Annotated in this window: 53 protein-coding genes and 1 pseudogene (1 of these 54 only partly in view); 16 read left to right on the top strand and 38 right to left on the bottom strand. The window is 60.2% G+C overall.

Translation table 11 applies throughout. From position 1 onward, the window contains the following. Positions 1 to 740: 740 nt before the first annotated feature. The 5 genes from FHX05_RS21020 to FHX05_RS21000 all read right to left on the bottom strand — a co-directional run bounded on the left by FHX05_RS21020 (position 741) and on the right by FHX05_RS21000 (position 6,167). Positions 741 to 1,658: an SMP-30/gluconolactonase/LRE family protein gene (locus FHX05_RS21020; RefSeq protein ID WP_183874242.1), complete on the bottom strand. Its 918-nt coding sequence runs from the start codon at positions 1,656 to 1,658 to the stop codon at positions 741 to 743. A gap of 35 nt (positions 1,659 to 1,693) precedes the next feature. Further along, on the bottom strand, positions 1,694 to 2,644 hold the full coding sequence (locus FHX05_RS21015) for an ABC transporter permease (RefSeq protein ID WP_183874240.1): 951 nt from the start codon (positions 2,642 to 2,644) through the stop codon (positions 1,694 to 1,696). Then, positions 2,641 to 3,585: an ABC transporter permease gene (locus FHX05_RS21010; protein ID WP_183874238.1), complete on the bottom strand. Its 945-nt coding sequence runs from the start codon at positions 3,583 to 3,585 to the stop codon at positions 2,641 to 2,643. Before FHX05_RS21010 ends, FHX05_RS21015 begins: the two co-directional genes overlap by 4 nt. Further along, on the bottom strand, positions 3,582 to 5,069 hold the full coding sequence (locus FHX05_RS21005; protein WP_183874236.1) for a sugar ABC transporter ATP-binding protein: 1,488 nt from the start codon (positions 5,067 to 5,069) through the stop codon (positions 3,582 to 3,584). Before FHX05_RS21005 ends, FHX05_RS21010 begins: the two co-directional genes overlap by 4 nt. Before the next feature lie 81 nt (positions 5,070 to 5,150). Then, the gene (locus FHX05_RS21000; RefSeq protein ID WP_112337679.1) at positions 5,151 to 6,167 is read right to left on the bottom strand and encodes an ABC transporter substrate-binding protein; all 1,017 of its coding nucleotides are present in this window, start codon (positions 6,165 to 6,167) and stop codon (positions 5,151 to 5,153) included. 296 nt (positions 6,168 to 6,463) lie between these two features. Between FHX05_RS21000 and FHX05_RS20995 the strand changes: the two genes are divergently transcribed. From FHX05_RS20995 to FHX05_RS20985, 3 genes are all read left to right on the top strand, one after another. Next, entirely contained in the window at positions 6,464 to 7,702 is a 1,239-nt protein-coding gene (locus tag FHX05_RS20995; protein WP_183874234.1) for a sensor histidine kinase, read from the top strand. Beyond that, positions 7,699 to 8,430, top strand: coding sequence for a response regulator transcription factor (locus FHX05_RS20990; protein WP_112413301.1), 732 nt, complete (start codon positions 7,699 to 7,701; stop codon positions 8,428 to 8,430). The genes FHX05_RS20995 and FHX05_RS20990 overlap by 4 nt, the downstream gene beginning before the upstream one ends. A gap of 99 nt (positions 8,431 to 8,529) precedes the next feature. Continuing rightward, positions 8,530 to 10,059 (top strand): altronate dehydratase family protein, encoded by a 1,530-nt coding sequence (locus tag FHX05_RS20985; protein ID WP_183874232.1) that lies wholly within the window; start codon positions 8,530 to 8,532, stop codon positions 10,057 to 10,059. Between the two features lie 12 nt (positions 10,060 to 10,071). Here the strand turns inward: FHX05_RS20985 and FHX05_RS20980 are convergent, their stop codons facing one another. The 3 genes from FHX05_RS20980 to FHX05_RS20970 form a co-directional block, all read right to left on the bottom strand. Beyond that, positions 10,072 to 11,067: a GntR family transcriptional regulator gene (locus FHX05_RS20980; RefSeq protein ID WP_183874230.1), complete on the bottom strand. Its 996-nt coding sequence runs from the start codon at positions 11,065 to 11,067 to the stop codon at positions 10,072 to 10,074. Between the two features lie 335 nt (positions 11,068 to 11,402). Continuing rightward, entirely contained in the window at positions 11,403 to 12,044 is a 642-nt protein-coding gene (locus FHX05_RS20975; RefSeq protein ID WP_246699024.1) for a phospholipase, read from the bottom strand. A gap of 14 nt (positions 12,045 to 12,058) precedes the next feature. Further along, positions 12,059 to 13,015, bottom strand: coding sequence for a VOC family protein (locus FHX05_RS20970; protein WP_183874227.1), 957 nt, complete (start codon positions 13,013 to 13,015; stop codon positions 12,059 to 12,061). Between the two features lie 170 nt (positions 13,016 to 13,185). Between FHX05_RS20970 and FHX05_RS20965 the strand changes: the two genes are divergently transcribed. After that, positions 13,186 to 14,175, top strand: a complete 990-nt coding sequence (locus FHX05_RS20965; RefSeq protein ID WP_183874225.1) for a LysR family transcriptional regulator — start codon at positions 13,186 to 13,188, stop codon at positions 14,173 to 14,175. Positions 14,176 to 14,262: 87 nt separating this feature from the next. On the opposite strand, the gene FHX05_RS20960 is transcribed toward FHX05_RS20965, so the two are convergent. From FHX05_RS20960 to FHX05_RS20920, 9 genes are all read right to left on the bottom strand, one after another. Beyond that, on the bottom strand, positions 14,263 to 15,150 hold the full coding sequence (locus FHX05_RS20960; RefSeq protein ID WP_183874223.1) for an intradiol ring-cleavage dioxygenase: 888 nt from the start codon (positions 15,148 to 15,150) through the stop codon (positions 14,263 to 14,265). Positions 15,151 to 15,159: 9 nt separating this feature from the next. Continuing rightward, a complete protein-coding gene (locus FHX05_RS20955) occupies positions 15,160 to 16,914 on the bottom strand; it encodes an FAD-dependent monooxygenase (RefSeq protein WP_183874221.1) in 1,755 nt (584 codons plus the stop codon). Continuing rightward, the gene (locus tag FHX05_RS20950; RefSeq protein ID WP_183874219.1) at positions 16,907 to 18,025 is read right to left on the bottom strand and encodes a branched-chain amino acid ABC transporter permease; all 1,119 of its coding nucleotides are present in this window, start codon (positions 18,023 to 18,025) and stop codon (positions 16,907 to 16,909) included. The genes FHX05_RS20955 and FHX05_RS20950 overlap by 8 nt, the downstream gene beginning before the upstream one ends. 1 nt (position 18,026) lies before the next feature. After that, entirely contained in the window at positions 18,027 to 18,890 is an 864-nt protein-coding gene (locus FHX05_RS20945) for a branched-chain amino acid ABC transporter permease (RefSeq protein ID WP_112337689.1), read from the bottom strand. Further along, entirely contained in the window at positions 18,887 to 19,597 is a 711-nt protein-coding gene (locus FHX05_RS20940) for an ABC transporter ATP-binding protein (protein WP_183874217.1), read from the bottom strand. Before FHX05_RS20940 ends, FHX05_RS20945 begins: the two co-directional genes overlap by 4 nt. Then, positions 19,597 to 20,316 carry an ABC transporter ATP-binding protein gene (locus FHX05_RS20935; protein ID WP_183874215.1) on the bottom strand — a complete coding sequence of 240 codons (720 nt, stop codon included), beginning with the start codon at positions 20,314 to 20,316 and terminating at the stop codon, positions 19,597 to 19,599. The genes FHX05_RS20940 and FHX05_RS20935 overlap by 1 nt, the downstream gene beginning before the upstream one ends. 80 nt (positions 20,317 to 20,396) lie before the next feature. Continuing rightward, entirely contained in the window at positions 20,397 to 21,680 is a 1,284-nt protein-coding gene (locus FHX05_RS20930) for an ABC transporter substrate-binding protein (protein WP_183874213.1), read from the bottom strand. Positions 21,681 to 21,716: 36 nt separating this feature from the next. Further along, positions 21,717 to 22,778 carry a maleylacetate reductase gene (locus FHX05_RS20925; RefSeq protein ID WP_183874211.1) on the bottom strand — a complete coding sequence of 354 codons (1,062 nt, stop codon included), beginning with the start codon at positions 22,776 to 22,778 and terminating at the stop codon, positions 21,717 to 21,719. Beyond that, positions 22,775 to 23,656 (bottom strand): dioxygenase, encoded by an 882-nt coding sequence (locus FHX05_RS20920; protein ID WP_183874209.1) that lies wholly within the window; start codon positions 23,654 to 23,656, stop codon positions 22,775 to 22,777. Before FHX05_RS20920 ends, FHX05_RS20925 begins: the two co-directional genes overlap by 4 nt. A gap of 79 nt (positions 23,657 to 23,735) precedes the next feature. Here FHX05_RS20920 and FHX05_RS20915 point away from each other — a divergent pair, with 79 nt between their 5' ends. After that, positions 23,736 to 24,686, top strand: a complete 951-nt coding sequence (locus FHX05_RS20915) for a LysR family transcriptional regulator (RefSeq protein ID WP_183874207.1) — start codon at positions 23,736 to 23,738, stop codon at positions 24,684 to 24,686. A gap of 16 nt (positions 24,687 to 24,702) precedes the next feature. Here the strand turns inward: FHX05_RS20915 and FHX05_RS20910 are convergent, their stop codons facing one another. The 10 genes from FHX05_RS20910 to FHX05_RS20865 all read right to left on the bottom strand — a co-directional run bounded on the left by FHX05_RS20910 (position 24,703) and on the right by FHX05_RS20865 (position 34,041). Further along, complete coding sequence (locus FHX05_RS20910) at positions 24,703 to 25,299, bottom strand: flavin reductase family protein (RefSeq protein ID WP_183874205.1); 597 nt, start codon at positions 25,297 to 25,299, stop codon at positions 24,703 to 24,705. Continuing rightward, complete coding sequence (locus FHX05_RS20905) at positions 25,296 to 26,522, bottom strand: acyl-CoA dehydrogenase family protein (protein WP_183874203.1); 1,227 nt, start codon at positions 26,520 to 26,522, stop codon at positions 25,296 to 25,298. Before FHX05_RS20905 ends, FHX05_RS20910 begins: the two co-directional genes overlap by 4 nt. 43 nt (positions 26,523 to 26,565) lie before the next feature. Then, on the bottom strand, positions 26,566 to 27,345 hold the full coding sequence (locus FHX05_RS20900) for an alpha/beta fold hydrolase (protein WP_183874201.1): 780 nt from the start codon (positions 27,343 to 27,345) through the stop codon (positions 26,566 to 26,568). Positions 27,346 to 27,368: 23 nt separating this feature from the next. Next, a complete protein-coding gene (locus tag FHX05_RS20895) occupies positions 27,369 to 28,382 on the bottom strand; it encodes an alcohol dehydrogenase catalytic domain-containing protein (RefSeq protein ID WP_183874199.1) in 1,014 nt (337 codons plus the stop codon). After that, positions 28,379 to 29,416, bottom strand: coding sequence for a branched-chain amino acid ABC transporter permease (locus FHX05_RS20890; protein ID WP_348648329.1), 1,038 nt, complete (start codon positions 29,414 to 29,416; stop codon positions 28,379 to 28,381). Before FHX05_RS20890 ends, FHX05_RS20895 begins: the two co-directional genes overlap by 4 nt. A gap of 4 nt (positions 29,417 to 29,420) precedes the next feature. Continuing rightward, positions 29,421 to 30,278, bottom strand: a complete 858-nt coding sequence (locus tag FHX05_RS20885; protein ID WP_112413316.1) for a branched-chain amino acid ABC transporter permease — start codon at positions 30,276 to 30,278, stop codon at positions 29,421 to 29,423. Continuing rightward, positions 30,265 to 30,993 (bottom strand): ABC transporter ATP-binding protein, encoded by a 729-nt coding sequence (locus FHX05_RS20880; protein ID WP_112609064.1) that lies wholly within the window; start codon positions 30,991 to 30,993, stop codon positions 30,265 to 30,267. The genes FHX05_RS20885 and FHX05_RS20880 overlap by 14 nt, the downstream gene beginning before the upstream one ends. Then, on the bottom strand, positions 30,990 to 31,718 hold the full coding sequence (locus FHX05_RS20875; RefSeq protein ID WP_183874197.1) for an ABC transporter ATP-binding protein: 729 nt from the start codon (positions 31,716 to 31,718) through the stop codon (positions 30,990 to 30,992). Before FHX05_RS20875 ends, FHX05_RS20880 begins: the two co-directional genes overlap by 4 nt. 133 nt (positions 31,719 to 31,851) lie before the next feature. Next, positions 31,852 to 33,153 carry an ABC transporter substrate-binding protein gene (locus FHX05_RS20870; protein WP_246699023.1) on the bottom strand — a complete coding sequence of 434 codons (1,302 nt, stop codon included), beginning with the start codon at positions 33,151 to 33,153 and terminating at the stop codon, positions 31,852 to 31,854. 69 nt (positions 33,154 to 33,222) lie between these two features. Beyond that, a complete protein-coding gene (locus FHX05_RS20865) occupies positions 33,223 to 34,041 on the bottom strand; it encodes an SDR family NAD(P)-dependent oxidoreductase (protein WP_183874193.1) in 819 nt (272 codons plus the stop codon). A gap of 328 nt (positions 34,042 to 34,369) precedes the next feature. Between FHX05_RS20865 and FHX05_RS20860 the strand changes: the two genes are divergently transcribed. Next, positions 34,370 to 35,977: a XylR N-terminal domain-containing protein gene (locus FHX05_RS20860; protein WP_348648328.1), complete on the top strand. Its 1,608-nt coding sequence runs from the start codon at positions 34,370 to 34,372 to the stop codon at positions 35,975 to 35,977. Positions 35,978 to 36,002: 25 nt separating this feature from the next. On the opposite strand, the pseudogene FHX05_RS20855 reads toward FHX05_RS20860, so the two are convergent. The 8 genes and pseudogenes from FHX05_RS20855 to FHX05_RS20820 all read right to left on the bottom strand — a co-directional run. Next, positions 36,003 to 36,077, bottom strand: a pseudogene (locus FHX05_RS20855) (DUF736 domain-containing protein); the annotation flags it as partial. A 231-nt stretch (positions 36,078 to 36,308) separates the two neighbouring features. Continuing rightward, a complete protein-coding gene (locus tag FHX05_RS20850) occupies positions 36,309 to 38,000 on the bottom strand; it encodes a dihydroxyacetone kinase subunit DhaK (protein WP_183874189.1) in 1,692 nt (563 codons plus the stop codon). 11 nt (positions 38,001 to 38,011) lie between these two features. Beyond that, on the bottom strand, positions 38,012 to 39,007 hold the full coding sequence (locus FHX05_RS20845) for an ABC transporter ATP-binding protein (RefSeq protein ID WP_112337707.1): 996 nt from the start codon (positions 39,005 to 39,007) through the stop codon (positions 38,012 to 38,014). Further along, positions 39,000 to 40,097 (bottom strand): ABC transporter ATP-binding protein, encoded by a 1,098-nt coding sequence (locus FHX05_RS20840; protein WP_183874187.1) that lies wholly within the window; start codon positions 40,095 to 40,097, stop codon positions 39,000 to 39,002. Before FHX05_RS20840 ends, FHX05_RS20845 begins: the two co-directional genes overlap by 8 nt. Before the next feature lie 3 nt (positions 40,098 to 40,100). Beyond that, positions 40,101 to 40,289 carry a hypothetical protein gene (locus FHX05_RS20835; protein ID WP_112609050.1) on the bottom strand — a complete coding sequence of 63 codons (189 nt, stop codon included), beginning with the start codon at positions 40,287 to 40,289 and terminating at the stop codon, positions 40,101 to 40,103. Next, entirely contained in the window at positions 40,286 to 41,227 is a 942-nt protein-coding gene (locus FHX05_RS20830; protein ID WP_183874185.1) for a carbohydrate ABC transporter permease, read from the bottom strand. The genes FHX05_RS20835 and FHX05_RS20830 overlap by 4 nt, the downstream gene beginning before the upstream one ends. Beyond that, positions 41,224 to 42,171 (bottom strand): sugar ABC transporter permease, encoded by a 948-nt coding sequence (locus FHX05_RS20825; RefSeq protein ID WP_112337710.1) that lies wholly within the window; start codon positions 42,169 to 42,171, stop codon positions 41,224 to 41,226. The genes FHX05_RS20830 and FHX05_RS20825 overlap by 4 nt, the downstream gene beginning before the upstream one ends. A gap of 101 nt (positions 42,172 to 42,272) precedes the next feature. Further along, entirely contained in the window at positions 42,273 to 43,607 is a 1,335-nt protein-coding gene (locus FHX05_RS20820; protein WP_112609046.1) for an extracellular solute-binding protein, read from the bottom strand. A 251-nt stretch (positions 43,608 to 43,858) separates the two neighbouring features. On the opposite strand from FHX05_RS20820, the gene FHX05_RS20815 reads away from it, so the two are divergent. Beyond that, complete coding sequence (locus tag FHX05_RS20815) at positions 43,859 to 44,881, top strand: LacI family DNA-binding transcriptional regulator (protein WP_112609044.1); 1,023 nt, start codon at positions 43,859 to 43,861, stop codon at positions 44,879 to 44,881. Positions 44,882 to 44,982: 101 nt separating this feature from the next. On the opposite strand, the gene FHX05_RS20810 is transcribed toward FHX05_RS20815, so the two are convergent. From FHX05_RS20810 to FHX05_RS20800, 3 genes are all read right to left on the bottom strand, one after another. Then, entirely contained in the window at positions 44,983 to 46,386 is a 1,404-nt protein-coding gene (locus tag FHX05_RS20810) for a PLP-dependent aminotransferase family protein (protein ID WP_183874183.1), read from the bottom strand. A gap of 348 nt (positions 46,387 to 46,734) precedes the next feature. Beyond that, positions 46,735 to 46,998: a hypothetical protein gene (locus FHX05_RS20805; protein WP_183874181.1), complete on the bottom strand. Its 264-nt coding sequence runs from the start codon at positions 46,996 to 46,998 to the stop codon at positions 46,735 to 46,737. A 365-nt stretch (positions 46,999 to 47,363) separates the two neighbouring features. Further along, on the bottom strand, positions 47,364 to 47,879 hold the full coding sequence (locus tag FHX05_RS20800; RefSeq protein ID WP_112337713.1) for an NUDIX hydrolase: 516 nt from the start codon (positions 47,877 to 47,879) through the stop codon (positions 47,364 to 47,366). 330 nt (positions 47,880 to 48,209) lie between these two features. On the opposite strand from FHX05_RS20800, the gene FHX05_RS20795 reads away from it, so the two are divergent. The 9 genes from FHX05_RS20795 to FHX05_RS20755 form a co-directional block, all read left to right on the top strand. Next, on the top strand, positions 48,210 to 49,073 hold the full coding sequence (locus tag FHX05_RS20795) for a DMT family transporter (protein WP_183874179.1): 864 nt from the start codon (positions 48,210 to 48,212) through the stop codon (positions 49,071 to 49,073). A 351-nt stretch (positions 49,074 to 49,424) separates the two neighbouring features. Beyond that, positions 49,425 to 50,225, top strand: coding sequence for a class I SAM-dependent methyltransferase (locus FHX05_RS20790; protein WP_246699022.1), 801 nt, complete (start codon positions 49,425 to 49,427; stop codon positions 50,223 to 50,225). A 94-nt stretch (positions 50,226 to 50,319) separates the two neighbouring features. Beyond that, positions 50,320 to 51,351 carry a prephenate dehydratase domain-containing protein gene (locus FHX05_RS20785; protein ID WP_183874178.1) on the top strand — a complete coding sequence of 344 codons (1,032 nt, stop codon included), beginning with the start codon at positions 50,320 to 50,322 and terminating at the stop codon, positions 51,349 to 51,351. Further along, positions 51,348 to 52,775: an FAD-linked oxidase C-terminal domain-containing protein gene (locus tag FHX05_RS20780; protein ID WP_183874176.1), complete on the top strand. Its 1,428-nt coding sequence runs from the start codon at positions 51,348 to 51,350 to the stop codon at positions 52,773 to 52,775. Before FHX05_RS20785 ends, FHX05_RS20780 begins: the two co-directional genes overlap by 4 nt. Before the next feature lie 36 nt (positions 52,776 to 52,811). After that, positions 52,812 to 54,035 carry an alpha-hydroxy acid oxidase gene (locus FHX05_RS20775; RefSeq protein ID WP_183874174.1) on the top strand — a complete coding sequence of 408 codons (1,224 nt, stop codon included), beginning with the start codon at positions 52,812 to 52,814 and terminating at the stop codon, positions 54,033 to 54,035. A 38-nt stretch (positions 54,036 to 54,073) separates the two neighbouring features. Beyond that, positions 54,074 to 55,054, top strand: a complete 981-nt coding sequence (locus FHX05_RS20770; protein ID WP_210294942.1) for an ABC transporter substrate-binding protein — start codon at positions 54,074 to 54,076, stop codon at positions 55,052 to 55,054. After that, positions 55,051 to 55,983 (top strand): ABC transporter permease, encoded by a 933-nt coding sequence (locus FHX05_RS20765; protein WP_183874170.1) that lies wholly within the window; start codon positions 55,051 to 55,053, stop codon positions 55,981 to 55,983. The genes FHX05_RS20770 and FHX05_RS20765 overlap by 4 nt, the downstream gene beginning before the upstream one ends. After that, on the top strand, positions 55,983 to 56,780 hold the full coding sequence (locus FHX05_RS20760; protein ID WP_041678435.1) for an ABC transporter ATP-binding protein: 798 nt from the start codon (positions 55,983 to 55,985) through the stop codon (positions 56,778 to 56,780). Before FHX05_RS20765 ends, FHX05_RS20760 begins: the two co-directional genes overlap by 1 nt. Positions 56,781 to 56,835: 55 nt before the next feature. Further along, positions 56,836 to 56,963 carry the start of a MarR family transcriptional regulator gene (locus FHX05_RS20755; RefSeq protein WP_112412529.1) on the top strand. It continues 424 nt past the right edge of the window, so the window shows 128 of its 552 coding nt (coding positions 1-128); its start codon is at positions 56,836 to 56,838; its stop codon lies beyond the right edge, outside the window.

The following is a 56,963-nucleotide window of genomic DNA, read 5'->3' as shown; positions in this document are numbered from 1 at the left end:
TCGCCCACCAGAAGGTCGCCGAACGGGAACCGATCTTATCGATCAGGATATAGCGATCATGATAGCGGCGACCCAAACTGCCATTATTCCAACACTTTGCAACTTGCTAATCAATAAAGGTGTGCTGATGTAAGCCGATATCGTTAATGATCTTCGTGGACTTCTTTCAATTGGTCTATAGAATCTCCGCACAGCTAGGGGCCATTGAAACACCTGCTGCCGATTCTTGAAGAATCCGTCTCAAAAGGTCCTAAGCCTTGATTAGATATGCAGGCTGCAAACGATTCTACACACGATCGCTGTCCTTATCAAAGGGCCTGGCGATCTGAGCTCGGAAAAGCGTCTTGTCTGCCCTCCCTGTTGCCGCCCTGCCTGGTGCCACCCGGCGGGGCGATTTGCATCAGGCAATTGAAGCCATTCTCGGCGGCACAGCTTAATACGCACCAACAAAGCTTGTCCGGTGCTCGTTCAGACTGCCGAATTTGCCCTTACCGGCTTCTTCTGCAATCAGCAACTTCTCACCAATGTTTAATCGGTCAGAGTTACGAGACCATGTCGTATAGCTCAGGGAGTTTATTTTGAAGCACAAAGTTGTGGTTGTCAGGCAGGCTAAGACAAAGGCGCCAGCCGCGGAAAAGCGGGTTGACGATATCGAGGCCCACAACGCGGATGCCAACCAGCGCGTCGAGCGACTGAGGCAGATCCTGAAGGCTTTCGATCGCGCCGGATTTGCACGGCGCTCAAGGCATCTCCACCCCAGTCGCGGTCGTGAAGACCCGATACAGCGAGCGCGTTGCAGCAACGAAAAGCTGGTTCCGCTTCGGGCCACCGAATGTAAGATTGGCGACCGTCTGCGGGATCTTCACCTTGCCGATCAAAACCCCATCAGCCGCAAAACAATGAACGCCGTCGCCGGCGCTTGTCCATATGTTACCATCGATGTCGGCACGGAAGCCGTCCGGAATGCCGGTGTCGATGTTGCAGAAGACCCGGACGTTTGCGAGTTTCTTGCCGTCCACGACATCGAAGACACGAATGTGGCGGGGGGCGCTGATATCGTGGCTTGCGGCGGAGTCGGCGACATAGAGTTTCGTCTCGTCCGGGGAAAAGGCCAAGCCGTTCGGCTGACGGAAATCGTCCGCCATGACATCCAGTTCGCCGGTGGCCGGATCGAGGCGGTAGACGTTGCGGGTCGCCTGCTCAGGCTCCGCCTTGTAACCCTCGTAATTGGAGAGAATGCCATAGGTTGGGTCGGTAAACCAGATCGTTCCGTCCGAGCGGACGATCACGTCGTTGGGTGAATTCAGGCGCTTGCCTTTATAGCTATCGGCAAGAACAGTAATGGAGCCGTCAATCTCCGTGCGCGTCACACGGCGGCCGCCATGTTCGCAGGATATTAATCGCCCTTGGCGATCGCGCGTATTGCCGTTGGCGAAATTCGAGGGCGCGCGAAAGATCGAGACATTCCCGCCCGGCACCCAGCGCAGCATTCGCTCGTTGGGAATGTCGCTCCAGATCAGGCAGCCGGCATCGGCAAACCAGACCGGCCCCTCGGCCCAACGGCAATCCGAGTAAAGCTCCTCCAGGCCGGCGCTCGGGACGATCAGATTGCGGAAGCGCGTGTCGTAGATTTCGTAAATGGAGGCGTCGGTCGGCATCGCAGTTTTCCTGTAGGGATCTTGGGAGAAAAGTGTCAGCGCCCGCCAGCGGGGCGACCGCCGGCAACGAGAATGACGGCAATAATAATCAGGCCGGTCAAAACAAGCCTTGGGCCCGCGCCGAAACCGTAAGTGTTCAGCATGGAGACGACCAGAAACATGAACAGCGAGGCGCCCCAGATGCCCGGCACGTTGGAATCGCCGCCGGCAACGGCCGTTCCGCCGATGATGACGACGGCAATCGACATCAACAGATATTCCGCGCCCATGTTGAGGGCTGCGCCGCCGGAGAAGCTCGCGAGCAGATAGCCGCAGATCGAGGCGAGGATGGCGCAGAGCACATAGGTCGCAAGACGCGTTCCGTCGACGGGAATGCCGGCCATTCGCGCCGCAAACATGCTTTGACCGATCGCCGAGATCCAGCGCCCATAGATCGTCTTTTCAAGGAGAATCCAAGCCAGCGCCGACAGCAAAAGGGCGAAGATGGCGACATTTGGTATGCCGAATACCCCCGATGTCGTAAATTCGGCCAGATATTCGGGCGGCTTGATGCGAAGGCCGCGGTTGCTCCAGATGGCAGTCGACTGAATGATGAAGCTCATGGAGAGTGTTGCAATGATCGGCGGAATGCGCAGCAGCTTGATCAGGGCATAATTGCCGATCCCGATGCCAAGGCCGATGACGACCGAGACCAGCAGGCCCGGCACGATCATGCCGTCTTCGACATTCATGAGTTTTAGCGCGAGCGTACCGGCAAGCGTCATCGTCGCCGGCACGGAAAGATCGATATTGCCCGGCCCGAGCGTGATGACGAACATCTGGCCAATGCCGACGATAACAGAAAATGCCGCAAAGGTGAGTGCAGCCTGCGACAGGCCGATGGAACTGGCACCGCCGGTAAAGAGAACGGTGATGATCCACACCGCGATTGCCGCGACAAAGGACCATATCCAGGGTTTGCGGCCGAGCACGGCAAGCGCGATCATGATTGTTTCTCCCGCTTTTCGACGCGATTGAGCAAGAGCCTGAGGGCGAGCACAATAATCAGGATTGCGCCCTGCGCGCCGATCTGCCAGTCGGGCGATATCCGCAGAAACGATAGGAAGGACCCCGCCAGGGTCAATGTCAGCGCGCCGATGACTGCCCCGACCGGCGAGACGCGGCCGCCGGTAAACTCCCCGCCGCCGAGGATGACGCCGGCGATCGACAGCAATGTGTAACGCAGCGCGATATTCGCATCCGCCGAGGTGGTCAGCCCGACCAGCGCAATGCCGGCCAATACGGCAAAGAAGCCCGCCAGCGCATAGGCCGCGGCACGCAGGCTGACGACGGACCAGCCTGCACGCTGCAGCGACCGCTGATTGCCGCCCACACCGCGGATCAGCACCCCGAAGGAGGAGCGCATGACGATCAGATGGGCAAACAGCGCGATAACAATGCTGGCTATGATCGCAATGGGGACAAGCGGCGGCTTCGAAGTCATCAGCCAGCGCGCCCAATCGGGTGCGGTGCCGCCCGGGGCCGGCAGGAGTAAGACCGCCAGGCCGCCCCAGACGAAGCTCATGCCGAGCGTCACCACGATCGATGGCAGATCTCTGATATAGATGACGATGCCGATTGCGGCATAGACTGCAATTGCGACCGCCAGAATGAGGATACCGACGAGCGGAGCAGATTGCAGATAGGTTGCCGCCACACAGGCCGTGAAGCTGACGAAGGTCCCCATCGAGAGATCGAGATCGTTGACCGACATGATCATCATCTGCGCGATCGTCGCGAGCGCAATCGGTACGGCGAGATTGAAGAGCAGATTGAGGCCGATATAGCTCATGGCGCGCGGCTGCAGATAAAAGACCGCGGCGAGCAGGACGGCGAGCGATAGCGCCGGAATGAGCAGACGCAGGGTAGCGGAGGACGGACGGCTCATGCGCCCTCCCCGGCAAAGGAAGCCGCCAGCACATTTTCCTCCGTAATTTCGTCTCCAACCAGTTCGGCGACAATTGCGCCGTCGCGAAAGACATAAGCGCGGTCGCAGAGCCGGATCTCGTCCATTTCCGTCGAATACCAGATAAATGTCCGGCCGGACGAAGCCTCGTCACTCAAGATCCTGTAGACCTCCTGCTTGGTACCGATATCGACACCGCGCATGGGATCGTCCATCAGCACGATCGGCGCAGTCGTTGCCAAGGCGCGGGCGAACAGCACTTTCTGCTGATTGCCACCGGACAGGGACAAGATGCCATTTGCCATCGTCGGCGTACGGATTTCGATGCGGCCCTTCCAGTCGGCACCGAGGCTATCCTCCCGCCCGCTATCGACGATCGACAGTCGCGAAAAGTCGCCCAGTGAGGCGATGCTGAGGTTTTTCAGGATGCTCCAAAGCGGAAACGTACCGTTCAAGCTCCGGTCGCCGGCCACGAAGGCGATATTGCCTTGCCTGCCCGGCAGCCAGTTGTGCGAAAGCGAGCGATGAAGATCGAGCAGCAAGTCAGTCTGGCCATGACCAGCAAGCCCGGCAAGTCCTATCACTTCACCCTTGCGAGCATTGAAGCCAAGGCCTCGGCCTCCTCGCGCCGGCAGTGCAAGCAAAGGAGACGATGCGGCGCCTTCCCCGCTGCGCTTGCGATCTTGTTCCTTGACGACACTACCCATCGCCTGGACCAGGCTGTGGACGGTGAAGTCCTGAGCGGTGCGATCGGCGACGACTCGGCCGTCCTTCATGACCAGAATTCGGCTTGCGGTCGAAAGGATCTCGCCAAGAATATGCGAGATCAGCATCACGGCACCGCCTGCTTGAACGAAGCTGCGCACATAGGTCATCAACTGGGCGGCAAGACCGGCATCGAGGGATGAGGTCGGCTCATCAAGGATGACCAGCTTCGGCTTCTCGCCGACGGCACAAAAGGTGATCGCGATCTCCACCATCTGCCGCTCGGCGATCGAGAGTTCGCCGACGGTCCGCATGACGTCGATCCTGTGACCGGCGAAAATTTCGTCGAGCTTGGCGCGAACGATTGTCGCCGCCTGCCACCGCCAGCTCCAGCCGGCAAGGCCGCGATGGACCACCCGCATGTTCTCGACGACGGTGAGATTCGGCGCGAGTGACAATTCCTGAAAGACGCAGCGTATGCCGTGGGCGCGCGCCGCATTGATGCCGTGCACGCTGTCGTCTCCCTCATAGGTAACGCTGCCCTCGTGCGGGCTGAGGCCGCCGTTGATGACGTTGACAATCGTCGATTTTCCGGCGCCATTATGGCCAACAAGTCCGATGCACTCGCCGGCAAGAACCGTCAGATCGGCGCCATCGAGCGCCTTTACGGCACCGAAATGCACCTTGATGCCACGGGCGGAGACGACGGCCTGCGGGCCGGCATCCTGTCTCTTCAAAGCATTGTCTTTGGCTGCAATCATGGATCGTCCGGGTCGGGCGTTTGATCGGCAGGCGCCGCCTCTTCATCGGCGGCGCCCGTCTCTACGGCTCGCAGATATCGGTTACTTCGCCGCGGCGATCACCTTCTTGGCGTCGTCGAGCGTATATTCGACATTCGCGACACCGCCGGCCTGCGTGTTGGCAAGGTTGGTTTCGAGATTGTCCTGATCGATGCGCAGGAATGGAACGACCAGGTCCTTCTTCACCTCTTTGCCGTCCAGAATCTGCTGGGCGACCCAGAAGGCGAGCGTGGAGACGCCGGGCGCGATCGAGACCGACATGGTCTCGTAGCCGCTGGCATCCTTCTCTTTCTTCCACCAGGCAAGTTCATCCTGGCGGTTGCCCATGACGATCGTCGGCATGGGGCGCTTGGCGGCGGCAAAAGCCTGGGCGGCACCATAGCCGTCACCGCCCTGGGTCACGACCGCGGCAATATCGGGAAGGCTCGGCAGAATGCCGGCGACGGCGCGCTGGGCGACATCCTGAGCCCAGTCGCCGTGAACCGAACCGACGATCTTGAACTGCGGATATTTGGCGGCAGCCGCGTGGATACCGGCTGAGATCTCGTCATCGACGGAGACGCCGGCAAGTCCGCGGATTTCGAGCACATTGCCGCCCTTCGGCATCTTCTTGGCGAGATATTCGATCTGGCTGGCACCCATGCCCTTGAAATCGACGGCAATGCGCCAGGCGCAGGGCTCGGTCACGATGCCATCGAAGGAAACAACGACGATCTTGGCATCGCAGGCTTCCTTGATCGCGCCGTTCAGCGCCGTCGGCGAGGCAGCATCGATGACGATCGCATCATAGCCCTGCAGGATCATGTTCTGGATCTGGGCGGCCTGCTCGGTTGCCTGGTTTTCAGCCGTCGTGAACGGATCGGCCGCGGCAACGACACCGGTCTTGACCGCTTCGCCCGTTACCTTCTGCCAGCTCGTCAACATGGCCTGGCGCCAGGAGTTGCCGGCATAATTGTTCGACAAGGCAATTTTCTTGGATGACGTATCTGCAAAGGCAGCCCCCGGCGCGGCAACGCAAGCGATGACGGCGGATGCCATAAGCATCTTGGCAATATTCATTTTTTCCTCCCAAAGAGCCTGTACTTCATCTTCCAGGCCAAGATTTCCGAGCGCGCTCCTCAACGAACGATCGAAAATAATATTTGCACTGAAGGTTACCCTGTCAGTAGAAACAGGATGTCCGAGATTGTGACGCTTGTACAGGCGCTTAAAGGGTGGGACCTTGCGGGATCCCGCAGAAAAGATGCGCAAGTCCGCAAGACGGATGGCTCGGATCGGCGCTTAATAGCGTCGGAAATTTGCATGCTGCGCGGCCGGAGGAGCAGAGGCCGTCGCTTTGCCTGGGAGGGCGTGTCTTGCGCGATCTGGCGCCGCAATCGGTCTTCGACCACTATCTCAACATATCGAGGCTTCTTGCAGGTCAGCTCGACTTTCACTCAGTCATCCAGGCCGTCGCCGCCGAAATCAGCCATGTTATCCCGCATGACCATCTCGACGTCTGCATCATCCTGATGGACGAACAATTTCATACCGCCTACGAGAGCGGCCTGGAAACGGATTGGGGTCGCCGCTTTCCCGCACCCGTGAGCAACAGCCCCATCCGCACGCTTCTCTGGGGCGAGACCGATTACCTCTTAACCGACGATGCCTGGAGCGATCCCCAATTCCATTTTCAGGGTTCTTTCTCGCACCCGATCTTTCATCAATCGCTGCATAGCCGTCTGCACGTGCCCCTTAAAGTTCAGGGTCATATCATCGGCGCCCTGTCCTGCTCCAGTCACCAGATCGGCCTCTACACCATGCGAGATATCGAAAGTGCCCGTGTGATTGCCGATCTCCTCGCACCCCACTTCTTTGCAATTCGCGCCGCCGACCAGGCCAAACGATCGGCGATCGTCGAGGCCGAGGCCCGCGCCCGCGAAGAGGGTTTGCGTCTCGGTGCCCTGAAGCTGACCGAGGCGCTGGAAGCGGAACGCCAGCGCATTGGCATGGACCTGCACGACCAGATTCTCGCCGATCTGACCCGCCTCTCCCGGCGGCTGGAACGGCTTGCCCGCCAGCCCGATGTCACCGGTGAAGCGCTTGAGCCGCTCTTTCGCGGTTTGCAGCACAGCATGCACGATCTTCGCCAGATCATCGAGGAGGCCAAGCCCTCTGTCCTTCAACTGTTCGGTTTCGCGCAGGCGATCGAGAACCACCTTGAACGGTCGATCCAGGAGAGCGGCGCGACTTTGACCTGGACACTGAACGACGAGACCGGCGGCGCGATCGACTGCCTTGAACAATCGGTGTCGATTGCCCTGTTCCGCATCGCGCAGGAGGCCATCAACAACGCCATTCGCCACGCTCAGGCTGAGAGCATTGCGGTTCATCTGAAAGCGGTCGAGGGTGCGGTCACCATTGATGTCGTCGATGATGGTGTGGGGCTTGCAAATACCCGCAGATTATCGGGCGGCGGCATCGAAAACATGCGCACGCGTGCGCGGCTGATCTCAGCGCGCTTCGCGATCAGGGCCGCTGCGGCGTCCGGTGGAACGATTGTCAGTGTCAGCCTGCCTGCCATCGCGCAAACGGCTGGAGGAGCTGCCGCATGAAGGTTCTGATCATTGAGGACGATCCGCTCCATCGCTCCTATCTCAATGAAGCGATCCGCGCTGCACTTCCTGAATGTGATGGCGTGCTGGAGGCGGAAAATGGCAATACGGGCGAACGGCTGGCGCGGGATTTGAGGTCCTCTCACATCGTCATGGATCTGCAGATGAGCCAGCGCAATGGCATCGAGGCGGCCCGCACGATCTGGAAGGAGCGACCGGAGACGCGCATTCTTTTCTGGTCGAACTATTCGGACGAGGCCTATGTTCGCGGCGTTTCGCGCATCGTGCCCGCCGGCGCCGTCTATGGCTATGTCCTGAAATCGGCCTCGGACGACCGCCTGAAGCTGGCGCTTCGCAGCATCTTCATCGAAAGCCAGTGCGTGATCGACCGCGAAGTGCGCGGCATGCAGCAAAAGAGCCTCGGCAACGTCAACGGTTTCACAGAGGCCGAATATGAGATCCTGATCGATATCGCTCTTGGATTGACCGATCGCGCGATCGCCCAGAGGCGCAATCTCTCGGTCCGCAGCGTCCAGAACCGATTGCAGCAGCTCTATGTGAAACTCGGCGTCTATCAGCCGCTCGGCGGTCAGGATGATGATGGTCGTTTCAATCTGAGAGCGCGCGCGGTGGCCGTGGCCTTCTTAAGAAAACTCCTCAACCACAGCGCGCTCGAACGTGCGGAAGCCGATCTTTCCGCTTGGCTGGCGCGCCAACCCCGCGACTGAAAGCAAGCCCTGCCCGCTACGTCGATCTTGCTTGACGTCTTCCCTTGAATAATTGTCTATTGCTAGCAATAGACAATAATCCAACATACGGAACCTCCCATGCCCGCCGTTTCGCCTGTCATCCTGCTCAACTCCATTGACGATGTTGCGGTCGCTCGCGTGATGATCCGCGCCGGCAGCCCGACCGGCATCGACGGCTTGATTACCGCAGACCAGATCCCGCGCGGCCACAAGGTGGCCGTTCGCGACATCCAGGCAGGCCAGGAGATCCGCAAATTCGGCCAGCCGATCGGCGTCGCAACGCAGTTCATTCCGGCCGGTGGCCACGTGCATCTGCAGAATCTGGCCGTGATCGAATCCGACCATCCCTATCAGTTCAGTGTCGATATCGAAGAGACAGGCATGCTGCCGCGCGAGGACTGTCGGACCTTCATGGGCTTTGACCGCGGCGCCGGCGGCGTCGGTACGCGTAATTTCATCGGCATCATCACGACGGTCAATTGCTCGGCAACCGTCTCGAAATATATCGCCGAACATTTCAATCGCACCGGCGGGCTCGAGGGCTTCGACAATGTCGACGGCGTCGTGGCGCTGACCCATGGCGGCGGCTGTGCCGTCAGCACGCAGTCGGAGGGCTACCGCTATCTGGCCCGTACCCTCCAGGGCTATGCGCGGCATCCGAATTTCGGCGGTATCCTGATGATCGGGCTTGGCTGCGAAACCAATCAGATCGCGCCCATTCTGGAGCATTACAAGCTGGAAGAAGGAAACCGACTGCGCACCATGACGATCCAGGATTTGGGCGGTACCCGCAAGACGATCGCCGCCGCATCCGAAATGATCAAGGACATGCTGCCGGAGGTCAATTCCGCCACCCGCACCGTCCAGCCGCTTTCCGGCATCAAGCTCGCCCTGGAATGCGGCGGCTCCGATGGATATTCAGGCATTTCGGCCAATCCAGCGCTCGGCTATGCCTCCGATCTCCTCGTGCGCAATGGCGGTACATCGGTTCTCGCGGAAACGCCGGAGATCTATGGTGCGGAACACCTGCTGACGCGCAGAGCGGTCACGCCCGCGGTCGCCGAAAAGCTGCTCTCCAGAATCGACTGGTGGCGCGACTATACCCGCCGCAACGGTGCGGAATTGAACAATAACCCCTCCTATGGCAACAAGCTCGGCGGATTGACGACGATCCTCGAGAAGTCGCTCGGCGCGGTCGCCAAGGGCGGCTCCATGCCGCTCAAAGCCGTCTATGAATATTCTGAGATCGTCGACGAACCCGGTTTCGTCTTCATGGACACGCCCGGCTACGATCCTGTCGCCGTCACCGGCCAGGTTGCCGGCGGCTGCAATGTGATCTGCTTCACGACGGGCCGAGGCTCCGTCTCCGGCTTCAAGCCGGCGCCCTGCGTCAAGATCGCCACCAACACCGAGATGTACAACCATATGCGCGAGGATATGGACATCAATTGCGGTGACATCGTCAGCGGCGACGATACGATCGAGGCGGCCGGCGAGCGGATTTTCGAGGAGATCATCGCTGTCGCCTCCGGCAAGAAGACCCTGAGCGAGACCTTCGACTACGGCGACAATGAATTCGTTCCCTGGCAGGTCGGCGCCATCACCTGATGGTGCCGCGCATCAGACGATGAATGGGTATTCGTCCGGCTGGTATTGCTCGCGGATATAGGCGGCGCGTGCCTGTACGCTCGGTTGCGAGTTGCGAATATGATCTCGCATGGCTTTGCGCAGCCCCTCCTCGTCTCGGTCTTGCACCATTTTAAAGACACCGATGTGCTCCGACAGGAAGGGCTCGTATTCCGGCCTCTTGATGCGACTGCCGACGATATGCTTGCTGAGCGTAAGGATGCAGTGCGTCCGCTTCAGGATGCTCAAGAACTCCTTGTTCGGGCAAGCCTGAAGGCTGCGCAGATGAAGATCGAGCTCCAGCTCGTACATGGTCGAGGCCGAGACATCGGGATAATCCGCAAGCGCCTGCGACAGCCGCGCGAGCATTGTATCGACGTGGTCTCTTGAAAGCCCGCCCAAGGCGCTTGCGAGCGCCACAGGCTCGATCTGTTCGCGCACCTCATAGAGGTCACGGATACGCTGGCTGTCGAGCGGGACGATCGACCAGCGAAAATTGTCGTCCTTTTCGGTGATGCCAAGCGTCTCGAGCCTTAACAGCACATCACGTGCTACGGCGCGCCCCACGCCGAAATGCCGTGCCAACTCGTTTTCATTGATGCGATAACGGCCGAAAAAGGAGCGATGGACGACGATGCGTTCGACATCCTCGTAAAGCGCCTGCCATGCGAATACCGGCCTATCACCATCTTCGTCGAACAATTTGCCGAGATAATCGCCGAGCTTGATCCGCTTCGGTGGTGTCCCTGCCTTACCGACAATGAAGCCGCGGCCATTGAGACGCGCGATCAGGCCGCCATCGAACAACATCTGCAATGCCTGACGAACCGGCGCCCGGCTGCTGCCGACCAGATCGGCAAGGGCGGCCTCGGTCAAGACGACACCTTCAGGCACCGCTCCGGCGAGAATCTCTGCCCTCAATCGCTCGTGAAGCTGCTCATAGAGCCTAATCTTTCGCAGGCCGCTGCTTTCGACTTGGGATGGGCTCATCTCGTTCCATATTTCATCAAAGGGCCAGCATCTTCGCTGTCCTCATTACCACATCCAGTTCAAAACCTCCCCCATGTCCTACCGCAAGGCCTTTTCGCAGGAAATCGACGTGAGCCGACAATTCGCACCATAAAAATCGTTGATCACGACAGGCGATCGCCCCCTTCCGCGGCGCAATGGCGGTTCGCGCCACGCCCTGGCGACAGCCCTAGCCGCTAATCGGGCGATTTCAGTTAGGGTTTTGGCAGCCCTTTTTCCGCGCCGCTTTTGGCAAGACAATTGCTGTCGCTGTTCATTTCAAAATTGTCGATGTGTTGCCTAACGCAACTTGCCGGCTACAGAACCACGCCGTCACCGCGGACAAGGGTCGAGAGCATAGTTTCAAGCCCCGCAATCTCTTGGGGCGAAACCTCGTGCGCGCGGTCGGGCAGAACGTCGCAACGCAAACTCGCCCGTGCCCGTGCAAGACTTTCAGCAGCGTCGGCAAAAGCATCGACAGGGATCCACGGGTCCTTGTCGGATCCGGTCAGATAAACCGGCATGCGATCAAGGTCCGCAAAGGGTCTGTCGCACTCCGAAGTGCCAACGCGGCAACCAGTAAGATTGACCATGGCACCCCGCCATGGCCCGTATTTCATCGCATATTCCAAGACTAGGCACGCGCCCTGGCTGAAGCCGCCGATCAGCAGAGGCGTGGCGTGACGGCGACGGGTCAATTCGTCGGTAATACCGCGAATATAAGCCAGCGAGGCTTCCAGTTCCTCTCGCGTTGCCGGCGTCAACCGTTCCGTAGCTCGCGCGCCATACCAGCTTCTACCGGCAGCGCGCGGCAGTACGAAAGCCACGCCCAACGTCTTAAGCCGACCGATCACATGCTCGTGCATCTCTTCAGGTGACTGGGTGCGCCCATGGATGAAGACGCAGTAGACTTGGGCCTCCTCGGGTGCAGCGCCGAGCAGGAGAGGTTCATGATGCATCGCCATCTCCCAGCTTAGAAGTTCGCCGGTTCCAGGCCAGCGATCAGCTCTTCGCGACGATTCTCGAACCACGGCGGGAAGACCAGGGTGGTGCCGATCTGGTCAGCCGGCTCATCAAGCGCCCAGCCGCCCTCGACCGACCAGGCGATCTCGAACAGCGCGCCGCCCGGCGAACGGACGTAGCAGGACTTGAAATAGTTGCGGTCCTTCTGGTCGGAAACGTCGGTGAATCCCAGCCCCTCCAGATGCGCCTTCAGCTGCAGCTGATTCTGCTCGTCGCCGGTGTTGAGCGCCAGATGATGAATAGTGCCGCCGGCAAGCGTCCACGTGCCCTGCGGGCTATTTGCTTCATGCAGGATTTCTACCATGCTGTTGGGACCGTTTGCGTTTGGGACGGAGAACATCAGTCCCTCGTTGCTGTCGGCTTCCTTCGTCATCGACAGGCCGACAGTCAGGAAGTCATCCATGGCGGTGCGGTCAAACACGGCAATCGCCGCGCCGTAGATACCCTTGATACCATGCTCGGCCGTAACCCCTTGCGCCTCATTGACGATGGGCGGCCGGTTGTCGGAGGGGCTTTCCACCAGTTCATGGGGAATGCCGCACGGATGTTTGAAGGCTACGCGCGCGATGCCGAAGCGCGATATCTTCGCAGCCTCGATGCCGCGGGCATTGAGCCGCTCGACCCAGTAGCCGCACGCACCGGCGGGGATCGCCTGCTGGATAATCTTCGACTGGTTCGTACCACGCCTGCCGAAAATGGCGGGTTTGCGGAACGGAAAGGTGGTGATGATCGTCGAAGCCTCGCCGCTGTGAGACCCGTAATAGAGATGATAGACAGGGATGGTGCCATCGAACAGCACGGTACGTTTGACCGAATAAAGGCCCAACGCTTTGGTGTAAAAATCATAGTCCTCTTGCACACCGTCGGTGCAAAGGGTCAAGTGATGATAGCCGCTGACAAGTGCCATCGTTCTCCTCCTCCTATAAAACAAACGATCGTCCCAGGGGAGCGGCTCCTCCTCCGCATTCCTCCCCATTAGTTCGCAATCAGCTCTTAGCCCCTCGCCAACCACTGCCAATATAGCTGATCTAAAACGGCGATTGATGAGATTGTTCATAAATACTATAGCATTTTGCTATGAAGATCGTGGAACATCACCTTGTTCAGCTGGCCGCCGTCATCGAGACTGGAGGCGTAACGGAAGCCGCCGCCATGCTCGGCATGACGCAGTCGGCCGTATCGCGAACCATCTCCATCCTGGAGAAGCGAGTGGGTGAACCGCTATTCGTCTCGGGGCGACGGCCAATGCAGCCGACACCGCTCGGCGAACAGCTCGGCCTGCAGGGCAAAGCAATCCTCGCGTCATCGCGCAAGGCGATGGAAATCATCCGCAGTTTCAAGTCGGGTTCGTTCGGCCGCGTGCGGATTGGCGGCGTGCCTTTCTTCATGGATGCGGTTGTCTCGCCCATGATCGCCTCGTTCCAACGCGACGAGCCGGGGATCATGGTGCACCAGTCCTACGGCAACTATTCCGACCTGGTAAGCGAGCTCGAATCCGGTGGAATCGATGTCGCGGTCACACCGACGGGCTCCGCCGATCTTCGGGCCGACCTGCAGTTCGAACCATTGCTGCCTGCCCGAAACGTGCTGGCCTGTGGCGCTGGCCATCCGCTGATGCGCAAGCGCAATCTGGCAACCGAGGACATCCTCAACTACCCTTGGGTCGCTCCCCTGCCCGGCTCGCCGCTGGTACTGGACTTGCATAATATTCTGCTCACGCTCGGCATAGAGGAGGTTTCGATCCGTTATGCCGGAGGCTCTCTGATGAGCGTCTTGAATTATCTGATCGGAACGGACGCTCTGGCAATCCTGCCGCTTTCCGTCGCTTACGCGTTGCGCCGGGAAAACAGGATCAGCGTCATTCCGCTTGATATCCCGCAGCCGGAACGGGCACTGGGGATCATGACGAGAACGAAGCCCTATTCAAATCCGGCCGGACGCAAGCTTGTTGGACATCTGCGGCGCGAATTCTCCGAGCTGCGTCGATCAGTCGAAAAGCACGATCGCGAAATCCATTGGGCTCACGGACCTTTCATGGCCGAGCGCGAACGAAAGGGCCCGGACTGAGCCGGGCATGAGTACACAGACGGCTCAAGATATAAGAGAGTCAAACGCAAGTTGTCGCGTCCCGCTCCTTGGCATCGTCCGCAGAGTTTAGCTCTTCTTCGAAGGTGCCAGCACGAAATCGTATTCGACCTCCCAGAACCAACCTGGAAACTCCAGCTCGCGTGCCCGCACCGCATCGTCGACCCGCTTGAATTCGGCCAGCAGGCTTTCCTTGACGCCAAAGACGGCGTCGGAGTTGATATAGGGATCGTGAGGATCGAAGATGTGTGTCGTTAGCGTCTCGAACCCGTCGGCCTTGAGGATGAAATGCAGGTGGGCCGGGCGGTACGGATGGCGGCCGAGCCCCGCCAGGAGCTTGCCGACCGTGCCGTCGTCGGGGATCGGATAGAACTTCGGCTTGACCGCTCGGAACCAGTAGCGACCGTCCTCGCCGGTGCGGAACACGCCGCGCAGATTGAAGTCGGGCTGAATGCCCTTCTGCTGGACGTCATAGAATCCTTCGTCATTAGCCTGCCAGACGTCGAGCACGGCATTGGCAACCGGCCGGCCATCGATATCGAGAATGCGGCCATGAATGACCATATCCTCGCCTTTCTGATCGAGGCAGATGTTTGCCCCCATCGGCAATTCGGGCGCGTCCGCGACATGGAACGGTCCGAGCACGGTCGATTCCGACGCACCCGACGGCTTGCGGTTGTTGATCGCATCGACAAGCATCGACACACCGAGCACGTCCGAAAGCAGGATGAACTCCTGTCGCCACTCGTTGCAGAAATGACCGGTCTGGGTCAGGTACATGATCGCTTTGAACCATTCATCCTGCGTCGGCTCGATTTCCTTGACCGCCTCATGCAGCTTGCGCGTGATGACCTCCATCACCTGCTTCAGACGCGGATCACGCGCATTGGCGTTGCGCCCGGTAACGACCTCGACGGAGTTCTCCTCCGTGAAAAATCCCTTTTCATGCGTTTCCATAGCGAAATCTCACAGAGCTAGAACAAAGGATAGCGCGCGACGAAGCTCCGCCACCGGGTCTTCCGCGATGGTTTCGCGACGCCAGCAGACATGTTGGTCGGGTCGCACGAGAATAATGCCACTGTCGCGGACCTCACGCAGATTGGCCCAGTCGCCGGTCAGATCTTGCCAATGCTGGCGCGGCCCGATGATATGGGCTTCGATGTCGAGACCAAGTTCACGGCCGAGCTGCTTTGCTGCCTCGACCCAGCCTCGGCCGCCAATGCCGGTGAGCACCGTAAAGCGGCCCTTGCCGCAAAGATCGAGCGTCGAGGCCTTGGTTCCGTTGTCGGCAAAGATCCAGGCATGCGGCAGCCGCGCGCCCGGCCAGGTGGTCGGCTGGTAGTGCAGCTCCGCATCCTTCTCGAAGGCCGGCTCCGGCTGACCGTCGGCGAGAACGGCCTCCGACCGATAGCGCTGGTTCATCTCGACGCCGTGAGCATCGAATTCATAGACCTTGGCTGCGATCGCCTGACGGATGGCAGCGCGCTGCGTTTCGGCCGCCGCCGTATCGTCGCAGCGCGCATCCATGTTCTGCTGCATTTTCACGGGGTCGATGGAATCGAGCAGGCCAAGCGCCTTGAAGATCGGCCCGAACTCCTCGATCGACTTATTGGCTCGGGTCACAATCTGCTTGGCGATCGGCGCGCGCTCGCGCTGGTAGCTGTCGAGCAAGGCGGGACCAGCCTTGCCTTTCAACACGTAACTGAGTTTCCATGCGAGATTGAAAGCATCCTGGATCGACGTATTGGAGCCCAGTCCGTTCGACGGCGGATGCCGATGGGTGGCATCCCCCATGCAAAAGACACGGCCGTTCTGCATTGTGGTTGCATAGAGGTTATTGACGGTCCACGTCGAAACCGACTGGATTTCCACCGCCAGCTCGCGATCGCCGACAAGGTCACGCACCACCTTGGTGGCGAAGGCCGTGTCTACGTCCGGCGCTGGCTGATTGATGTCGTATCCCCAGACGATCAGCCATTCATTCCACGGCCGCACCATGCGCACCAGGCCCATGCCAATGCCGCCGACGTCGGCGCCTGGCTGGACGACCCAGTAGAGCACAGAGGGGCGATGGGCGACGTATTTCGAAAGGTCGGCCTTGAAGAGGATGTTCATTGATCCGCCGACGCCCATACGGCCCTCGAAGGTGAGCCCTGCATCTTCCGCCACCTTGGAATTGCCGCCGTCTGCGCCAATCAGGTACTTGGACCGGACCGTGAGCTCCCCGCCGGTGAGCCTGTCGCGGCAGGTCGTCGTTACGCCGTCGGCGTCCTGCTCGTGGCGAATATATTCGGTCGACATGCGCGCCTGCGTGCCGCGCGAGCATGCTGTCTTGAAGAGCAACGGCTCCATGAAGGTTTGGGGCAGGTCGTTCATGTGCGAGGGCGACGACAGCTGGTGCTCGGCCCGGCTCACTGGATGCGTGCCCCAGCTGCGCATCCGGCCGATCTCTTCGCCGGCAAGCGAGGTGCAAAAGACGTTCTGCCCCATCAAATCTTGCCCAGTGGCAAAGAGATAGGCCTCGTCCTCGACATCCTTTCCCAGATCGCGCAAAACCTCCATCGTACGTTGGTTGGTGATGTGCGCACGCGGCGTGTTGGCCAACCAACGGTAGCGGTTGATGACCATGGTCTCGACGCCGTAGCTGGCAAGCAGCGCCGCTGAGGCCGAGCCGGCAGGGCCAGTCCCTATGATCAAAACGTCGGTGTTGATGTCAGCCATGCGGCCCTCCCTTGATAGTCTTGGTCAATGGTCCGCCGGCAAGGATGCGGCGAACGGGGAAAAGTTGAAGTCCGGTGCGCTCGGTAAAGAGGCCCCACAGTCCGCGCGGGGCAAATAGCATGACGGCAATGCCGAGAAGGCCGAGAACGAGCAGATACCAAGAGCCATAATCGGCAAAAAGCTTCTGTAGAATGAAGAAGACGATGACGCCGACGATCGGTCCCTCGATCGTACCGATGCCGCCGATGACGACGATGAAGATCACATAGGCGGTCCAGTCGGTGACCGAGAAGGCGGCGTCTGGCGAGATGCGCGCTTTTTGCAGGTAAATGAGCGCGCCGGTCAGGCCCGTGACGAAGGCGGCGGCGAGATAGACGGCAAATTTAATGCGGTTTGGATCGATGCCAACCGATCTTGCCGCCTCGCGATTGTCACGCACGGCGGCAAGCCCCAGTCCCTGCTTGGACCGCAACAGCCGATAGGCAAAGCCAATGGCGGCAAACGCTAACAAAAGCGCCAACCAATAGCACACCATATCCGCGGCCTGGGCAGGCCGCACGCTGAGCCAATCGGCGGCGAGGCGGGCGCCTGGCAGATCGCGCGTGATGCCGGAAGGCAACGATGTTCCCGTGCCGCCGCCGAGCGCCTTCCATTGCGCCAGAGACAGCCGCACGACCTCGGCAATCACCCAGGTCCCGATCGCGAAATAGGCACCGTGTAACCGGAAGACGAAGAAGGCCGTCGGCACGGAAAGCATCATGGCGGCAAGCCCGCCGAGCATGATCGCGACAATAGGATTGAGCCCGCTGAGGATGACGGCGGCGGACATAATATAAGCCCCGAAGCCGACGAAGGCCTGCTGGCCAACCGAAACGAGCCCGGCATAGCCGGCAAGCAGGTTCCAACATTGCGCGAGCGTCAGCATCGTCAGGATGAAAAAGAGGTCCTGAAGCGCCGCGCGTGGCACGAAAAAGGGAGCGGCAACGCCTGCTGCAATCATCGCAACGACGAGAAGCACTGCAAACGACGAGGCGCGATCGCGGGTCGATACGGTCCAGCTAGGCGGCGGCGCAGGCGAAGCGGAGTCGGGGGAAAGCGTATCGTGCACCATGTCAATCGACCGCCCTTGGAAAAAGCCCGCGCGGGCGGACCAACAGCACGAGAAGAAACGCCACATGCCCCGCGAGGATCTGCCACTCGGGGTTGACGGCTGCGCCGATCGTTTGTGCGACACCGATGATCACGCCGCCTGCGAGCGTACCCCAGAAGGAGCCGAGTCCACCAATGATGACCGCCTCGAAGGCGTAGATCAGCCGCGCCGGCCCCATCGTCGGGTCGAAATTGGCGCGCGTGCCAAGAAAGAGGGCCGCGATCGTTACCACAACCATCGCGAGGCCCGTCGCGGTCGCGAAGATGCGGTCGGAGCGGATGCCCATCAGACCCGCCGTGGCGCGATCGTCCGAGGTGGCGCGGAAGGCGCGGCCGAGGCTTGTCTTGTAGAAGACGAGGTTGAGGCCGACGATGACGGCAATCGCCGCCAGGAAAGTCAGCAGCGGCATGGTGCCGACACTGATCGGCCCGATCTTGAGAGACGCGGTTTCCAGCGCGCCCACCGAAACGCGACGGCTATCGGCAGAAAAGCCTTCCAACAGCGCGTTCTGAATAACGACCGAAAGGCCGAAGGTGACAAGCAGCGGCGGCAGTATGTCGTCTCCGATGGTGCGATTGAGCAAGAGGAACTGCAGGCCCCAGCCGACCGCATACATCACCGGAACGGCGACCAGTGCCGCGACGAAGGGATTGAGCCCGAGCGCGCTGACCAGCACCAGAAGCAAGAAGGCGGCCAGGACGATGAGATCGCCATGCGCGAGATTGACCAGCCGCATGATGCCGAAAACGAGGCTCAAGCCGGCCGCGAACAGAGCGTAGAGGCCACCAAGCAGAATTCCCTGTATAATCGTGTCGAGCCAGTTCATCCCGCATGCACTCCGAAATAGGCAGAATGGATGTCGGCGCGGCTAATTGCGTCCGGCTTTCCATTCAGCGTCACCCGTCCCTCCATCATGCAGTAGAGGCGGTCTGCTACCTTGAGCGCCTGGCCGATATCCTGCTCGACGATCACGATGGCGGCACCCTCGGCGCGGATTTTGGGAAAGGCCGCGTAAATATCGCGGATCACCACTGGTGCCAGGCCGAGGCTGATTTCGTCGCAGAGCAACACCCTTGGATTGGACATCAGCGCCCGGCCGATCGCCACCATCTGCTGCTGACCGCCCGATAGCGCTGTGCCGGGATTGTTGCGCCTTTCCCTCAAGACCGGAAAGAGCTCGTATATTGTCTCAAGCGTCCATGTCCCTTTGACGCTACGCCCATATTTTCCAATCAGCAGATTTTCCTCCACCGTCAGAGACGGGAAGAGCTTGCGACCTTCCGGCACCATGGCGACGCCGAGCGCCATGACCTCGGGGGCTGGCAGCGCGCCGATGGGTCTTCCATCGAAGCTGATCTGGTTTGGCGCATTAGCGAGCATGCCCGAAATCGAGTGCATCAGCGTGGATTTGCCGGCGCCGTTCGCGCCGATGATCGCCAAAGTCTCACCGGCATCAAGCGTGATGTCGACCCCAAAGAGCGCCTGGAAGTCGCCGTAGAAAGCCGTAAGACCCTGTGTTTCAAGAAGTGCCATCAGACGTCAATCCCAAGATAGATCTGGCGGACCGCCTTCGATTCCATGATCTCGGTCGGCCTGCCGAGGCCGACCACCTTGCCGAAATTCAGCACGAGAAGACGGCTCACCACGGAGTTGAGGGCATGAAGCACGTGTTCGACCCAGATGATGGCAACACCGGCTCCGTGGATTGTCCGGATCGTCTCCACTAGTTCACCGCACTCGCCCTCCGTGAGGCCGCCGGCGATCTCATCCAGCAGCAGCACCTTGGGCTCGGTCGCCAACGCCCGCGCAAGTTCGAGGCGTTTGCGTTGAAGTAGGCCGAGACTACCGGCCGCCTGATTGGCGCGTGCGATCAGGCCGGTGTTCACCAGAATATCCGCGCAGCGCTCCGACACCTCCCGCTCGGTCTTTTGTGAACCGTAGGCCGCGGCGACCAGAAGGTTTTCGAAAACGGTCAGCTGCTGGAAGGGCTGCGGGATCTGGAATGTGCGGCCGATCCCCGCCAGGCATCGCGCCATCGGCGGCTGGCGCGTCACGTCTTCGTTGCGATAGATAATCCGCCCCTCATCGACGCGCAGATTGCCGCTGATGAGATTGAACAGGGAAGATTTTCCGGCACCGTTCGGCCCGATGATGCCGAACGCCTCTCCGCTCTCCAGCGCAAATGACACGTCATCCGCGACCTTTAGGGCGCCGAAGCTCTTCGAAACATTTTCGAGGGCAAGTATGACCATCTTCTTCCTGATTGGTGTCTGTTTCGTCCGTTCGCCGAATCCGACGCATGACCGCCTCCGGGGCAGCCCCCGGCAGCGCATCACGCTGAGGCGATCGGCTCCATCTTGCCGCCCGCAGGAATATTGGGAGCGGTCCTGTTGTCGGTGATGACGAGATCGTAGCCACCGCCGTCCTTCAATCTCCACTGACCGCCAACGAGCGGTGTCTTGGCCACGTTCTTCGCGGCAAAAGGCGGAACATTGGCACCGTTCCAGGCGACCGGACCGACGATCGTGTCCAGGTTGGTCGCCGCGATCGTCTTGATTACAGCCGCGCTGTCCGTCGGGTCCGCCCGCTTCATGACATCCGCAGCCACCTCGAAGAGCGCGTGAACGAAGCCGATCGGCTGCGTCCAGGGCCGGCCTGTGGCCTTTGTGAAGCCTGCGGCAAGTTCCGCGGCGCTTTCTCCCGTCAGCGAGGACTTGAAAGGATGACTGGCCGACCACCAGACCTCGCAGGACAGATTGTGACCGCTTTTGCCCAGAGCCTCGACCGCCTGGGGGAACAGGATGGCCTTGCCGATGGAGGCGATTTTCGGATGGAAGCCCTGTTGTTTTGCCTGGTTCCAGAAGGTGGTGAAGTCCGGCGGGATCATGACGCCAGTGATGACCTCGCAGTTGCCCGACTTGAAGGCATTGATCTGTGCGGAAAAATCATCGGTCATGTTCTGGTAGCGGCCGGGATCGGTGAGGGTGTAACCGCCTTTTTCGAGAACCGGCGGGAAACCGACCACTTTATCGCCCCAGGCATTGCCATCCCCGTCGTTCGGGAAGAGGCCGCCCACCTTCTTGTTGGTTTCCAGCTGTTGCCACATGTTTGTGTAGACAGCGATCACATCCTCCAGGCCCCAGAAGAAGTGGAAGGCGCTGTTGAAGGGCTTCCACGATGACGGGTCACCTGGGTTGGCCTGCTGACCAATGAACCAGGGCTGCCAGGGCGCGGCCGTCGAGATGCAGGGCATCTCTTCCGCCTCGCAGGTAGTGGCGACCGGATTGGTGGTTTCCGGCGTCGATGCGACGAGCACGAGATTGACCTCGTCCTTGACGATCAGCTCCTTGGCGACTTCGGCGGCGCGGTTCGGGTTGGACTGGCTATCCTTGACTATAATTTCATAATCGAGCCCGGCAGCCTTGGTCTTGGCCAGGAAGCCATCGAGGATAAACTTGTCGGCCTCGGCGAAGGCGGCAAGCGGCCCGGTCTGCGGGCTGACATAGCCGAGCTTGATCGCCTTGCCCTTGGCGATCGCGGGCATGGCCAGGCTGGATGTCGCGGCAAGCGCGCTGGTCGCTGCTGCGGTTTTCAGCAGGTTACGTCTCGTAAACATTTTTGGTTTCCTCCTCCCAAAGTAAACACAAGCGTTTTAGAGTGGCGGGCGTTCTCCCGCCCATGCGTCCTGAAGCAGCGTTCGGATCGAGGCTCGGTCGATCGGCCGCGGATTGGCATAAGGGTTGCGCGTGGCGATTTCGGCGGCGCGGTCGAGATCGCTCTCGGTGAGGCCGAAATCCTTCAGCGCCAGCGGCGAGCCAACGGATTTGGCGAAATCGTAGAGCCCCTGGCCCGGCGTGCCGCCGAAAATGTCCCCGATCGGTGCAAGCAGCTCCGGCACCGCCGCAGCATTGAAGCCGATCGTATGCGGCAGCATAATCGCGTGTGTCTCTGCATGCGGCGTGTCGAAACTTCCACCCAGCGTGTGGCAGATCTTGTGATGCAGCGACATGGAAATCTGTCCAAGCACGGTGCCGCAGAGCCAGGCGCCATAGAGTGCCTTTTCCCGCGCCTCGGCATCCCGCGGCGCCTTGACGATCACCGGCAGCGCCTCGGCAAAGGCGCGCATACCCTCGATCGCCATCATGGTGGTGATGGGGTTGCGATCATCGGCATAGAGACCTTCGGCGGCGTGCGCTATGGCATTGAGCCCGCTCGTGACGCTCATAGCGACCGGCAGGCCAAGCGTCAGTTCGGGATCGTAGATGACCACCTCCGGCACGATCTTCGGGCTGCGAACCGTCGTCTTGATGCCGCTTTCCGTCTGACCGAGGATCGGCGTTACTTCCGAACCGGCGTAGGTGGTCGGCACGACAAGCTGGTGAATGTCGGTACGGTAGGCCATTGCCTTGCCAAGACCGGTGGTCGAGCCGCCGCCGAGCGACACGACGCAATCGGCCTGAAGCGCGGCCGCGCGCGCCAGGGCCTGCTCGGTGACATCGACCGGAGTGTGCATCGTCGCACCCGCGAACGTGCCCACGGCAAGCGCGCCAAGACGAGCGGCCAGCGCCTCGCCGTCAGCGGCCTGCTGCGGCGTCGTCAGCACTAGCGCGCGGCGGCAGCCCAGCGTCTCGATCCATTGGGCAACGCCGGCGCTCGCTCCGGAAGCAAAGACGACGCGTGTCGAATGCGGCTGATAGGAAAAATCGAGTGTCATGCCGACCTGCGCTCCTCTCGCGCCCGCACCATTACGAAGGTGAAATCGAGCGACCAGCCATTGTCCCTAACCGGCGCTGGCCCATCGAGGCTGCCAACGGGCAGGAAGGTGCCAACCAACTCCTGCTTGACGCCAAACAGTGCGTCCTGCGACAGATGCGGATCGTGCCCGTCATAAACGTGGGTGCTGATCGTCTGGAAGCCGGGCGTGGTGATAGTAAAATGGAGATGCGCGGGGCGGCGCAGCGGATAGCCAATCGCATGCAGCATCCGTCCGACCGGTCCGTCGCAGGGCACGGCATAACCGCCCGGTCGAACCGTCCTATAGGAAAAGCCGCCATCTGCGTCGGTGCTGAAAACGCCACGCAGATTGAACTCCGGCTGGAGATCCGGCTGCTGGTTCTCGTAAAATCCCTGCGCATTCGCCTGCCACGTCTCAACCTTCGCGCCGGCGACGGGATTTCCGTCGAGGTCGGTGACGCGGGCATTGACAGCCAGCGGCTCGCCGATGCCGTCGAGCGATATATCCGCACCCGACATAAGCCGCGGCGCATCGGCGCGGTAGAACGGGCCGCGCACGGTGTTGGGCGTAGCACCCTTCGGTCGGCGGGTGTTGATCTCCTCCACCAGCGCCGTCACACCCAGAAGATCGGAGAGCAGTACCCATTCTTGCCGCTTATGATCACTTGCGTGACCAACTTCGGTCAGAAATTCGATGGCGTGTCGCCAGTCCGCATGGGTCGGCCGTGTTTCCTTGATGGCCTGGTGGATATGTCCGACCAACGCTGTAAGGAAGGCCGGTAGCGGTCCGGCGCACTGCGCCAGTCGCTCTGCCACAAGGGCAGCCGAATCCGCTTCTGTAAAAGACGTGATCCCCATACTTCCTCCTCAACTGCACGTTATCAGTTCGAAACGTAGCAGTTGATGATTTTTCTCCTATTTAATATACCTGATTGCTATGAAGCTCGATGAACGACACCTGATTCAGCTTGCCGCCGTCGTACAGGCCGGCGGTGTGACGGAGGGCGCGGCCCTGCTCGGGCTCACTCAGCCGGCGGTGTCGCGTACCCTTGCCATGCTGGAAAAGCGGCTCGGAGAACCGCTGTTCGTCAAGGGCCGGCGGCCGTTGCAGCCGACCCCCCTCGGCAGGGCGCTCGCCGACCACGGTCAGGCCATGCTGGTGGCAGCGCGAAAGGCCTCGTCGCTTGTCGACGGCTTCCGACACGGACGGACTGGCGTGGTGCGCGTCGGCGGCACCCCCTTCTTCATGGATGCGCTGATCTCCGGCATGATCGCCGAGTTCCAAAATGCCACACCGGACGTGCGCATCGAGCAGAGCTACGGTTACCTTCCGGATCTGCGGGCGGCGATCGACGCCGATCGCATCGACCTTGCCATTTGCCCGATCGACGTGCTGGACGAGGGCTCCGGCATGCGCTTCCAGGAGCTGCTTCCCGGCCGCAATGTCGTCGCCTGCCGTATAACGCATCCCCTTCTCCTGAGACGCAAGCTCGCGCCTGCGGAACTCCTCGATTATCCCTGGATCGCCCCGCCCTCCGGCAGCCCGCTGTTTGCCGATCTGCACAGTCTCGTCCTCTCGCTCGGCGCCACCGAGGCGAAAATCCGCTATTCCGGCGGCTCGCTGGTGAGCGCAATCAACTATCTGAAGGCGAGCGATGCGCTCACCATCCTGCCGCACAGCGTCGTCTTCGCCTATCGCAATGACAAGTCGATCACGGCGCTGCCGGTCAACATTCCTCATCCCGAGCGCGCGCTCGGTCTCCTGCGGCGCACCGAGGAAATCCGCGTGCCGGCAGTCGAAGCCTTCTGCGCTCATATTCGCAAGAGCTTCGAAGACCTCAGACACCTGATCAAGCGCCACGAACAGGCGGTAATCTGGAGCCTCTGACAGCTCACGGCGCTCCTCAAAAGGTTGCCGAATCGTCAGGCCACAGGAACAGCGGTGCCAAGCCGGCGTCGGCGATCGGGCGCAGTCCATGCCAGGCGCGATTGGCATAGACCAGCGCGTCATCCGCCAGCCCCTCTTCTGCCCCGGGTGAAGCCTCAAGGAGTTCGGCTGAGACAAGGCAGGCTCCGGGGACCGGAAACAGTCCGCGAACCGCCGCCCGGAACCAGAGGCCGACATCCGGATAATACGGCTCGCCGCTATCGAGCCTCGCCCAACGGATGTCAGGCCCGAAGCGATCCCTGCCACGGGTGGCGCAGAGCCGGGCAAGCTCCATGTCGCTGCGGCGCACGAAATGCACGACCACCGTCTCAGCCCGGCGCACGGCGTGCGCACTGGAGGAATTATCCGACAGGGAGAAGGCAACCGTCGGCGGCGAGGCGCTGATCGAGATTAGCGAGCTTACCGTCAGAGCTACTGGCCCGTCTCCGGGATCGGCGGTGATGATGGCGACACCCGCCGGATGGTGGCGGAAGGCCATCATGAAAGCCTCTGCCACGCCAGCGCCGGCCGTCGGTTGAGCTGCCCGCTCCTGCTTTTCGGACCGCGCCGTCATTTCTTCTCGACCAGATCGTAGAACTGCCAGACGCGATCGCTCCATAGCCCGCCGATCTCGCGGCCGGCGGCGCCGACAATGTTAGTGTTAATCGTAAAGTGGTTGGCCGCCACCAGCATCTCGCGGTAGGTGCGCTGCATAATGCCATCGCGCAGCGACGCACCACCGGCAGCGCGATAGACGAAGTGGCATGCATCCACGCCCGCCTCGTGCACTTCCGACTTGGCGAGATGCACGAGGGTGATCTGGCGCGTCGAGACGCGCTTGCCCGCCTCGATCGAGGCCTCCACCTCGCGCCAGACCTCAAACAAAAAGGCGCGGGTGGCGCGCACGCGGGCTTCCGCCCGGCCGTAATCGAACCAAAATTTATCACTCTCGCCAAGCATGCCGGCGCGGCCGGTTTTGGTCACGGCAAACTTAGCCATTTCATCGAGCATACGGCGGGATGCGCCGATCGCCCAGCCCGAATGGCCGATGGCAGCCAGCCCGACGACGCCGAGGCTGAAGAATTCCTTCTGGCGCTGCGGCTCGGCGGTCATGATCGGAAAAACCATGTCGTCGGCGATGAAGACGTCCTTGGCGTCGTAGTCGATGCTGCCGGTGCCCTGCAGGCCGAGCACGCTCCAATTGCCGAGCAGTCCATGCTCGCCGACCGGTGCGTGGGCGCAAAGCACCACGACATTACCATTCTCATCCTTGGCCGGATGACCGTTACCGTCGTCGAGCAGGGCGGCGGTATGGGTGAATGTCGCGTGGTGAATGCCGCTTGCATAGGACCATTTGCCGTTCAGCAGATAGCCCCCATCGACTTTCTTCAGCATGCCGGTTGGCGTGCCCTGCCCCGAAAAACGGTTGTCGGTGCCGCCGCCGAAGAGCCGCGAGATTGCGGTGTCGGGCAGGAAGGCGGCCGACATCGCCCCGATGCAGGCATGCACCATCGACACCCAGCCGGCAGCGCCACTGTGGTAGGTGATGGCTTCGATCAACTGCAGGCCTTGCGTCGGCGAAAGCTGTGCGCCGCCGAGTTCCTCGGTCGCGAAGATATGCGACATACGCAGCGGCTTCAGCGCCTCGAAAGTGGGCTCGTTCAGCTTGCCGAGCTTTTCGGTGGCCACGGCGTTTTCTTCAAGAACCGGCCCGATCTTGCTGATATGCTCGAGAAGGCTGGCGAAGTTTGTCTTGGTGCCCCAATATCCGGCACTATGTTTCAAAGGTGCGTTCATCTGTTCCTCCTGACAATCTGTTGTGTTCTCGCGGCAAGCTGTCTCAGCCGGCAAGGAAATCGCCGATGGCGGTCACCACGCGCGGGTTCTCCTGCATGGCGAAATGGCCGACCTCCGGCACCATGAGGGTGCGGGCGTTCGGGATGCGTTTCTCCCAGAGCGGCGCTTGCGAAGCGGGCAGCATTCGGTCCTTCTCGCCCCAGACGATCAGCGTCTCGTTCGGGATGCGGGAAAGCCAGCGGCCGAGATTGGGATGGCCCATGCCGTGGGCCTTGACGATGTTGCCGAGCGCCCGCGCCTCCTTCTCGCGGGCGGCAAGGAAGGTGTCGAGCGGTGGGCATTCGGCTCCCCCCGGAAAATAACGCAGGGCAACGTCGACATTATGCGAGAGATAGCCGGGTAGCGCCTCGGGCCCGATCGCCGACAGGTCGGCGCCGGGATGATCTGGATCGTTGAGGCCAGCCGGCGCATTCAGCACCAGCTTGCCAAAACGCTCGCCGGCGACGACGGCCATTTCGGCGGCCATCCAGCCGCCCATGGAATGGCCGAGGAGATGCGGTCGATCAAGATCGAGGGCGGCGACCAGATGCAGGTTGTGGACAATGATATCCTGCATTCCGGTGACATGCGGCGCCTCAGCGCTGTCGCCAAAGCCGGGATGGTAGGGTAAGTAGACGCGGAAGCGATCGGCGAGGCCCCGCGCCCATTCCGTGCCTTCGACGGTGGCAGCGCCATGCAGCGCGAGCACGGCCGGGCCTTTGCCGATGACTCGTACAGCGGTCGCGACGCCTTCGATGTCGTAATGCACCGTTTCGAAATTCATTCCAATCCTCCTCCAATGCCGTTTCAGCCGACTGCGGGCATAATCAGCACCTTGCATTGCGTTGTGCGCCGCCTGAGCGCCTCGAATGCGTCTGGTACAGCGGCAAGACCGATCCGGCCGGTCACCAGTGCCTGCGGCCGATGGCGGCCGGGGCCGAGCGCCTGCAGCGCCATGTCGAACTCCGCCATGGTAAAGAACACGGCGAAGATCACCTGTATTTCCTTGGAAATCGCGGCAAATGGATCCCATGTGTCGCCGCCGACGCAGAGGCCGACCGCGACCACCGTGCCGTGCACGCGTACCAGCCGATAGGCAGCATCGATCAACCCGCGTTTGCCGACGCATTCAAAGACGATGTCGGGTGCGCCTCCGGTCAATGCGCGAAACTCCTCCGCCAGGCCCTCACCCGAGAGAGCAAAGGCGGTAGCGCCTATTTCTGCCGCGCGCTCTGCCTGATGGCGGTTCAGATCGGCAACGACGACATGGGCGGCGCCGAGCCGTCTGGCCCAAAAGGCGACGAGCAGGCCGATCGGGCCTGCACCGAGGACCAGCACACGGTTGCCCGGCTTCAACCCCGAACGCGTGACCGCATGCAGGCCGACTGCAACCGGCTCGGCCAGAGCCCCCTCCTCGGTCGGCAAATCGTCCGGCAGCCGACGGCACTGACGGGCAGCGACGGTGATGAATTCAGCATAGCCGCCGCCGATCAGTCGCATCTCGGCACACCACGCAGGTTCGCCGCTCGAGCAGCTGTCGCAATGACCGCAGCCGCGCATCGGCGCGACGGCAACCCGGTCGCCGGACTTGAAATTCGCGACCTTAGTGCCACAGGCCACCACTTCGCCGGAAATTTCATGGCCGAGGACGCCACCTCTTTTGAGCGCAAAGGTCTCGGGATCTTCCGTCATGTGCAGGTCGGAGCCGCAAATGCCGCAGGCGGCAACGCGCAGCAATACCTCGTCGGCGCCGGGTTGCGGCGTTTCGATCGTTTTGACATTGAGCGGTCGCCCCACCGCCTCGAATAATGCCGCCCTCATCGCGGGTCCTCCAGAAGCGTGCGCCTCGTCGGGAACCAGGAGGCGTTTGTGGCCTTCTGGATCAATCCCCACAGACCACCGCGGGCAAAAAGGGCCATGATGAGGGTGAGCAGCCCGAGGACGACGAGATAGGTGGCGCCGTACTGTCCGAACAAGCGGTCGGCGACAAAATAGACAAGCGCGCCGATCAGCACCCCTTCGAGCGAGCCGAGGCCGCCGACCATGACGATGAAGATCGACACGTTCGCCCAGGTCGGGCTGTAGGCAGCCGGCGGCGTGATGCGTAGCTGCGCCATGAAGTAGATGGCACCGGCAAGGCCGGTACCGACGGCGGCGGCCACCCAGATCAGGAATTTCAGGAGGCCGACGTTGACGCCCTGGCTTGCGGCGGCAATCGGATTGTCGCGGACGGCGACCAGCGCCAAGCCATAGCGCGAACGCAACAGCAGATAGCTGCCGCCAACGGCGACAAGCAGCATCAGTGCCGCCAGTACCGAAATGCCGATTGCGCGCTCGCCAGGCGTATAGCTCGACATGACACGCAGGCTCATGCCGGCGCCGGCATTGACATAGCTGAAGACGGACGTGGCAAGGCGCATGACTTCCGCCACCACCCAGGTACCGATGGCGAAATATGGACCGTCGAGGCGATGGAGCAGGCCATAAGTGAGTGCCGCCAGTATCGCCGGTGCAATGACCGACAAAGGCACGGCGAGGAAAGGGCTCAAGCCCCAAAGCTGCGCCATGATGAACATCGCATAGGCGGCCGCACCGACGAAGGCCTGCTGGCCCACGGAGACAAGGCCACCATAACCGGCAAGCAGGTTCCACATCTGCGCGACAGTGATGTAGCAGCACAGTTCGACAACGTCGCGGATGAGGCCTTGGCTTGCCCAGAGCGGCATCGAAGCGACGGCCGCGAGCAGCGCGACGCTGATAACGAGTGCAATCAGGCTCGAGCGCGTCTGGCGCTGTACGCGCACGGCGGGCCGCGGGATGGCATCAGTCAAACGGGCGGCGAACGCATTGGTCACGGCTTCAACCCCTTCCTAGGAAGCCCTGGGGACGCAGGGCGAGGATGATCAGAAAAACGAGGTGGCCGGCGAGGATCCCGAACCCGGGATCGATGCGGAAACCGACGGACTGACTGACCCCGAGCGCCATCGCTCCGAAAAAGGCGCCCCAGATCGAGCCCATGCCGCCGATAATGACAGCCTCGAAGGCGTAGATCAGCTGGAACGCCCCGTCGGCAGGCGCCACGGTCGAACGCAACGACTGGAAGACCGCGGCAAAGCCGAGGATCGCGACAGCGATTGCCGTTGCCCCGGTATAGACCGTCTTCGGGTTCACACCGGTCAGCGCCGCGGCTTCTACATCGGCCGAAGCTGCGCGCAGGGCACGGCCAAAGCGTGTCGAGCGCAACGCTACGTCGAGGCCGCCGGTCAGCACGGTCGCCGTCAGAAGCACGATCACTGGCAAGACGCCGACAAAGAGCGGCCCGAGTTGGAAGGAGGCGTGCACGATGTCGCCGCCGCCTAGCGAGCGGGTGTCGGCTGACCATATCTGCAGCATGGCGTTCTGCAGGGCGATGGAGAGCCCGAAAGTGGCAATCAGCGAGGGAAGCGGATCGGCGCCGACGACACGGTTGAGGATGAGCCGCTGCAGGATGACGCCGATGACGGCCCCAAGCACCACGAGGATCACCAGTACCGACCACGGGCCGAGCGAGAAAGTGGTGGCCAGGCTGATGCCGATCAGCGCCAGGAGGATCACCAGGTCGCCATGGGTGATGTTGACGACGCGCATGACGCCGAACATCAGCGCCATGCCGAGCGCGTATTGGGCATAGAGACCGCCGAGAAGAATGCCCTGGATGAGCCCGTCAAGCCACTGCATGAGCCCCTCCGAAATAAGCTTCGCCAATCGCTTCGCGCGAGACGTCAGCCGAGCGGCCGGTGAGGCTGACGTGTCCCTCAAGCATGCAGTAGAGCCGGTTCGACGAGGAGCGGGCTAGCCCGACGTCCTGCTCCACCAGTACGATCGCCGTACCGGTTTCACAGATCGACGGCAGCGCCTGGTAGATTTCCTTCACCACCTTCGGTGCCAGGCCGAGGCTGATTTCGTCACACAGAAGTACGCGCGGCTGGCTGAGCAACGCCCTGCCGATCGCCACCATCTGCTGCTGCCCGCCAGACAGGGATTCCACAGGCACGGCCTGCTTTTCCTTCAGGAGCGGAAAGAGCGCGAACAAGCGCTCCAGCGTCCAGCCATCAGCAGCGGATTTACCGGCGTGGTCGATGGCGACGCGCAGATTGTCGATCACCGACATGCCGATAAAGAGGCGACGGCCTTCGGGCACGATCGCTACGCCGTCGGCCACCATCCGATGCGGCTTGGCGCCTCCGACCGGCCGGCCATCGAGCTGTACCATGCCTGGCGCAACGCTCAGAAGGCCCATGATCGATTTCAGAAGCGTCGACTTGCCGGCACCATTGGCCCCGATCAGGGCGACGACCTCGCCCGCGGCAATCTCGAAGTCGATACCGTAAAGAGCCTGAAAATCGCCGTAGTGAGCGACCAGTCCGTGTGTGGAAAGCAGTGCTGCACTCATGCCTCGACCCCCATATAGACCCTTCGCACCTCCGGACTTTGGATGACTTCGGCCGGCACACCTTCCGCGATCTTCTCCCCGAAATTCAGCACCAGCATGCGGTCGGCAACGGCGAGCAGCGCGTGCAGCACATGTTCGATCCAGACGATGGTGACGCCACTGTCGCGGATGCGGCGAATAAGCGAGACGAGCGCCCTTCCCTCCTCGTCGGTAAGCCCACCGGCAATCTCGTCGAGCAACAGGAGCTTCGGCGACGAGGCGAGCGCACGCGCGAGTTCCAGCCGCTTACGGTCGAGCAGCGTAAGCGAGCCGGCTGAACGGTTCGCCTTGTCGGACAGCTCGCAGGCCCTGAGGATCTCCGCGCAACGCCGATAGCTCTCGGCATCCTTGGCACCGCTGCCGAAAAAGGCGGCGACGAGGAGGTTTTCGAAGGTCGTCATACCGACATAGGGACGCGGGATCTGGTAGGTCCGGCCTATGCCGATTTTGCAACGGCGATAGGGCGGCTGGCCAACGAGTTTCTGCCCGTCAAAGATCAACTCGCCGCCATCGACGCGCATGTCGCCGCTGATCAGGTTGAACAGGGTTGTCTTGCCGGCGCCATTCGGCCCGACGATGCCCAGAACCTCACCAGAGCTGACCGTAAAACTCACCTCGTGCAAGACCTTGAGGGCCCCGAACGATTTGCTGAGGTTGCGTGCCTCGAGTAGTACGCCGTTTTCCATGCTCCTCCACCCCGGCTTTTTTGCCGCCGGCGGCGCGTTTGGGCGCGCCCTTCCCATCCTCCGTCCAATCCGCCCCGGCCCGATCGCATCGAGCAGGAGCGGCATCTCGCTTTGTCTCGGCTTCACGCCTTGCTTAGGCAGTCCGCCAGGGCAGCGGCACGATCTTGCGTTCCGGCTGGAAGAGCTTGTTAACGGTATTGTCGACGATCTTCAGGTCGTAGGGCCACTTGTCGCCCTTGACCCATTGCCCGCCGAAAATCGGTGAGGTCGCCACATTTTGGTGCGGTCCCTTGGCAAAATTGACCGGGCCGATCAGTGTCTGCATGTTGGTGGCAACAACCGCCTCGAGGTTGGCGGCGCGGTCGAGCGGGTTCTTGGAACGCTTGAGAACGTCGATCGCCACTTCGAGGATAGCGTGGCTGTAGCCGAGTGGCTGCGTCCACTGCTTCTTCTTTTCCGCTTCCCACTGGTCTGCGAGATCCCGGCTCACCTGACCGGTCAGCGTCGACTTGAATGGAAAGGCCGGTGTCCACCAGACTTCCGAAGACATGCCCTCACCGAGCGAGCCCATGGCTTCCACGCCCGAGGCGAAGAGCAACGCGGCGGCGACCGTAATCGCCTTCGGCTTATAGCCCTGCTGGGCGCACTGGTTGACGAAGGTCTTCAAATCGGCCGGATAGGCGATACCGCCGATGATATCGCAGTTCGCTTGCTTGAAAGCCGATATTTGCGCCGAAAAATCGTTGGTGCGCGGCTGGAAGAAGCCGGGAACGACGATTTCGAAGCCGGCTTTCTTGGTAGGGGCAGGCAGGCCGTAATCCATGTTGCCCCATGTTTCACCATCCGCGTTCTGCGGAAACAGCATGCCGACCTTGCGGTTGCTTTCCAGCGTGTTCCAGAGGCCGACATAGGTGTTCAGCGCTTCGTCCAGGCCCCAGAAGAAGTGATAGGTCCACTTGAACGGCTTGTCCTTGCCACCGCGCGGAAAGATGATCGCCTGCCAGGGCGCGCCCGTCGAGATGCACGGGCATTCATTGAGTTCAGCCTGATCGGCAGCAGGACTTACCGTATCGGTCGTCGAGGCCGGCAGCAGCAGGTGAACGCCCTCATTGAGAATGAGATCGCCGGCAACTTCCGCGGACTTGTTGGGGTCCGACTGGCTGTCGCGGATCAGGAATTCGACATTGAAGTGGCCGGCCGCCGTATCCAGCCCGCCCTTGAGTTGCTCCTTGATCTTTTCCAGCGCCCAGCCGTCGGTCTCACCGAAAAGGGCGAGAGGCCCGGTCGCTGGCGTGATGAAGCCGACCTTGATGGTGCCGGCCGATTGCGCGCGGGCAATCGTCGGCGCACCGAGCGCCGAGGCAGCAAGGCCAGCGCCTATTCCCTTCAGCACCGTGCGGCGTGAAGGCATCGACAAACTGCTTTTCGATTCCATTATTTTATCCTCCCTCTGAATCTCACTCGCCGGCTGCGATTTCCTCCTCCCGCATCCGGCAAAGTTCATTTATTTGATGCGGTGCATCGAACCTCCGTCGATGACAATCTGGCTGCCTGTGACGTAGGACGAGCAGGGCGACGCTAGATAGAGAGCAAGCCCCTTGATATCCTCGGGATCGCCGATCCGCCCGATCAGCGACTGCAGTTCGAACGCCTTGCGGTCCGCCGGTATTCGCAGCCTGCCGCCGGCAATGTTGGTCATGAAGGGACCAGGCGAGATACAGTTGACGAGAATACCGAACTGCCCCAATTCCATCGCCATCTGGCGTACGAAATGGTCGACGCCTGCCTTGGCTGGCATATAGGGCGTACCGACGATTGCCTCATTGATCTGAGCAGCGATGGACGAGGTGACGATGATACGACCGCCTCCCGTCGCCTTCATATGGCGGGCCGCATGCTTGACGGTTGTATAGACCGAGGAGAGATTGACCTCGATCACTCGATCCCAGTGATGATCGTCGAGAGCATCGATGGCTCCGTCCTCGAGCCGCTCGCCTGTTGTAGACAGAAAGCCAGGCCCGGCATCGATTCCGGCATTTGCAAAGACGACGTCGATCCGTCCATGACGCTCGGCCACGGCATCGAAAGCAGCCGCCATGGTCGCCCGATCCGAGACATCGATCTCCAGACCGCAGACTTCAGCTCCATCTCGGGCGATTTCCGCCACCACACGGTCGAGATTGTCCGCATCCATATCGAAAATGCAGACACGCGCTCCATTGTCCGCCATTACCTCCGCATAGGCCCGTCCTATGCCGCTCGCACCGCCGGTCACAATGACCGACTTACCGCGAACGTCGAACATATCCTGCAAGCTCGTCATTTTTCCTCCCGTGCCGCCAGGGGCGGCATGCCCGAGCCTTGGCTCGAACTCCTCCATTCCGCCTTGCCCTCCCCGACGCAGCAGAATTGGTTCATTAGGACGAGAAATCTGAGCGGCCTGTCAAATAACACTGACAACGAATGCGGAGAAGTTCTCCGGGTAAACTCCAATAACTTGAAACAGAACGATATTCTTTAAAAGAACTCACCTTCCTACGCGGACTTGTCAAGGCGACCACTTGCTGAAAAGATGAAGTGACTTCATCAAATCATAAAGCGGCCATCCTAAAAAGGATCGCCGAACCGCTCGCTACGCAGAAGAGGTATTGATGCAGGGATTGGTCGAATCTTCAAGAATGCTGGATCGAGGCGGCAATCCGACCGTCCGGCAGCTTCTCTCCGGCCTGGTCTTCAATCCGAATGACGGAACGATCCAGCTGAATGGCGCGCGCATCGTTATGCAGCGCGCGTCCGCCCTTTCCGATCTGAGGCGGGAACTCATGCGCTTGCTCGGCGAGAAGGAGGCGCGCGTCTTCCTTTTGCGCCTGGGCTTCATGTCCGGCCGGTCGGATGCACGCTTCGTGCGCGCCGGCTGGCCAAATCTGGACATAGGCGATGCCTTCACCGCCGGAACGCGGCTGCATACATTCAGCGGCGTGGTGCGTGTCGAGACCGTCTTCAACACCTACGACTTTCGCAAAAAGCGATTTTCTGCCGAATTCCTTTGGCGCGACAGCGTCGAAGCCGCCGAATTCAGTAAGAAGCGACTGGCATCTGAACCCGTTTGCTGGACGCAGCTTGGCTACGCTTCAGGTTATGCCAGCGAGTTCTTTGATACGCTGATCGTGTACAAGGAGATCGAATGCGCGGCGCAGGGCCACAGCCATTGCCGGGTAGTCGGAAAGCCAGCCGATGGCTGGGGCCTCAACGATCCAGAGGTGATGCTTTTCCGCGAGCGTATCGATGTTGCCGACGACATCAGCACCGTCCCTGCTTCGCGCAGCAGCGCCGCGCGCGCTGCCAGCACCTCCCTCTCCAGCCTCGACCGCCTGATACTTATGCCGGTGCGCGACCGACTCGATCGCCTCGCGGCCACAACCCTGCCCGTGCTGATAACCGGTGCGCCGGGGACTGGACGCGGCATTGCCGCGCGCTATCTGCATCGCGGATCTGCTGCCACTGCCACCAATCTACGGCGGGTAGTTGGGATGCAAGTCGATCTTGCGCTTTGCGCCGAGCTCGCACGACCGGTTAAGGCAACCCGCCGCGCGCCTCAGCGCGAGACGATCGTGATCGACGCTGTCGAAACCATACCCGCCGACATTCAACCGCATTTTGCCCGGGCCGTCGAGGAGGGCATGGCGGAAGGAGGCCCGCGCATTCTTGCGATAGCGGATGACTGCCAGGAATCGGAGATGCCGGCCTTTTCAACCGAGCTTCACTCGGTCTTATCGCCGCTGCACGTTCGTATGCCACCGTTGGCCGAGCGGGAAGGTGATCGGCTGGCACTCGCCCACGCCATGTTACAGGAACTTGCAGTTCGCATGGGGCTAGAGCCTCCAAGCTTTGAGGCAGGCGCCCAAAAGCTGATCGAGACGCAACTTTGGCCGGGCAATCTGCGCCAGATGCGTGGTGTCCTTATCGCCGTGCTCAATTCGCTGATCACGGGCGCGACGATTTCCGCCGCTCAGATCGAAATCGCATTGGCGCGTCTTGCTCCCAATCCACGCAATAGCGCCACCGGATCCGGAAAAAGCGCAATCGATCCGAACCAGCTATTGGGATCCGACGGATTTTCGCTCAACGCTCTCGAGCACTCCTTGTATGAGATCGCGATGGTGCAGGCAAAAGGGAACCTTTCGGCGGCCGCTCGCATGCTTGGCCTGACACGAGCGCAGCTTGCCTATCGTATCGACAACGCGCGGCGCGGCAAGTGAGGGCTATGCCGTAGCCCATGATGGCTCGGTTCCAGGCTACGCCGATTTCGAAACCGGTCTTGCGTTGGATGACGCGGAAGTCCGGGGCGTCTTCGCTCGCCGCTTGGCCGCAGACACTGTGTGGATCTGATTGATCGCCGCCGTGGGGAGAAGCATATCCACCAGCGCCCCGGCGCATCCCGCATAGGATCGTGGCGACTTCTATCCAAGACGACCGCGCGCCCGCTTGCATCCTTCCGGCAACGTCGCGGCACTTTCGATCAAGCCGGCAAGTTCATAATCAACTTTTCCATCGAGAAGTCCCGCGTCAAACTCACCCATGGTAGGCGCGTCATTGTCGATAGCCAGCCGGCGATGCGCTGGCCGGTCGCTTGTCCAGTGCGTGCTGTTCAGATAGATCGCTGCGACCTGCCAGATATTCAAACAACCGAGCGACCGCTTCCGCGCCGGGATCGATGTGGCCCTCAAGTTGCTTGGCATTGATGTAGGCGGCGCGTCCGGCCTTGGCATGGACGAGCGTGGCGGTCATGTCTGCGCCGGCGCGAGCTGCATGCGCCGCTGCTGCCAAACCGCCGTTGAGCGCATCCAGGGCCGGCAAGAGAGCATCGACCATGGTTCGGTCTCCCAGACGAGCACCGCCGATCTCCTGCATGCGGTAAAGCCCGGCCTGCAGCGCCTCGCGAATGGCGAGCCCACTCGACGCTCCATCGCCGGCAGCGGCAAAGAAGATCGCTAGAAGCACCCCCGACGATCCGCCCATAGTCTGACTGAGTTCCTGCCCCATAGCCCGGAAGAGTTGCGTATAGTCTGAAAGAGGAAGGCGGTCGAGCGCGTCGACAAGCGCGCGTGCCGCGCCGGCCAAGGTCGACCCCGTATCACCGTCTCCCGACTTCGCGTCAAGCGCGTTCAGATCCATCTCTGAGAGAATGAGAAGATTGCAGCAATCCGTCAAAAACTGGCGGGTAGGCTCGTGCTTCGATGCGAGAGGAGCAATCGGCGTCAGCCCATCCGGGAGTGCAAGCGCCGCGGCCGGTTTGATCGCTGCCAAGCCTGGCCAAGCCGGTAGCGCGACCGGCTTGGCCAACAGCGTCAGTTCTTTCTTGTCGGCAGGAAAGACCGAGATAGAGAAGCCGTGCATGTCAAGCGACGTCATCATCGCAGCAGGTCCGATTACATGCGAGATCTTTCCTGAAATAGCCGATCGGGCAATTTCGTGGACAATGACCGACATTTCCAGCATCGATGCACCGCCCAGATTATTCACTAGCACGACATGGGGCCTATCATCCATGGTTGCCGCAAGACGCTCAACCATGGCGGCAACCGCAGCTCGGACGCCGGTATACTCTACCAGCTCGACACCGGCCTCGCCGTGGATGCCGAGCCCGAGTTCGGCGCGGCCTTCCGGAATCCTATGTTCCTTCGGCGAACCAGGCACGGTGCATGTGTCGAGCGACATTCCGATCGACCGCGTACCCGCAATGACATGGCGCGCGGCTTCAGTGATAGTCTCCAGATCAGCATCGTTCTCCGACAAGGCTCCCGCGATCTTGTGGACAAAGACCGTGCCCGCCACCCCGCGAGATTGCGGGAGATGCGGTAACGCGATGTCATCATCCACAATGACCATGCTGACATTCAAGCCAAAGGCGCGAGCCCGTTCCGCCGCCAAACCGAAGTTGAGGCGATCGCCCGTATAGTTCTTGACGATCAGGAGGCAGCCGGCCGGCCCTGTGACGGACAGGATACCGGCGAGGATTGCATCGACGCTGGGAGACGCAAAAATATCTCCGCAGACGGCTGCGGTGAGCATCCCCTTGCCGACGAAGCCCGCGTGAGCCGGCTCATGGCCCGATCCGCCTCCAGAGACGATCGCGACCTTGCTCTTATCCCAATCCGAACGCACGACGACACGGATATGCGGAAAACCATCGAGGCGGCTCAGGGCGCCCCCCGATGCAACGAGAAGGCCCTCGATTGCTTCGGTGACCGCCTTTTCCCTACTGTTGAGGAACTGTGACATTCTCGCCTCCCTTAAACCAAGCGCATGCCGGCCGCGTCGAAATAGAGCGGCTTGTTCGGCTGGATCTTAACGATCTCGCCACTTCTGAGGGCCGTATGAGCCTCGGTGACGGTGATCAAATTGTGTTTCTTGAACGAAAGATGCAGGCGCGTCTGATCGCCCAGATGCTCGACACGGGTAACAGTCGCCTCCTGGCCATCGCCTTGAGCGATATGCTCGGGACGCAGGCCTATCGATTTGGCGTTTGCCGGGGCACCGGGGAAAAGCTCGGCAGGCAGCACGTTGATGCGCGGCTGTCCGAGGCGAGTGGCGGCGTAGACGCTCACCGGCTGTTCATAAATTTCGCGCGGAGAACCGAACTGGGCGAGCCTGCCCTCGTGAAGGACGCCGACATGTGTTGCCATCGTCATCGCCTCGACCTGATCGTGGGTCACGTAAAGCAAGGTTGCACCGGATTTGGCTTGAATGCTCTTGAGCTCGATACGCAGATCGGCGCGCAGCTTGGCGTCAAGCGAGCTCAGCGGTTCATCCATGAGATAGATCTGCGGATTTCTGACCAATGCGCGCCCGATGGACACGCGTTGCATTTCACCGCCGGAAAGAGCCGTCGCCTTATTATCGAGCTTATGGGAGATCTGGAGAATTTCGGCGACCGTGTTCACCTTCTCGTCAATTATGCGTTGCGGCGTCTTCAGCAAGGGCGACTTCAGCGGAAATTCAAGGTTCTGACGTACCGAAAGGTGCGGGTAGAGCGAATATTGCTGAAACACCATCGCGACGTTGCGCTGCGCCGGTGTCAGCCCGCGCATGGATCGTCCACCGATCATGATCTCGCCGACATCAGGGTTATCGAGCCCTGACACCATCCGCAAAGTCGTCGTCTTGCCCGCACCCGTCGGCCCCAGAAGAACGACGAACGAACCGTCGGGAACGATCATGGACAGCTCATCGAGTGCCCGGTGACCGGCGAAAGATTTCGTAATATTCTTCAAGATGACCTCAGCCACGGCGCAACACTCCCTCGTTGGCTTCGGAAACAAGCGCGGCCCCGGTCGCAGAGTTGAAGACCGTCAGGTTCCTGGAATCGAAGTCCAGTCCGATCAGTTCTTCGACATGTGCGACCTGGTGGGATGGTGTACGAACCTTGATCTCGCCATGCGGCGTGTCGATCGTGACGATCTGCGTCGTACCCAGATATTCCACGGCTATGACCCGCCCTCTATAAGCGGAATCGTCGTTGAAGCGTATGTGTTCGGGCCTGACGCCCAGCGCCAGCTTGCCGGCATGTTCTTCGCGAGACATTGGCACCCTCACCATGTGTCCGGCAAGGCTGACATGAGTTCCGCCGGTTCCGACCGAACCATCGAACTCCAGGAAATTCATGGGCGGCGAGCCGATGAACTTGGCCACGAATTTCGTCGCCGGCCAGTCATAGATCTCCTGCGGCTTGCCGAACTGCTCGACGACCCCGTGGTTCATCACCACGATCTTGTCGCCCATCTGCATGGCTTCCAACTGATCATGGGTGACATAGACGGTGGTGGCGCCCATGCGGTCGTGCAGTGCCCGCAGCTCTTGCGCCATGTGTTCGCGGAATTCGGCGTCAAGGGCGCCTAGCGGCTCATCCATGAAGAAGGCTTTCGGGTTGCGGACAATGGCGCGACCTACCGCCACACGCTGCCGGTCGCCGCCGGAAAGCCCGCCGATCGGCTTGTCGAGGATATTTTCGATCCGCAGGATCTTGGCTACTTCTGCGACCCGTTTTGCGACCTCAGCCTTTCTCATGCCCTGGCTGACCAACGGATAGGAAATATTTCTTCGGACATTCATATGCGGATAAAGAGCAAACATCTGGAAAACGAATGCGATATCGCGCTCGCTTGCCCTCTTCATCCCAACCTCTTCGCCACCGATATAGATTTCACCGCTGGTTGGGAGCTCGAGGCCGGCCATCATCCGCAGGGTGGTCGTCTTCCCGCAGCCGGAAGGCCCGAGCAGCATAAAGAACTCCCCATCTTCCACGGTGAAGGTGGAAGACTTCACCGCGTTGAAAGCTCCAAAGTCCTTGCGCACATTGTGAATTCTGATCTGCGCCATGATTCACTCCGGGAAATGGCTGACGATGATGAACATGACTGTTCCTGCCAGCGTCACTAGGAAGGAATAGGAGTAAAGCGACAGCCACAGCGGCTGCATCAGCATGACGACGCCGAGCGCGATCAGGACCGAAGCGAGAATTTCCCACGCATCGCGGCGCAGGCGTACCAAGCGATTGAGAAACGTCGTCATTTGCGTACCGCTCCGAAGGTGATGCCGCGCAGCAGATGTTTGCGAAGCAGGATCGTGAAGACCATGACGGGAACCAGGAAGATCGTTGCGCCGGCGGCAACCGCTGGCCAGTCCTGGCCGCTGACGCCGATGATGGTCGGGATGAAGGGCGGCGCCGTCTGGGCATTGCCTGATGTAAGCAATACGGCAAACGCATATTCATTCCAGGCGAAGATCAGACAGAAGATTGCCGTTGACGCGATGCCGGTAACGGCCTGCGGCAGCACGACCTTGTAGAAGGCCTGGAACCGCGTATAGCCGTCGATCAGCGCGGCCTCCTCGTACTCAATCGGGATCTCGTCGATAAAGCCCTTGAGAAGCCATACCGACAACGACAGGTTGACGGCGGTGTAGAGCAGGATCATGCCCGCATGCGTGTCGCTGAGGCCAAGCGATCGGAACATCAGGAAGATCGGAATTGCGACGGCGATCGGCGGCATCATGCGGGTCGAAAGAATGAAGAAGAGCAGATCATCCTTCAGCGGAACCTTGAAGCGGGAAAAGGCATACGCCGCCGTCGTGCCAAGCACGATGCACAGGACCGTGGAACCGAACCCGATGATGACGGAATTATAGAAGCGCTGAGCAAAGCGCGAGGCACCGGTGATGATCAGCCCGTCCTTGCGGACCAGCTTGTCGTACCACGTCGTAGGTTTACCAAGCGCTCTGAGTTGATCCTCAGGCACGCGAGTCCGGGTGGTAAAAAGATTGACATATCCCTCCATCGTCGGCTGGAAGACCAGTTTGGGCGGATAGGAAATCGCATCGGCTGGTGATTTGAAGCCGGTCGCGATGATCCACAGCAGCGGGAGGAGGGTTATGACGGAATAGAGGACGACCAGAATACCGGCAAACCATTTCTGACGCGCGGATGGCTCGGTTACGGAATAGCTGCTCATCGTTGTTTGACCCTATTTAGAGCTTTGACGTAGATCGATGCCAAGCCGAATACGGTGACGAAAAGAATGACGGCGTAGGCGGATGCGTAACCGGTTCGCCATTGTTCGAAAGCGGCGCGCTTCAAGTTGATGGATGTCAGCTCTGTGATCGATCCCGGCCCGCCGCCGGTCAACTGTACGACGAGATCGAACATCTTGAAGTTCTCGATGCCACGGAAGAGGACCGCCAGCATCAGGAACGGCAGTACCATCGGGATGGTAATGGTCCAGAACTGACGCCATTTACTGGCACGGTCGCATTCGGCAGCTTCGTAAATGCTGCTGGGAATGGAACGCAATCCCGCCAGGCAGATCAGCATCACGAAGGGCGTCCACATCCAGGTATCCACGATGACGATGGCCCATGGTGCCAACGTGGTGCTCGCAATCATCGAGAAGCTGGAGGGATCGTTCCCGGTCAGGAAAGCGACCACATAGTTGAAGAGGCCGATTTGCGGCTGGTACAGGAAGGTCCAGAAGTTGCCGACAACCGCCGGACTAAGCATCATCGGAAGCACGATGATCGTCGTCCACAGATCGTTGCCGCGAAACTTCTTGTTGATCAGATAGGCAAGCAAGAAGCCGATCAGAACCTGCAGGATGATGGTCCAGATCAAGAAATGGGCGGTTGCCTGCATGCTCCGCCATACGTCGCCATCCGTCAGGATATTGATGTAATTTCTCAGGCCGACAAACCGTATCGGCTCGTTGGGTCGGTTCACGCGGAAGTTCGTGAAGCTGAGGCGGATCGTCCAAATCAATGGAAAGATGTTGATGGCAAGCAGCAACACGATCGAGGGCGCGACGAAAAGCCAGGCTATGGCGCGATCAGAAAGACCTTTGACGCGCGCTGCGATCGCGGGCGGCGTCGCACCGGCAATCCGATCGATCGGTGAGTGGAGCATGTCCGTCTCCTTGGCATGAAATTGGTGGTGGGCAGAGCCAGCCCAGTCGGCACGGCTGACCCTGCGTGACGCCACTATCGGGGAATACCCCTATGCCGGCGTCAATATTTTCCGTCGTCCTGGAAGACACCCTTCCAGTCCTTGACGAGCCCGTCGAGCGCGTCCTTTGCGGTACCTTGGTTTGCGACCACATAGTCATGAAACCGCTTCTGCGATGCCTGCAGGAGGGAGGCGTAGGAAGGCTCGGCCCAGAAATCTTCGACGATTGCCATCGAATCGAGGAACGGCTTTGCATAGGGCTGGCTTGACGCAAAGCCCGGATCGTCCACGACAGCCTTCAGTGCCGAATAGCCGCCAAGCGCCCACCACTTTCGCTGGATCTCAGGTTGCGCGAACCATTTGATGTAATCGAGGGCCTCGGTCTTTTTATCGGAGTTGGCAACCACGGAGATGCCCTGCCCTCCGAGCTGGGCGAACTGTGTACCCTTCGGGCCGGCGGGGTTTGGGAAATAGCCGGTCTTTTTGCCACCGACATTGGCATCGGCATTGATGCCCGGCCAGGTGAAGGTGAAGTTCATCTGCAAGGCGACCTGCCCTGACTTATAGGCATCGACGTCTTCGGTCATATAGGCATCGGAATGACCGGGAGGCGTGCAGCACTCATAGAGTTTCTTGTACTTCTCAAGGCCCGCGACTGCTTCCGCCGAGTTTACGAAGCCTTCCAGATCATAGGGTTTGTTCGGATTCTGATATTGGAAGCCGTAGCTATAAAGGGCATTCATTGCCCCCATGGTGATGCCTTCAGAGCCACGCTCGGTGTAGATTGCCGCGCCATAGACTTTCTTGCCGTCGATTTCGCGCCCCTGGAAGAAGGCAGCGATGTCCGTCAGCTCGTCCCAGGTCTTCGGAACGGCAAGGTCGCGGCCGTACTTCTTCTTGAACTCCGCCTGAAGCTCTGGGCGGGAGAACCAGTCCGCGCGATAGGTCCACCCAACGACATCGGCGAATGCCGGCAGCGCCCAGTAATTCGGTGTATTCTTTGGCCACTCGGCGTATCCGACCACGGTCGCGGGGATGAAATCGTCCATCTTGATTCCTTCCTTATCGAAGAAATCGTTGAGCTTGACGTATTGACCGTTTTCCGCCGCGCCGCCGATCCACTGGCTGTCGCCGATCATCAGGTCGCAAAGCTTGCCGCTGGAATTCAGTTCATTGAGCATACGGTCTGCGAAATTCGGCCAAGGCACAAATTCATAGTGCATCTTATTGCCGCTCTTCTTCTCAAAATCTTTGCTCAGCTCCACCAAAGCATTGGCGGGATCCCACGCCGCCCAGCATAGAGTCAGATCGGCGGCTTGAGCGTGCGACGCCGCGGCCGCGGATACGGCAACATATATCCCTGCAGCAACTGCCGGGCTCAGCAAAAGAGACCTCATGGCTTCAATCCTCCCGTTGAACCTCTCGACCTCCATCGAGAAGATAAGTGAAAGCGTGACGGCCGGAATGTTGCGAAACGCACTCCAGACCCGGCCTATCTTCCTTCGATCCGACCCGATGGCCGGACAATAAAGAAATAACTGAGGTGCGCACCTCAATGCAAGCGGTTTTTGAGGTCCGCACATCAATTCTTGCCTTTCTCTCGTTTTTGAGGGAAATGTTTGCTGTCTGTAATTCAAGTGGAGCTATCATGCGGCCAACAGCAAAGGACCTTGCGGAAGCCGCCGGCGTAAGCCTTGCCACAGTCGACCGGGTTTTGAACAATCGCCCCAATGTGAGCAAGAAAGCGGCCCGCAGCGTTCAAGAAGCCATTGAACGCATTGGCTTTATCCGAAACCCTGCCGCCGTCAGCCTCGCACGCAACAAGAGCTATAAGTTTCGGTTCATCCTGCCAAAGTCGGGAGATCTCTATCTTGGCGAGCTGTTGCGTCGGGTGGAGAATCTAGGAGCGGCACTCAAAAGCGACCTGACCGATATAGACTGCGTTCAGATCTCCACCGAAGACGCCCACGGTGTTGCGAAATATCTCACCGGCATCAGCGAGGACACCGTCGACGGCATAGCCGTGATGGCGCCGGAATCGCCCCAGGTACGCGATGCCTTGATACGACTTTTGGAAAGGGACATCAAGGTCGTCCAATTTCTGTCCGGTCAGGAAAAGCTTCCCGCTGCGGATTTCGTGGGCGTTGACAACTTCGCGGCAGGCGCAACGGCAGGACGATTGATCGGTACGTTTGTCCGTCAGACACGGGGGAAGGTGATGATCGTCGCAGAGACCATGCAATCACTGGACAGTATTCAGCGGCGTCATGGCTTCGATACCATAATCAATGAGCAGTTTGCGAACCTCACCTGCCTTCCATCGATCGAGACACACGCTGACGAGAAGCGAGCAAGCCAGATTATCGGCCGCGTACTTGAGAGCAACAAAGATGTTGTTGCCGCCTACATACTGAGCTCAGAGGCGCGCATTCCCCTCTTGGCAGCTGCGGCGACAAGCGATCTGCGCAATCTATCGGTCGTGGTCCACGAGCGCACCCCTTTTACTGAAGAAGGATTGCGCGACGGCAGCATCAATGCGGTCATCGCGCTGGATCCGGGTCATGCCGTGCGCAGCGCGGTTCGCATCATGCGCGCTCGTGCCGACGCACGTGAGCTATTGGCCGAACAAGAGCGGTTACGCATTGAGATCCTCCTGAAAGAAAATCTCTAGACGCTCCTCTCCTTTAGAACGCCCGCACGCCGAGTTTCTGATGTGCGCAGCTCATATGGCATCGCATAAAAAACCGTTAGAGACATGCCATTCTACGATGCCTAGAAGAATGAGGCGGACATTTCCGGTGGGCCTTCGAGCGCATGCGCCATGAAGTCGAGCGCGCCTTTCAGTCGGTCGCGGCCGATCGGCCCGCCAAGGCAGATGCGCACGGCCTCGCTGACCGCACCATCGACAGTAAAGGCGTCGCTCGCCACGACGCCGATTCCGGAGGAACGCATGTGACTGCTGAAGGTCGACCGGGTCCAGCCGTTGGTTAGCGGCATCCAGATGTTGAAGCTGATCGGATCGGCCTTGTAGCTGCCCTCGGGCAGAATATCGGCCACCATCTGCTGGCGGGCAGCGGCCTCGGCGCGGATGAAGCGCAGGATCGAATCCGCCGTGCCATCCTCGATCCAGCGCGTGGCGAGCGCAACGGTCATCGGCGAGGCCATGACATTGTTTGTACGCATGGCGCTGACGAAGGGCCAGATCGCCTTTGTGTCCGGAGCAACCACATAGGCAAGGCGAAGGCCGGCGCCGATGCATTTTGCAAGACCTCCAATATGCCATGTCAAGTCTGGCGCGATGGCGCCAAACGGCGGCGGCCCGTGCAAAGGAATGAAGCCGTAGGCATCATCCTCAATGATGGGCACATGATATTTGCGGGCGATGACGGCGATCTCCCCGCGACGCTTCTCGGGAATGGTCAGCGTCAAAGGGTTCTGCAGCGTCGGATTGAGATAGAGCGCTTTCGGCTGCAGCCGCTCGCAAGCCGCGGCAAAAGCATCGGGCAATATACCCTCATCATCCATCTGCAAGCCTGAGAGATTCAGGCGCAACTGGGCAGCGATCGAGCGCATACCCGGATAGGTGATGATTTCCGACAGGACTGTCTCGCCAGGCTTTGCCAGAAGACCGAAGATCGCCAGCAGCGCCGGATGCGCACCTGGCGTTACGAAGATACGCTCCTGCGAAGGCACCAGGCCGCGACGGCTGAGCCAGGCGGCAGCGGCATCCTTATCCATGCCTGATCCGCCGAAGCCCTGGTATCGCAGCAGCGGAACCAGATTACTTGCCACGGCTGACAGGCCTTCGCGCATGCGGGCAATCAAATCCGCATCGTCAGGCTCTGGTGGAAGGTTCATCGACAAGTCCACCAACGAAGTTCGACGTAGATCGGGCATGGCATCGGACACGAAACCATGCCTTTCGCGATCTTGCCCGCCTGTGACGAAGGTGCCCCTGCCGACGTGCGAATCCACCAGGCCGCGCTTCTGCGCCTCGACATAACCGCGAGCTACCGTGGTGAAATCGATGTTCAGCCGCTTGGCCATCTCTCTTTGCGGCGGCAAACGGTCTCCCACCGCGAGCACGCCGCTTCTCAAATCCATTTCGATCAGGTCGGCGATAGCCATATAGCGAGGGCTGGAGGAGCGACTAAGGTCAGGATGCCAGTCTTTCATGTCGTGATCCGCAATGTGTGATGGGCGAGTCACCATTGACCATATATTGTTGCAAAATTCCCTGTCACGGGAAAACGCCTGCGCATAAGTGCGATGCTTCACGAACAGTTGTTGGTGATCATCATCACAATGGCAAATTGCCTTCAAAATTGATCTCTTAATTGAATGTCTTTTTGAAGGAATTGGATGCACACTGTACAGCGTCAATTTGCTGCGGCGCTTGTTATTTCATGGCACACCACCACACGAACTCTTCTTGGGCGCGCCATAATCCGATGCGCTCTCACCTGATTGGCAGTGGCCATCGCCGAAGCCACGCTCACCAGGACGGACTATCCGGGATACGGTTCAATCGAAGGGGTTATCGAGATATACCCGATCTACGAGCTTCAGGCTGCGGTCGGGCTGCAGGATGTAGGTCTCGCGCACTCGTTCGCCCCACTGATCCGTGAATGTGTGAGGAACAATGCTGCCGATCGGCGACTTTTGTAACCGTTGGCTCGGCTGCCCGCCGTAGGTGATGCTTCCGGGAATAGGCTTCAGCCCCTCTTGGCTGGCTTGGCAGGCCGCAAGCATTCCCGCCAGAATTCCCGCTGCGACTATTCTTTTCATCGCCTGCTCCAATCTTGCTTCGATACACCAAACCAAACGTCGGTATGGAGGTCCACCAAGTGGATCATAGATCAGCGAAGAGCATCAAGCCCGAATATTCGCCCTGCCACCGGAGGTTCCTCCAATGACAGGGCGGACCGCCGACGGGTGATAGTGGTGTCGGCGACCGGGGGCGGTCATCCACTATCCGAATAGACCCGCGTTGAACACGGACCTTAGTCTGATGACGAGTGACACTCTTGCCAAGATGAGCCGGAATTCGGTGGGATCGGACCATCGCAACGGCCGGATGCCAATCACTGGCCGCGTCTGACCGCTTTCGCCCCATTATTCTTTCAGCTGAGCAGACAAAGTCGCACGGGTGATTATTTGCGCTGCGGCTTAAAGTTGACGAGCAATGATTTAAGCTCGATTTCACGCACGCGGCGTGCCGCCTCGTCGGGGCTGACCCAATCAATCCGGCGCTGTCCCCGCTCCTTGAACTCCGCCCCGACCTCCTTCACCTCGATTTGGAACATGTCGACGACGCAGGGCGCGACTTTTCCGTCAGGGAGTTCTTTAAGATAGGTGTACCGGCCAAACGGCACCTTCCTCACCTTGCCACGAACGCCCGCCTCCTCCCAGGCTTCGATCGCAGCCGCTTCGTGAGGCTCCTTGCCTTTCATTGGCCAACCTTTCGGTACAATCCAACGGCCACTCTCGCGTGACGTAATCACCAATATCTCGATTTCGCCTTCATCACCCTTGTAGCGGAAACAAAGTGCGCCATACTGGTTGCGGAAAGCACTTGAAAACAGCTTCTCCGGCGTCCGCGCAAGCTGCTGCAGTAGGTGTTTCGGTTTGGGTGATGCAGGCTTGCCGCCTTGCTTTTTCGACTTCATGCCATCCAGCTTGTCAGATTTTCACCCGTGCCTCAATTACGCTAGCGGCGTTTTGAACCCGAAGATACTGCTGGCGCCTACCTGATATGACAGGCAGGTACCGCAAGTCGTTCCACCTGCCACGCTCAAACATTGCGCGATCCATCAACCAAGATCCCAAAACGTCGGCAATCGCCATCGCAGAAACTGGCGCAGCAGCGACATCGCGGATGCAAGTTAATAATAATTGCGTTTTGCAAGTAAATAGTTGACATTACGCTCCGAGCCCTGTGCACCTTGTGCTGAACTCGCCGCTTGCCTGGATTACCGTCTGGCCACAAAGGATGTGAGATGACCGCAGCCCTGTTTCTTGCGACTGTGCTTTTTTGGGGGTCTGGCGCCATTGTGACGTCCCTTCAGGCAAGTGCTTCCGCACCTGAGCTATCAGTCGCCATTCGCATGTTTCTTGTTGGGTCAGGCATGCTCGGCTTTTCGATCGCAACCGGCAAACCGATCACAATTATGCGCGGCGACCGTTCTTGGGTGGCAATGCAGGGCATATTGTTTTTCGGGCTTGCTTTCATCGCCTTTTACAAGGCGACGCAAGGTATACCGAGCGGGATCGCAGCTCTGGTGCTGTCGAGTTCCTCGCTTTTCGCCGCGGTAGCCAGCCGGTTTCTGCTGGATCTACGAATAAGCCGCCGCGCCGCGATCGGCATAATCTTTGGTCTACTGGGCCTCGGCATCGTGGCCGCCCCACAGATCTTTGCCTTGCATCTCAACCCGCAAACCCTGAAAGGCTTCATATGGGCCGCCATTGCCGCGATAGCGACCGGCGCAGGGACGGCGATCGCTGCGCGCAACCAGCGGCGCGGCGTGCCCATCCCAGTCCTCATGGGTTGGGGCGCATTGTGCGGATGCGGCTTCGGGTTCGCCTGGGCTGTGGTTGTCGGCACGTCCCTGACAATACCTGTAACAACCGGCTATCTGGCACAGCTTGCCTATCTCGCAATTGTCGCCTCCTGCGTCACCTTTCTCATGTATTTCACGCTTATTGAAAAGGTCGGCCCAGCCCGCGCCGCTTATGCGCTAACCGTTGTTCCCATTGTTGCTATGACAATTTCCGTCATATTCGAAGGGCTGCACGTCGATACACGTCTCGCCCTCGGTGGCGCAACGATCATTCTGGGCAATATCCTGATCCTTAATGCCTGAAACCGGACCGTTAACAATCATTTGAGATCAGGATCATACCTGGCTGTGCTTTGGCAAGCATTGGGATCATGACCAGCTATAGCTTGGCGGCCCCTGCGAAATCCGGGATAGGGCTATTCCAATCAGGGAGAATATCCTCTTCAGGCAGCAATTGTCTCGGGCAAAACTGCCTCCAAATAGATCGATTGCACAAAGCTTATGCATGTCTAAATTACTTGCAAATAGCAATTGATTTCCTAGCAAATCTATGTTGTAGTTTTAATCATAAGAGGTAAATCGCATCGCGATTACCCGCATAACTAGAATCTAGGGAGATGTCCGAACCGCAACAATTTTGGAAGGCATATGTTCATGTATATGTCCTCGACACCGATTGAATCTGAGGTCGTCTTTTCAGGCCGCCGCTCGGCGACCTACCGCGATGCACTCCACCTCTTTCCCGATGCCTGGCTTGACGATATTGCCGCCATGCGCCGCTTCCTGCAGCCGGTCGACGGCCGACGCGTCTTGGAAATCGGCGCCGGCAACGGTCATTTCAGCCGAGCGATCGCCGAAGATGTAGGCCCTACAGGCTTACTGGTCGCAACCGATCCGTCCACCGAACAACTTGAGGATCTCGAAATCGAAAGTGGCGGCCGGATCAGAGTCTTCGGTCAGGCAGCGCACATGCTCGACCTGCCGATCCGCGATTTTGACATGGCCTGGTCGCGCGGCGCCGTCCACCATATTTCCGACAAGACAGCGGCTTGGACGGCTATCGCAGCCCATATGCGCCCCGGCGGCAAGCTGGTAGTTGCCGACATCTTCGCCGGAACGCGGCTTGCCGCCTATTTCGACGATTTTATCGCCCTGAGTTGCTGCACCGGCCACGAGGTCTCTTTCCTCTCGCGGGAATTTGCCACCAGCCTGTGCGCTCTGACCGGATGGGATAAGCCCCAATTTACCGATGTCACCACCCGCTGGCGCTTCGACACCAAGGCAGATCTCGGACATTTTCTGCGATTGCTGTTCTCGGCAACCGAGATCTTCACCGACGACGACTGCCTTGTTGCAGCAGAACGCCATCTTGACATCGTTTCCGACGGCAACGGCATCGCCCTGCTGTGGCCGATGACAGTGATGGAAACGACAAGGCTGCCGACCGCAAATTAATCATGGATGAGCGATCACAGGCGCTCGACGCGGGACGGGACAATCCTGCCCGCGGCGTGACCTGGCATGCGCAAATTTCCTTCGGAGTTCGCCTATGACATCGACCGCCGCAAACCGTGGATCCACGGCCCCTCGCCCCGCGATCCCTTTCGATCCGCATACAAGTACATTGCCTCCGGTTGCCACGAAACTTGGCTCGGAGCTTGCGGTCCATAAGGTCGGCTATAATGGTCGGCCCGGTGCATTTGCGGATGTTGCCTGCAGGATGGCGTTCCCATCCGCCGACCGCATCGCCCTGCCGAGCCTGGAGACCACGATTGCCAGCACCGTCCGCGGTGAAGTCGACCGGATCCTCCTGCCATGCGAAAACAGCTTGGTCGGGCGGGTGCCGGATGTGCACAGGATCGTGCCCGACAGTGGTTTGCACATCGTCGGCGAGCATTTTCAGCGCGTCGAACATTGCCTCATGGCGCCGCCAGGCGCATCGCTTGCAAGCATCAGGCGCGTGCGTTCGCACCCCGTCGCACTTAGTCAGGTCAGCCGGCTAATTGCGGCGCTCGACCTAGAGGCCATTGCCGCTCCGACGACATCGCACGCCGCCGAGCTGGTGGCATCTTGCAAGGATCCGAGCGAGGCCGCAATTGCCTCGGATGTCGCAGCCGACCTTTATGGATTGGATATCCTCAAACGCAATGTCGAAGACGATCCGCATAATACGACACGGTTCTACGTGCTGTCTGCCGAACCTCAAGCGGTCGAGCAAAAAACACAGCTTCTGACGACGATCGTCTTCCGCACCCAGAACCGGCCGGGCTGCCTCTACCATGCCATTGCCGGATTTGCCGAAAACGGCATCAACATGACCAAGATCGAAAGCTATCTTGTCGGCGGACAGTTCGTGCCATCCCGCTTCCTTTGCGAGTTCGAGGGCGATCCAGCCGCACCGGAGGTGGCCGATGCGCTCGATATTCTCGCCCATCATGCTCGCGAGCTGGTCGTGCTTGGGACATTCCCGATGGCAAGCCGCCACCTGCGCAACCGCAGTGAGGAAAATCTCTCGTCATGGGGGACCAAGCCTCCAGCCGCCTTTCGATGGTCCGATGGCCAGCAGGAGGCCGAGCGATGACGACTGCGGTAAACCACTACGGACGCCATGGCGATCTTGTCGATGCGGCAATCGCGAAATTGAAGCTGCATTTTGGCGAGCGGCTGACAACGGCGACGGCCGTGCGTGATCAGCATGGCCATGATGTGAGCTGGCATCCCTCCTATCCGCCGGATGCGGTCGTCTTCCCGGATACGGCGGATGAGGTATCACGCATCGTCGCGACCTGCCACGCCTTCGATGTGCCGGTAATCCCGTTTGGAACCGGCACCTCCTGTGAGGGTCATGTTGCCGCCCTTATGGGTGGAATATGCATCGATCTCTCGCGGCTGGATCGAATTTTGACGATTCAACCGGACGATATGACAGCGACGGTCGAGGCAGGCGTCACCCGCAAGCGCCTGAACGCCGAACTGCGCGATACCGGACTGTTCTTTCCCGTCGATCCCGGCGCGGATGCCTCACTTGGCGGAATGGCTTCGACGCGCGCCTCCGGTACGAATGCCATGCGGTATGGCACGATGAAGGACAATGTCGTTTCACTCGGTGTCGTTCTGCCCAATGGCGATCGGATCCGCACCGCAAGCCATGCCCGCAAATCGGCCGCGGGCTATGATCTGACACGTCTCTGGGTGGGATCGGAAGGCACGCTCGGCATCGTGACCGACGTGACTGTCAAATTGCATCCAATTCCGGACCACGTCGTTGCGATTTCGGCGAGTTTCTCCACGCTGGAACAAGCGGTCGGCTTCGTGCTTGTTGCAACCAGGCTAACGGATACATTGGCACGCATCGAACTGCTCGATGAACTGCAGGTCGAGGCCGTCAACAGCTATTCAAAACTCTCCTTGCCGGTCGAGCCGACGCTTTTTATCGAACTGCACGGTAGTCGCGCGGCGGTCGAGGCCGCCTTGCCGTTTATAGAAGCGGAGGCACATGCCGCTGGCGCCAGTCGCTTTGACACGGCCGTATCGGCGGAGGCCCGAGGCAGGCTCTGGCAGGCACGTCATGATATTTGGTGGGCCAACCTTGCGCTGCGCCCGGGCGCAAGCGCCCTGCCGACAGATAGCTGCGTGCCGGTATCCCGGCTCGTTGAGGCAATTCTTGCTGCCAAGGCCGATGTGAGAGATCTTGGTCTTCTCGCACCGATCTGCGGCCATGTGGGGGACGGAAATTTCCATCTTTGCGTCCTATTCGATCCCGCCGATCCCGATGAGCATCAGCGCGTCGAAACCCTGACCAAACGTCTTGCGGCCCGCGCAATCGCGCTGCAGGGAACATCGACCGGCGAGCATGGGATCGGCCACGGCAAGATGGCCGCGCTCGTCGCAGAGCATGGTCCCGCCATTCGGGTAATGGCCGCGATCAAACGCGCCGTCGATCCTCACAACATCATGAATCCAGGCAAGATTTTCAATCTCGCCGAGGCACCGCCGTTCAATTGAGCAAGATCCATAAACCAGGGAGGGAATAGAATATTCATGTCCAGCCAGCATGGTCCGGCCTCCATCGCCGACTTCAGAATCGCCGCGCAACGCGCATTGCCGAAAATGGTCTTTGATTTTTTCGACGGCGGCGCCGGCTCGGAACTCACATTGCGCGAAAACAGGGCTGCACTGGATCGGATCCGTCTCGTCGGCTCTGCGCCGGTCGATGTTGGCCACCGCTCGGCGGCCATCTCGCTCTTCGGCAAACCGCTCTCAATGCCGATCATCATCGGACCGACCGGGCTGGCGGGTGCTGCATGGCCCGCGGGCGACCAGGCATTGGCCCGGGCAGCCGCACAAGCAGGAATCCCCTTTGTCATGAGTTCGGCGGCCAGCGCGTCCATGGAAGCCGTGGCAGCTACCGGTGAAGGCAGGAAGTGGTTTCAGCTCTACCTGTTCCGGGACCGCGAGGTGAGCCTCAGACTATTGCAGCACGCCCAGGCCTTGGGCTTCGAAGCAATCGAGATCACCGTCGACAACGCCATTCCCGGCAGGCGGTTGCGCGATGCTCGCAATGGCTTTTCACTGCCGTTCCGCTGGACGCCAAAGAAACTCCTGAGCCTTGCCACCCATCCCGGCTGGGCATTGCGGATGGCGCGTGCCGGTGCACCGAGGCTGGAGGTCATGGCGGCCGAGTTCGACCTCAGGTCCGCCGCCACCATCGCCGAGGTGATGGAACAGCAGCTCGATCCGACCGTATCCTGGGACGATATCGCCTTCATACGCGATCGCTGGAAAGGCCCTTTGATCCTTAAGGGGCTACTCGATCCAGCGCAGGGGGCAAGGGCAGCCGAATTGGGACTGGACGGTATCGTAGTCAGCAATCATGGCGGCCGGCAACTCGATGGAGCCGTTGCAAGTATCGATATCCTGCCGGAATTCGCTGCCGCCGTGGCCGGTCGGCTGGCCATTCTCGTGGACAGCGGATTTCGCAGCGGCACCGACGTCATCAAGGCCCTTGCCCTCGGCGCCACGGCTGTGCAGCTCGGCCGTGCAACCCTCTACGCGCTTGCGAGCGGTGGAGAGGAAGCGGTCTCCCGCGCTTTGAGCATCCTCGCTGCAGAACTCGATGTCGCCCAGGCGATGACGGGTTCACCGACCATCGCCGATATCGGCCCTGCAAAGCTCCGGCTGCCGCCGCCCTTGATCCGGACCGAAAGGGTGGCGACACCTGGCGAGCTCGCCTCATCCCGCCCGCAAACCTTCGCAGCCGCTTGAACGAATTTTCCGAAAACCCTTCCGAGGAGATCATTCCCATGCGCCGTAGAACTGCTCTGTTTCACGCCCTCGCCCTCTCAGCATTGCTGATGCCGCTGCCCACAGCGACCGCATTTGCGGCCGACAAGACGGTTGCCCTGACCTATATCGTCGAACACCCGGCCATCGATGCGGCCCGCAAAGGGATCGTCGATGCGCTGGCGGATGCCGGCTTCGTTGACGGCAAAACCATCACGCTCGATGTCGCCAGCGCTCAAGGGAGCATGCCGACGCAAACACAGATCGCAAAAACATTCGCCGGTAAATCGCCCGACCTGATCGTCGCCATTTCCACCCCCTCCGCCCAGGCTTGCCAGGCGGCGGCGAAAGGAGCGATCCCGATCGTGTTTTCTGCGGTAACAGATCCCGTTGCGGCAAAATTGGTCAAAAGCTTCACCGAGCCCGACGGCACGCTCACCGGCACCAGCGACAAGCAACCCCTAAATCTGACCTTTGAATTGATCCGCAAGCTCACACCAACAGCGACGAAAGTCGGGGTCCTCTATAATGCTGGCGAAGCCAACTCCGTCGCACAGGTGGCGGACATGAAGGCGGCGGCGGCGAAATTCGGCATGAGTATCGTCGAGGCGACGGCAGCGCAGTCGGCCGCCGTGCCGGATGCTGCCCGTAGCCTGGTCGGCAAGGCCGACGTCATCCTGCTGCCGACCGACAGCACGGTGGTTTCAGCCGTGGAAAGCGTGGTCAAGGTCGGCGTCGATGCAAAGATCCCGGTCTATGCCAGCGACACCAACTCCGTCGAACGCGGCGCAATGGCTGCGCTTGGCTTCAATTACTATAAGCTCGGGCGGCTGACGGGCGAGATCGCCGCCAAAGTTCTGAACGGCGCAAAGCCCGCCGACATCCCGGTTGGAACTCTGGACAGCGAGGATCTCTACCTCAATCTCGTCTCGGCCAAGAAGATGGGCGTCACTCTGTCCGAGGCCACGACGCAAAGCGCAGCAAAGGTGATCGCACAATGAGCCTGATTGCCCTTTCCGGCGCCTGCGAGGCAGGCCTGCTGTTTGCCCTCGTGGCCCTTGGCGTCTATCTTTCGTTTCGGGTGCTCGATTTTCCGGATCTGACTGTCGATGGCAGCTTTCCGCTAGGCGCTGCAGTCGCAGCATCCGCGATTATGGCCGGCGTGCCGCCTATGGTCGCAACACTCCTCGGATTTGCGGCGGGCGCGGTCGCCGGCTTCGTAACGGCATTTCTGTCGGTTCGATTGAAGATCATGAACCTGCTGGCGGGTATCCTGACCATGGTCGCGCTGTTTTCGATCAACCTGCGCATCATGGGCAAACCGAATATATCGCTCTACGGCACCGACACCATATTTTCCTGGATCGGCACGATTGCCGCACTCGGTGTCTGGGGCAATACAATATTGCTCCTCTGCATCGTGGTGACCGCAAAGGTTCTGGTTAACTGGTTCCTCGCGACGCACATGGGACTTGCCTTGCGTGCAACCGGCGCCAACCCGAAGATGGCCGAGGCGCAGGCCGTCGACAACGGCCGCATGGTCATGCTTGGCATGGCTCTCGCCAACGGCCTCGTTGGCCTTGCCGGAGCGCTGTATGCCGAAAGCCAGGGTGTTGCCGATGTCTCCATGGGTATCGGCACCATCGTCACCGGTCTTGCCGCCGTCATTATCGGCGAGACAATCGTCGGCGCCGGGTCGGTTGCGCGCGCCACTCTCGGCTGCATCCTCGGCGCATTGATCTACCGTCTGGTCATCGCCCTGGCACTTGATGGGGGCGTGATCGGGATCCAGGCGCAGGATCTCAATCTGGTAACCGCACTGGTGGTCGCCGTTGCCGTGATGATTTCAAAAACGCGGCTGAAGAAGCTGCCCGCCATCAGGCGTACCCGGCTGTCGGAGCCGTCGAAAGCAGAAGGAGCAGCCTCATGATGCTGAAACTCGATACGATCTCGGTCACGTTCAATCCTGGCACCGCTCTCGAAGTAGCGGCGCTGCGTGGCGCTTCGCTGGCCATTCCCCATGGCCAGTTCGTAACCGTGATCGGCAGCAATGGCGCAGGAAAATCCACGCTGCTTTCGGCCATTGCCGGCGCAATTTCGCCCGACAAGGGCCGGATCGTGATTGATGGCGTAGACGTCACGCGACTGTCTGCCCAGGCGCGGGCGCGATTCATCGGCCGCGTATTTCAGGACCCACGGATCGGAACCTGTGAAGCTCTGACCGTCGAGGAAAATCTTGCGCTCGCCTCCGCACGCGCCGGGCGACGAGGACTATCCCTTGCGCTTGGCGGGAGACGTGGCCGCTCGCGATTTGAGGAACAGCTCGCCGGCCTGGGGCTCGGACTTGAAACGAAGCTTAGAGCGCGAATTGGCACACTTTCCGGCGGTCAGCGGCAGGCGGTAAGCCTGTTGATGGCAACGTTGCTGCCAATGAAGATACTTCTTCTCGACGAACATACAGCCGCGCTTGACCCCAAGGCGGCAGCGCGCATCCTGGCACTTTCGGCGGAGATCAGCGAGCGTCAGCATCTCACCACGCTGATGGTCACGCACAGCATGCGGCATGCTCTCGATTATGGCCAGCGCACAATCATGATGAGTGGCGGGCGCATCGTGCTTGATGTTGCAGGCGATGAACGGGCAGGTTACGACGTCCCCGACCTGATCGCCCTGTTCGGGGCAGTAAGCGGCGGCGAGATCGCCGAGGACAGGTTGCTGCTCGCTTGATTGTCGCCCGGCGTGGCGGCTTGTTTTCACAATTGCGCTGGAATATATCTGCAATATGCAATTAAAAAACGATCAAGCTGACAATGGGCTGGCGGGGGAACGCGAGGATGGGACGGCATTAAAGCCGGCCTTCCGGCTCGATCGCTGGATACCCTATCGAATGTTTCTGGTCGCAAGCAGCAC

This window comes from Rhizobium sp. BK491 (assembly GCF_014194925.1).
Classification (GTDB): Bacteria; Pseudomonadota; Alphaproteobacteria; order Rhizobiales; family Rhizobiaceae; genus Rhizobium.
This window is presented reverse-complemented; position numbering and strand designations above follow the sequence as displayed.

Bases quoted from the DNA above. Each gene is read 5' to 3' on its own strand.
- FHX05_RS21020 (WP_183874242.1), bottom strand. From the start codon at position 1,658: ATGCCGACCGACGCCTCCATTTACGAAATCTACGACACGCGCTTCCGC.
- FHX05_RS21015 (WP_183874240.1), bottom strand. From the start codon at position 2,644: ATGATCGCGCTTGCCGTGCTCGGCCGCAAACCCTGGATATGGTCCTTT.
- FHX05_RS21010 (WP_183874238.1), bottom strand. From the start codon at position 3,585: ATGAGCCGTCCGTCCTCCGCTACCCTGCGTCTGCTCATTCCGGCGCTA.
- FHX05_RS21005 (WP_183874236.1), bottom strand. From the start codon at position 5,069: ATGATTGCAGCCAAAGACAATGCTTTGAAGAGACAGGATGCCGGCCCG.
- FHX05_RS21000 (WP_112337679.1), bottom strand. From the start codon at position 6,167: ATGAATATTGCCAAGATGCTTATGGCATCCGCCGTCATCGCTTGCGTT.
- FHX05_RS20990 (WP_112413301.1), top strand. From the start codon at position 7,699: ATGAAGGTTCTGATCATTGAGGACGATCCGCTCCATCGCTCCTATCTC.
- FHX05_RS20985 (WP_183874232.1), top strand. From the start codon at position 8,530: ATGCCCGCCGTTTCGCCTGTCATCCTGCTCAACTCCATTGACGATGTT.
- FHX05_RS20980 (WP_183874230.1), bottom strand. From the start codon at position 11,067: ATGAGCCCATCCCAAGTCGAAAGCAGCGGCCTGCGAAAGATTAGGCTC.
- FHX05_RS20975 (WP_246699024.1), bottom strand. From the start codon at position 12,044: ATGCATCATGAACCTCTCCTGCTCGGCGCTGCACCCGAGGAGGCCCAA.
- FHX05_RS20970 (WP_183874227.1), bottom strand. From the start codon at position 13,015: ATGGCACTTGTCAGCGGCTATCATCACTTGACCCTTTGCACCGACGGT.
- FHX05_RS20965 (WP_183874225.1), top strand. From the start codon at position 13,186: ATGAAGATCGTGGAACATCACCTTGTTCAGCTGGCCGCCGTCATCGAG.
- FHX05_RS20960 (WP_183874223.1), bottom strand. From the start codon at position 15,150: ATGGAAACGCATGAAAAGGGATTTTTCACGGAGGAGAACTCCGTCGAG.
- FHX05_RS20955 (WP_183874221.1), bottom strand. From the start codon at position 16,914: ATGGCTGACATCAACACCGACGTTTTGATCATAGGGACTGGCCCTGCC.
- FHX05_RS20950 (WP_183874219.1), bottom strand. From the start codon at position 18,025: ATGGTGCACGATACGCTTTCCCCCGACTCCGCTTCGCCTGCGCCGCCG.
- FHX05_RS20945 (WP_112337689.1), bottom strand. From the start codon at position 18,890: ATGAACTGGCTCGACACGATTATACAGGGAATTCTGCTTGGTGGCCTC.
- FHX05_RS20940 (WP_183874217.1), bottom strand. From the start codon at position 19,597: ATGGCACTTCTTGAAACACAGGGTCTTACGGCTTTCTACGGCGACTTC.
- FHX05_RS20935 (WP_183874215.1), bottom strand. From the start codon at position 20,316: ATGGTCATACTTGCCCTCGAAAATGTTTCGAAGAGCTTCGGCGCCCTA.
- FHX05_RS20930 (WP_183874213.1), bottom strand. From the start codon at position 21,680: ATGTTTACGAGACGTAACCTGCTGAAAACCGCAGCAGCGACCAGCGCG.
- FHX05_RS20925 (WP_183874211.1), bottom strand. From the start codon at position 22,778: ATGACACTCGATTTTTCCTATCAGCCGCATTCGACACGCGTCGTCTTT.
- FHX05_RS20920 (WP_183874209.1), bottom strand. From the start codon at position 23,656: ATGGGGATCACGTCTTTTACAGAAGCGGATTCGGCTGCCCTTGTGGCA.
- FHX05_RS20915 (WP_183874207.1), top strand. From the start codon at position 23,736: ATGAAGCTCGATGAACGACACCTGATTCAGCTTGCCGCCGTCGTACAG.
- FHX05_RS20910 (WP_183874205.1), bottom strand. From the start codon at position 25,299: ATGACGGCGCGGTCCGAAAAGCAGGAGCGGGCAGCTCAACCGACGGCC.
- FHX05_RS20905 (WP_183874203.1), bottom strand. From the start codon at position 26,522: ATGAACGCACCTTTGAAACATAGTGCCGGATATTGGGGCACCAAGACA.
- FHX05_RS20900 (WP_183874201.1), bottom strand. From the start codon at position 27,345: ATGAATTTCGAAACGGTGCATTACGACATCGAAGGCGTCGCGACCGCT.
- FHX05_RS20895 (WP_183874199.1), bottom strand. From the start codon at position 28,382: ATGAGGGCGGCATTATTCGAGGCGGTGGGGCGACCGCTCAATGTCAAA.
- FHX05_RS20885 (WP_112413316.1), bottom strand. From the start codon at position 30,278: ATGCAGTGGCTTGACGGGCTCATCCAGGGCATTCTTCTCGGCGGTCTC.
- FHX05_RS20880 (WP_112609064.1), bottom strand. From the start codon at position 30,993: ATGAGTGCAGCACTGCTTTCCACACACGGACTGGTCGCTCACTACGGC.
- FHX05_RS20875 (WP_183874197.1), bottom strand. From the start codon at position 31,718: ATGGAAAACGGCGTACTACTCGAGGCACGCAACCTCAGCAAATCGTTC.
- FHX05_RS20870 (WP_246699023.1), bottom strand. From the start codon at position 33,153: ATGGAATCGAAAAGCAGTTTGTCGATGCCTTCACGCCGCACGGTGCTG.
- FHX05_RS20865 (WP_183874193.1), bottom strand. From the start codon at position 34,041: ATGACGAGCTTGCAGGATATGTTCGACGTTCGCGGTAAGTCGGTCATT.
- FHX05_RS20860 (WP_348648328.1), top strand. From the start codon at position 34,370: ATGCAGGGATTGGTCGAATCTTCAAGAATGCTGGATCGAGGCGGCAAT.
- FHX05_RS20850 (WP_183874189.1), bottom strand. From the start codon at position 38,000: ATGTCACAGTTCCTCAACAGTAGGGAAAAGGCGGTCACCGAAGCAATC.
- FHX05_RS20840 (WP_183874187.1), bottom strand. From the start codon at position 40,097: ATGGCGCAGATCAGAATTCACAATGTGCGCAAGGACTTTGGAGCTTTC.
- FHX05_RS20835 (WP_112609050.1), bottom strand. From the start codon at position 40,289: ATGACGACGTTTCTCAATCGCTTGGTACGCCTGCGCCGCGATGCGTGG.
- FHX05_RS20830 (WP_183874185.1), bottom strand. From the start codon at position 41,227: ATGAGCAGCTATTCCGTAACCGAGCCATCCGCGCGTCAGAAATGGTTT.
- FHX05_RS20825 (WP_112337710.1), bottom strand. From the start codon at position 42,171: ATGCTCCACTCACCGATCGATCGGATTGCCGGTGCGACGCCGCCCGCG.
- FHX05_RS20820 (WP_112609046.1), bottom strand. From the start codon at position 43,607: ATGAGGTCTCTTTTGCTGAGCCCGGCAGTTGCTGCAGGGATATATGTT.
- FHX05_RS20815 (WP_112609044.1), top strand. From the start codon at position 43,859: ATGCGGCCAACAGCAAAGGACCTTGCGGAAGCCGCCGGCGTAAGCCTT.
- FHX05_RS20810 (WP_183874183.1), bottom strand. From the start codon at position 46,386: ATGAAAGACTGGCATCCTGACCTTAGTCGCTCCTCCAGCCCTCGCTAT.
- FHX05_RS20805 (WP_183874181.1), bottom strand. From the start codon at position 46,998: ATGAAAAGAATAGTCGCAGCGGGAATTCTGGCGGGAATGCTTGCGGCC.
- FHX05_RS20800 (WP_112337713.1), bottom strand. From the start codon at position 47,879: ATGAAGTCGAAAAAGCAAGGCGGCAAGCCTGCATCACCCAAACCGAAA.
- FHX05_RS20795 (WP_183874179.1), top strand. From the start codon at position 48,210: ATGACCGCAGCCCTGTTTCTTGCGACTGTGCTTTTTTGGGGGTCTGGC.
- FHX05_RS20790 (WP_246699022.1), top strand. From the start codon at position 49,425: ATGTATATGTCCTCGACACCGATTGAATCTGAGGTCGTCTTTTCAGGC.
- FHX05_RS20785 (WP_183874178.1), top strand. From the start codon at position 50,320: ATGACATCGACCGCCGCAAACCGTGGATCCACGGCCCCTCGCCCCGCG.
- FHX05_RS20780 (WP_183874176.1), top strand. From the start codon at position 51,348: ATGACGACTGCGGTAAACCACTACGGACGCCATGGCGATCTTGTCGAT.
- FHX05_RS20775 (WP_183874174.1), top strand. From the start codon at position 52,812: ATGTCCAGCCAGCATGGTCCGGCCTCCATCGCCGACTTCAGAATCGCC.
- FHX05_RS20770 (WP_210294942.1), top strand. From the start codon at position 54,074: ATGCGCCGTAGAACTGCTCTGTTTCACGCCCTCGCCCTCTCAGCATTG.
- FHX05_RS20765 (WP_183874170.1), top strand. From the start codon at position 55,051: ATGAGCCTGATTGCCCTTTCCGGCGCCTGCGAGGCAGGCCTGCTGTTT.
- FHX05_RS20760 (WP_041678435.1), top strand. From the start codon at position 55,983: ATGCTGAAACTCGATACGATCTCGGTCACGTTCAATCCTGGCACCGCT.